The organism is Burkholderia sp. Ac-20353 (genome assembly GCF_017104785.1).
Classification (GTDB): Bacteria; Pseudomonadota; Gammaproteobacteria; order Burkholderiales; family Burkholderiaceae; genus Burkholderia.
The window spans coordinates 1-41,876 of the sequence record NZ_JAAGPL010000068.1 but is presented as its reverse complement, the minus strand read 5'-3'; the positions used below and the strand labels follow the sequence as shown (position 1 = coordinate 41,876).

The window sequence follows — 41,876 nt, the reverse complement described above, 5'->3', positions numbered from 1 at the left end:
GCATATGCCCTCGCCGGCGGCGTGCCGGGCGAGCTGGCCGACACTCGCGCGCGCGACGATCCGTTCGGCCAGGCCCGCTGAAACCGGCATCGCCTGATGCACGCCGATGCGGCCGCGGTAGCCGATGCCGTGGCACGCGGCGCAGCCGCGCGCAACGAACGGTCGCCATCCCGACACCAGCGCCGACGGGTCGCAGCCGGCTTCGCGCAACAGGCGTGCGGGCGCGTCCGACGGCGTGCGGCAGGTTGCGCACAGGCGCCGCACGAGGCGTTGCGCGGTGACGAGGCGCAGCGCGGCTGCGAGGTTGTATGGCGCGACGCCGATGTCGAGCAGCCGCGCGATCGCGGCGGGCGCGTCGTTGGTGTGCAGCGTCGACAGCACGAGGTGGCCGGTTTGCGCGGCCTTGATCGCGACGTCGGCCGTTTCCGCGTCGCGGATCTCGCCGACCATGATGACGTCCGGATCCTGCCGCAACAATGCGCGCAGAGCAGTGGCGAAGGTCAACCCGGCCTTCTCGGCGACGCCGACCTGATTGATGCCGTCGAGCTGGATCTCGGCCGGATCCTCGACCGTGCAGACGTTGTGTGCATCGCGATCGAGCATCTGCAGCGCGCAATACAGCGACAGCGTCTTGCCGCTGCCGGTTGGCCCGGTGACGAGCACGAGGCCGTGCGGCGCGTGGATCGCCGCTTCCAGTGCGGCGGCCTGTTGCGCGTCGAAACCGAGGTTTGCAAGCGTGAGATCGGGCGGCAGCGTTTCAAGGCGGCGCAGCACGAGTTTTTCGCCGAACAGCGTCGGCAGCGAGCTGACCCGGTAGTCGCCGCGTTCGCGGTCGGTCAGCGCGATGCGCAGGCGGCCATCCTGCGGAACGCGGCGCTCGGCAATATCCATCCGCGCGAGCACCTTGATCCGGGTGATGAATGCGTCGCGCAGGTGAACGGGCGGCCGCGCATGTTCGTGCAGCACGCCATCGACGCGCAGGCGCAGCCGCCAGCCCGTTTCGAACGGCTCGACGTGGATGTCGGATGCTGCGCGGGCGCTCGCGGCGCGCAGCGTATCCGTCAACAGGCGCGTGGCTGGTGCGTCGTCGAGCTGCGCCGCGTCGAGCGGGCGAGGGCTGGTGGGCGGAGCGGGATCGGGGATGGCGGGCATCCCGTCGGTGGGCGCGAAAAGCATGATTGCCGGCGCGGAGGCCGCCTGGTTACCGTGACCTCTGCATGGTCGCGCGGCAATGGCGGCGCCGACAGTCGGCCGTTCGGCCAGCGTGAGCCCGCGATCGGCGAGAGCGGGCTCGGCGGGGCCTGGCGGGCCTGGCTGGCGTTAGCGGGCCTTGGCGGCGATGCCGAGCACGCTGCGCGCCGGACGTGGCTTGAACAGCTTGACGGTGCGCACCGCCTGGTCGTCGCTGCGCATCACCTCGAGCATCACGTCGCCGATCTTCACGCACACGTCGTCTTCCGGAATCTCCTCGAGGACTTCGAGGATCAGCCCGTTGAGCGTCTTCGGGCCGTCGGTCGGCAGCTTCAGTTGCAGCCAGCGGTTCAGCTCGCGCAGCGGCATGCTCGCCGCGACGATGCACTCGCCGTTCTCGTCCCAGCCGCCCTTGCGCGCGCTGCGCGGCATCGACGTCGTGAACTCGCCGATCAGCTCCTCGATGATGTCCTCGGGCGTGACGAGGCCTTCGAGCTCGCCGTACTCGTTGACGATCAGCGCGGTGCGCTGGCGGCTTTCCTGAAAGAACTGGAGCTGCTGGAACACCGGCGTGCCCGACGGCACGTAGTACGGCTCGGCGAGCAGCGAGCGCAGCGTCTCGCGGTCGAATTCCTGGTTGTGCAGCGCGGTCAGCGTCTTGCGCACGTGCAGCACGCCGAGCACCTTGTCGATGTCGCCCTCATAGACGACGAGCCGGTTGTGATAGCAGGTCTCGAGCTGATGCAGGACGTCGTCGAGCGGCGCGAAGAAATTGAGCGATTCGATCTGGCGGCGCGGCACCATCACGTCGTCGACGGTGATGTTCTCGAGATCGAACAGGTTCAGCAGGATGCTGCGGTGCTTGGTCGGCATGAAGCTGCTCGACTCGAGCACGATGGTGCGCAGCTCGTCGGCCGACATCCGCTGGTCGCGGCCCTTCGCCGTATTGATGCGCAGCACCCACAGCACGCCGTGCGCGAGCGTGTTCACGAACCAGACGATCGGCTTCAGCACGCGCATCAGCGGCGCGATCACGATGCTCGCGGGCAGCGCGATGCGTTCCGGGAACGTCGCGCCCGCGATCTTCGGCGCGATCTCGGCGAACACGATGATCAGGAACGCGACGATGCCGGTCGCGATCGACAGCGCGAGGTTGTTATGGCCGAACGTATGCAGCGCGATCGACGTCGTGAGGACCGGGATGATCGTGTTGAACAGGTTGTTGCCGATCAGGATCACGCTGAGCAGCTGGTCGGTGCGCGTGAGCAGGCCCTGGGTGGTCTTCGCGCCGAGCGCGCCCTGGCCGGCGAGATGCTTCAGCCGATGGCGGTTGAGCGCCATCATCGCGGTCTCGGAAATGGAAAAGAAGCTGGAGCAGAGGAGAAGCAGGAAGACGGCGCCGATTTGCGCCCATAAGGGAATTTGGTCCACGCGTCGGAATGGATAGTGAAGGACAGGTATGGAGGGAATATAGCAGAGGCCGGTGGCGCGGGAGTGTCGCGTAGGCGGCACGGGTTGCGCGGCGTGCGGGTAAAAAAAAACCGTGCACCTCGGTGCACGGTTTTTCACAAATCTGGTCGGGGTGAGAGGATTCGAACCTCCGGCCTCTACGTCCCGAACGTAGCGCTCTACCAGGCTAAGCTACACCCCGATTTGGACTCTTCCGACTTCGCAGTCTTCTTCAAGACCGCTGCGTCATCAGCCAAGAACATAACTATACCAGCGCTTTCTCGAAAATGGAACAACTTTGTGAAGAAATTTTTCGAGATGCTGATTCTGCGATCCATTTCGACCGGCCTCGTCATGCGAGACGGTGGCCGGATTGCCAAACAGCGCAGGCGAGGGCAGGCGGTTCGCGCCCGCCTGCATGCGTTCACGACTGTCGCGACGTCGAATACGAGCACAGCTCGAGCAGGCTTTCCTTGTAGATGGAATCCGGGAACGCGGCGATCGCCGCAGCCGCGGCCTGCGCTTCCTGCCGCGCGCATTCAAGCGTGTGGTCGAGCGCGCCGGAGCGCGTGATCGCGTCGAAAATCGTATCGAAGCGGTCGGTGCCGCCTTGTTCGATCGCCTCGCGCGCCAGCTTCGCCTGTTCGGGCGTACCGCGCTCGATCAGGTAGATGAGCGGCAGCGTCGGCTTGCCTTCGCGCAGGTCGTCGCCGGCGTTCTTGCCCATCGCCTCGGCGGTGCCTGCGTAGTCGAGCCAGTCGTCCATGATCTGGAACGCGGTGCCGATACGGCGCCCGTACTCGGCGGCGGCGGCCTCGGTCGGCGCGTCGGCGCCCGCGAGCACCGCGCCGAGGCGGGCCGATGCCTCGAACAGCTTGGCCGTCTTGTAGCGGATCACCTGCATGTAGCGAGCCTCGTCGACGTCCGCGTCATGCATGTTGAGGAGCTGCAGCACCTCGCCTTCGGAAATGATGGTCGTCGCTTCCGACAGAATCTCCATCACGCGCATCTTGCCGACGCCGACCATCATCTCGAACGAGCGGGAATAGAGGTAGTCGCCTACCAGCACGCTCGCTGCGTTGCCGAACAGCGCATTGGCCGTCTGGCGGCCGCGCCGCAGCTCGGATTCGTCGACGACGTCGTCATGCAGCAGCGTGGCCGTGTGGATGAACTCGACGACGGCGGCCAGCACGTGCCGCTGGTGCGACGTCTCGCCGAGCGCGCCCGCGACGAGCAGCAGCAACGCCGGACGCAGCCGCTTGCCGCCCGCGCCGATGATGTACTCGGCGATCTGGTTGATCAGCAGCACGTCGGACGCAAGACTTTGCCGGATCACGCGATTCACCTGCTCCATATCGCTGGCGATCGGGGCAAGCAGGTGGGCGGCGCTGAGGGAAGGGGAGGCGGTGGACGACGACATGATCATGTAATTGGGTGATGCCGCGGATTATAAGTCGAATCCGCCAGATGCCGGGCTGTCGCGCGCGCCGCGGGCGCGATTTTGGCCGTCCGGCCGAGGCCCCGATGTGGCAATCGTCGATCGGCTTTGACAGTGCTGCTAACTCTATGTATAATCACGCCTTTTCCGCGCGTGGTGTGCGGAAAAATGGATCCAGAGTGAGGTTCTCAATGTACGCGGTCGTAAAAACCGGCGGCAAGCAGTATAAGGTTGCCGTTGGCGAAAAACTGAAAGTAGAACAGATACCGGCTGACATTGACGCAGAAATCACGCTCGACCAGGTTCTCGCAGTGGGCGAAGGCGAATCGATTAAGTTCGGTACGCCGCTGGTCAGTGGGGCTTCCGTCAAGGCCACCGTTGTGTCGCACGGTCGTCATGCCAAGGTCACCATCTTCAAGATGCGTCGCCGGAAGCACTACCAAAAGCATGGCGGCCACCGCCAGAACTACACTGAGCTGCGCATCGACGCGATCAACGCGTAAGCGCCTCGGTTAAGGAGCAATCAGATGGCACACAAAAAGGCAGGCGGCTCTTCCCGGAACGGCCGCGACTCCGAGTCGAAACGTCTCGGCGTGAAGGTGTACGGCGGCCAGGCGATCAACGCAGGCGGCATCATCGTGCGTCAGCGCGGCACCCGCATGCACGCTGGCGAGAACGTCGGCATGGGCAAGGATCACACCCTGTTCGCGCTGGTCGACGGCCACGTGAAGTTCGCGACGAAGGGCGCGGACAAGAAGCATACGGTCATCGTCGTCCCGGCGGCTGCCTAAGTTCAGGCACCCACGGGCTTCGTAGCCGAAAGGCCCCGCAGTTGTCGCGGGGCCTTTTTTTATTTTGTCGCCGCGCGGGCGCAACTGGCCGGACGGCCGATTGTTCAAGTGCGGCGGCGCGCGGCACAATAGCGGAAATACTGGGCGGAGTAACGAATGAAGTTCATTGACGAAGCACGAATCGAAGTCATCGCCGGAGACGGAGGCGATGGCAGTGCGTCGATGCGCCGCGAGAAATTCGTTCCGTTCGGCGGGCCGGACGGCGGCGACGGCGGCCGGGGCGGCAGCGTGTACGCGGTCGCCGACCGCAACATCAATACGCTGATCGACTATCGTTACGCGAAGAAGCACCTGGCGCGCAACGGCGAGAACGGCCGCGGCTCGGACTGCTACGGCAAGGGCGGCGACGACATTACGCTGCGCATGCCGGTCGGCACGATCATCAACGACATGGACACCGGCGAGCTGATCGCCGACCTGACCGAGCACGATCAGAAGGTGATGCTCGCGCAGGGCGGTGCGGGCGGCCTCGGCAACCTGCATTTCAAGTCGAGCACGAACCGTGCGCCGCGCCAGAAGACCGACGGCAAGCCGGGCGAGCGACGGATGCTGCGGCTCGAGCTGAAGGTGCTCGCCGACGTCGGCCTGCTCGGCATGCCGAACGCAGGCAAGTCGACGTTCATTTCGTCGGTGTCGAACGCGAAGCCGAAGATCGCCGATTACCCGTTCACGACGCTGGCCCCGAATCTCGGCGTCGTGCGCGTCGGGCCGAGCAAGAGCTTCGTGATCGCCGACATTCCCGGGCTGATCGAGGGCGCGGCCGAAGGCGCGGGCCTCGGGCATCAGTTCCTGCGCCACCTGCAGCGCACGGGGGTGTTGCTGCATCTGGTCGACCTTGCACCGTTCGACGAAAGCGTCGATCCGGTCGCGGAGGCGACGGCGATCGTCGGCGAGCTGCGCAAGTACGACGAGGCGCTCTACGAGAAGCCGCGCTGGCTCGTGCTCAACAAGCTCGACATGGTGCCGGAGGGCGAGCGCGCGGCGCGCGTCGCGGATTTCCTCGAGCGTTTCGGCTGGGAAGGCCCGGTGTTCGAGATCTCGGCGCTGACCGGCCAGGGCTGCGAAGCGCTGTGCTACGCGATCTACGACTACCTCGCCGAGCATTCGGACGCGCATCGCGCGGCCGAGGCGGAAGACCACGCGGCGGATGTGCGCTTCCGCGACGCGCCGTCGCTCGGCGGGCAGGCGGCATCTGACACCGACGCCTGAGCGGCAGGCGCGCGCCGGGCACGAGCTGCCCGGCGCCGGCATTCAATCGCGCCCTGCCGGGCCAGGCATCACATACAGGAGACAGCGCACGATGCGTTCGATCATCGCGGATTCGAAGCGATTGGTGGTGAAGGTGGGATCCAGCCTCGTGACCAACGACGGCAAGGGGCTCGATCATGCGGCTATTGGCCGCTGGGCCGCCCAGATCTCCGCGCTGCGCGACCAGGGCAAGGAAGTCGTGCTCGTCAGCTCGGGCGCGATCGCGGAGGGCATGCAGCGGCTCGGCTGGAGCAAGCGTCCGCGCGAGATCGACGAGCTGCAGGCCGCGGCCGCGGTCGGCCAGATGGGCCTCGCGCAGGTCTATGAAAGCCGCTTCTCCGAGCATGGCATCCGCACCGCGCAGATCCTGCTCACGCATGCCGACCTCGCGGACCGCGAACGCTACCTGAACGCACGCTCGACGCTGCTCACGCTGCTGCGGCTCGGCGTCGTGCCGATCATCAACGAGAACGACACGGTCGTCACCGACGAAATCAAGTTCGGCGACAACGACACGCTCGGCGCGCTCGTCGCGAACCTGATCGAAGGCGATGCGCTGATCATCCTCACCGACCAGACGGGCCTGTTCACCGCCGATCCGCGCAAGGATCCGTCCGCGACGCTCGTCTCCGAAGCGAACGCGGGCGCGCCCGAGCTCGAGGCGATGGCGGGCGGCGCGGGGTCGAGCCTTGGCCGCGGCGGCATGCTGACGAAGATTCTCGCGGCCAAGCGCGCGGCCCACAGCGGCGCAAACACCGTGATCGCGAGCGGGCGCGAGCCGGACGTGCTCGCACGTCTCGCGGCGGGCGAGGCGATCGGCACGCAGCTGATCGCGCGCACGGCGCGGATGGCGGCGCGCAAGCAGTGGATGGCCGATCACCTGCAGGTGCGCGGGCATGTCGTGATCGACGCCGGCGCGGTCGAGAAGCTGACGGCCGGCGGCAAGAGCCTGCTGCCGATCGGTGTCGTCGACGTGCAGGGCGCGTTCGCGCGCGGCGAGGTGATCGCATGCGTCGGCCCCGACGGGCGCGAAGTGGCACGCGGGCTGACCAACTACAGCAGCGCGGAGACGAAGCTGATCCAGCGTAGGCCCAGCGGCGAGATCGAAACGGTGCTCGGCTACATGTTGGAGCCCGAACTGATTCACCGCGACAACCTGGTGCTGGTGTGAGCCGGACGCTTGATTGACGGTCGGCACGAACAAAAGCCCGCGGCGACGCGGGCTTTTTGCTTGATGCGGCAGGGTGGCGGCCCGATGCCGCGCGCGCTCAGCGCAACTGGTTCAGCGCGGTGCGGTGATACTTGATGTTCTCGAGAATCGACTGCGTCGTGCCCAACGGCATCTTGTTCGCGCAGAAGTAGTCCTGGTAGAGCGCCGCGTGATACGCGTTCAGCTCGCCGTTCTCGATGCGGCGCCAGTCGTTCTCGACCGTGCGGTCCCAGCCGTCGTGATCCGAATTGAGGCCCGCATACTGGCGCCACTCATACGTGTCGCAGCGGATGCCCTCGTAAATGACGTTGCGCGCGCCGGCCGGGCTCGTGACGACCACCGTATACCGCACGATGCCGTCGGTGCCGACCGCCAGCGATTTCGCGTCGACGAAGAACTTGAGCGGCGTGTTCTGCGACACGTTGAACGGCAGCAGGTCGCCGGCCTGCGGCAGCGGCGGCAGCGTGTCGACGGTGTTTTCCTTCCACGCCGGCTGACGATCCAGCAGGTACACGAACGCGCTGTCATCCTTGTTGGACGGCGTGTTCGAGTGCGCACAACCGGCCAGCACAGCCGCTGCGGCGATCGATGTGAGCGCGAGAGCAATCGCTTTCAATATGCATTCCTCGTAAAAAAAGGGCGCGACATCAAGGTCGCGCCCGGTCATGCAGTCCGACTTGTCATTCGCCGAGGATCAGGCGAGGCTGCGAGGCCTCGTCCAGCGTGCTCGCTTCCACTTCGACCTCGGAACACACCACCGATGTGTCGACAACCGTTGCCGTCGGACGGGACTGCGAATCCACGACGCGCGGATAGCGCAGACGTGGGCTCCGCGGCTTGTCGGCCCGCTGCGCCGGGCGGCGCAGGAAGCGCGACAGTTCCGTCAGCGCCAACTGATAGACATCCCGCTTGAACTCGATCACCGCGTCGAGCGGCACCCAGTACTCGTTCCAGCGCCACGCATCGAACTCCGGGTGGTCGGTTGCGCGCAAGCAAATATCGCAATCGCGTCCAACCATCCGCAGCAGGAACCAGATCTGTTTCTGGCCGCGGTAATGACCGCGTACCTCACGCTTGATGAACTTGTCAGGCACCTCATAACGCAACCAGTCGCGCGTGCGGCCGATTATCTTGACGTGCTCCGGGTGCAGGCCGGTTTCCTCGTGCAGTTCCCGGTACATCGCCTGCATGGGGGTCTCGCCGTACTTGATCCCACCTTGAGGAAACTGCCAGGAGTGCTCGCGGAGCCGCTTGCCCCAAAACACCTCGTTGTGCGCGTTCAAGAGGATGATGCCGACGTTCGGGCGAAAGCCTTCACGATCCAGCATACAACCACCTTCGAATCCTTTAAAATTGCTTTGATTATAAACAGATAACGGGCGCCGCGCACCGTAACGGAGCGAAACCGCGCAGCGCGCGGCGGCTGAGTTGTCCCTGATTTGTCTGCCAAGTCATCTGCGCGATCCGTTCGCTGCGCGCAGCTTTTTCTCCTTGAATCTTTTTCGGGCGCCCCGCCTGGGGGCGCCGTTTTTGGAACCGTCCGCATGAAAGCTTCCCGTTTCTTTATCGGCACCCTGAAAGAGGCACCCGCCGACGCAGAGATCGTCAGCCACAAGCTGATGGTGCGCGCCGGCATGATCCGTCGCGTCGCCGGCGGCATCTATAACTACCTGCCGATCGGCCTGCGTTCGATTCGCAAGGTCGAGGCGATCGTGCGCGAGGAAATGAACCGGGCCGGCGCGATCGAGCTGCTGATGCCGGCCGTGCAGCCGGCCGAGCTGTGGCAGGAGTCGGGCCGCTGGGAGCAGTACGGTCCCGAGCTGCTGCGCTTCAAGGACCGCAAGGACAACGATTTCGTGATCGGGCCGACGCACGAGGAAGTGATCACCGACATCGCGCGCAACCAGATCAAGAGCTACCGGCAGATGCCGGTGAACTTCTACCAGATCCAGACGAAGTTCCGCGACGAGATCCGTCCGCGCTTCGGCGTGATGCGCGGCCGCGAATTCGTGATGAAGGACGCGTACTCGTTCGACAAGGATGCCGCCGGCCTCGCCGAGTCGTATCGCAAGATGTACGAAGCGTACGTGCGCATCTTCACGCGCCTCGGCCTCGAGTTCCGCCCGGTCGCGGCCGACAGCGGCTCGATCGGCGGCAACTTCTCGCACGAGTTCCACGTGATCGCCGACACCGGTGAGGACGCGATCGCGTATTGCCCGACCTCCGATTTCGCGGCGAACATCGAGGCGGCCGAAGCGCTGCCGCTGACGCCCAAGCGCGCCGCGGCCGCCGAGCCGATGGCGAAGGTCGCGACGCCGGGCAAGGCCAAGTGCGAGGCCGTCGCCGAACTGATGGGGATTCCGCTCGAGCGCACGATCAAGTCGATCGTGCTCGCGACCGACAACGAAGGTGCGGAACCGACGATCTGGCTGCTGATGCTGCGCGGCGACCACGACCTGAACGAGATCAAGGCGTCGAAGCTGCCGGGCCTGAAGGACCACCGCTTCGCGACCGAACAGGAAATCGTCGAGTGGTTCGGCACGCCGCCGGGCTACCTCGGCCCGATCGGCACGAAGAAGCCGGTGAAGGTGATCGCCGATCGCACGGTCGCGAACATGAGCGATTTCGTCGTCGGCGCGAACGAGGTCGACTACCACATCGCCGGCGTGAACTGGGGCCGCGACCTGCCGGAGCCGGACGTCGCCGATATCCGCAACGTGCAGAAGGGCGACCCGTCGCCGGACGGCAAGGGCGTGATCGACATCTGCCGCGGCATAGAGGTCGGCCATGTGTTCCAGCTCGGCACCAAGTACTCGGAAGCGATGGGCGCGACGTTCCTCGACGAGTCGGGCAAGCCGCAGCCGATGCTGATGGGCTGCTACGGCGTCGGCGTCACGCGTATTCTCGGCGCGGCGATCGAACAGAACTTCGACGACAAGGGCATCATCTGGCCGGAGTCGATCGCGCCGTTCGAGGTCGTGCTGTGCCCGATGGGCTATGACCGCAGCGACGCGGTGCGCGAAGCGGCCGACAAGCTGTACGCGGAACTGGCCGCGGCCGGCATCGACGTGATCCTCGACGATCGCGGCGAGCGTCCGGGCGTGATGTTCGCCGACTGGGAGCTGATCGGCGTGCCGCATCGTCTCGTGATCGGCGAGCGCGGCCTGAAGGAAGGCAAGCTCGAGTACCAGGGCCGCCGCGACACCGAAGCGACGCTGCTGCCGGCCGACACGGCTGCGGCGACGGTCGTGGAGAAGGTCCGCGCCGCGCTCGCGCGCTAAGCCGGCCGATCGGAGGATACGGTGGAATACACCTTCCTGTCGGCCACCGTGCTCCTCGTGCTGATCACCGATCCGCTCGGCAACATCCCGCTGTTCATCTCGGCGATGCGGGATGTGCCGCGCGAGCGGCGCGTGAAGCTGATCCTGCGCGAAGTGGGGATCGCGTTCGTGATCCTGCTGTTCTTCATGGTCGTGGGCGACCGCTTCCTGCGGATGATGAACCTCACCGACCTGTCGCTGCGCATCGGTGGCGGCATCGTGCTGTTCCTGATCGCACTGCGGATGATCTTTCCGCATCCGGACGGCGCGCTCGGCAACGACCCGCGCGCGGGTGGCGAGCCGTTCATCGTGCCGCTCGCGATTCCGGCGCTGGCCGGCCCGTCAGCGCTCGCGACCGTGATGCTGCTGACGTCGCAGGCGCCCGGCAAGATGCTCGAATGGGCGGGCGCGCTGACGGTCACGATGATCGTCTGCGCGGTCACGCTGGTGCTGGCCGAGCGGATCCAGCAATGGCTCGGCGAGCGCACGGTCGCCGCGTTCGAGCGGCTGATGGGCCTCGTGCTCGTCGCGATCTCGGTCGAGATGATGCTGGGCGGGATCCGCGTGTTCGTGCATCAGCTGTAGCGCGGCTGCGCCCCAATGTAAAAAGCGGTGCTCCGGAAGAACCGGAGCACCGCTTTTTTTATGTGGGCCGCGGGGCGTCAGACGTTCGCGGTCAGCGCGCGGATCGTCGGCAGGTTGCGCCAGTAGCCCTTCGCGTCCATCCCGCAGCCGAACACGTAGCGGTCCGGCACCGCAAAGCCGCAGAAGTCCGGATGCAGCGGCTTCGCCTTCGTGAGCGTCTTCTCGCACAGCACGGCCGACATGAAGCGCGTCGCGCCCATGTCGAGGATGCGGTCGCGGATCGCGGCCATCGTCTCGCCTTCGTCGAGGATGTCGTCGAGCACGAGCACGATGCGGTCCTTCACCGATTCGCGCGGCGCGACGCGCCAGTGCATCTCCGGGCTGCCGTGCGTCGTGTTGCGGTAGCGGGTCAGGTGGATGTAGTCGAATTCCAGCGGGAAATCGAGATGCGGCAGCAGCATCCCGGTAAACACCGCGGCGCCGCCCATCACCGAGAGGACGAGCGGGAACGCGTCGCCGATCTCGTCGCGGATCGCGTCGGCCATCCGGGCGATCGACGCGTTGACGGCGTCGGCCGAGACGATCTCTTCGGAGTGTTCGAAAATGTGGAGGGCTTCTTCGCGGTTCATGGGTTCTGGCGAGCGGTCGGTATACAAGTAAGAATGATGCAGAACGGGCGGCGCGCGCTACGGCAAAAACCCGCGCGCCGGCCGATGGGCGGAATCAGCGCAGGCCGGGCATCATGCCCTTCAGGCCGCGCATCATCTTCTGCATGTTGCCGCCCTTCAGCTTCTTCATCATCGTACGCATCTGGTCGTACTGGTTCAGCATCCGGTTGACTTCCTGCACCGGCACACCCGCGCCGGCTGCAATGCGGCGCTTGCGCGTCGCCTTGATGATCTCGGGTTTCGCGCGCTCGGCGGGCGTCATCGAGCTGATGATCCCTTCCATCCGGCGGATCTGCTTTTCGGCCTGGCCCATGTCGGCGCCGGCGGCCGCCTGCTGGAACTGCGCGGGGAGTTTATCCATCAGCGACGACAGGCCGCCCATGTTCTTCATCTGCGAGATCTGCGCGCGGAAATCGTTCAGGTCGAAATCGCCGCCTTTCTTGACCTTGTCGGCGAGCTTCTGCGCGGCCTGCACGTCGACACCGCGCTGCGCCTCCTCGACGAGCGCGAGGATGTCGCCCATGCCGAGGATCCGGTTCGCCATCCGGTCAGGGTGGAACACTTCGAGGCCGTCGAGCTTCTCGGCGACGCCGACGAACTTGATCGGCTTGCCGGTGACGTGACGCACCGACAGCGCGGCGCCGCCGCGCGAATCGCCGTCGAGCTTGGTCAGCACGACGCCGGTGAGCGGCAGTGTGTCGTTGAACGCCTTCGCGGTGTTGACCGCATCCTGGCCGAGCATCGCGTCGACGACGAACAGCGTTTCGGCAGGCTTCAGCGTGCCGTGCAGCGCGGCGATCTCCTGCATCATCGCTTCGTCGATGCCGAGGCGGCCGGCCGTATCGACGATCAGCACGTCGTGATAGTGGCGCTTCGCCCAGTCGACCGCGGCGACCGCGATGTCGACCGGCTTCTGGTCCGGCGTCGACGGGAAGAAGTCGGCACCGACCTGTTCGCTCACCGTTTTCAGCTGCATGATCGCGGCGGGGCGATACACGTCGCACGACACGGTCAGCACTTTCTTCTTGTACTTCTCGCGCAACAGCTTCGCGAGCTTGCCGGCAGTCGTGGTCTTACCCGCGCCCTGCAGGCCGGCCATCAGGATCACGGCAGGCGGCGTGACCGCGAGGTTCAGCTCGGCGGCCTTGCCTTCGTAGTCGCCGCCGATCACGGCGGTCAGCTCCTTCTGGACCACGCCGACGAGCGCCTGGCCCGGCGACAGGCTGCTGATCACCTCTTCGCCGAGCGCCTTTTCCTTGACCTTCGCGATGAATTCGCGGACGACGGGCAGCGCGACGTCGGCCTCGAGCAGCGCGAGACGCACCTCGCGGAGCATCTCCTGGGTGTTCGCCTCGGTGAGCCGGGCCTCGCCGCGCAGCGTCTTGACGACGCGCGCCATCCGTTGAGTGAGATTGTCGAGCATGGGGAGCGATGGACAGTGGGGCCCGAAGGCGCGGCGGGACTCAACAACGGAGCCGTCGCGGGAAGGGGGCCTAGTGTAAACTTCGAACATGGATATTGTACTGTATGCCCTCACCGCATTCCTGTACGGCGGCCTCGCCGTCGCCGGCTGGCGCACGCACCGCCAGGGCGCGGGCTCGCCGCTCGTCGCGAGCGTACCGGCCGTGCCGATCCCGGCGTCCGCCGCCTCCGGCATGAGCGGGGCCGGCCGCGCGCTGCTGTTCGCCGCGCTCGTCGCGCACGGCGTGCTGCTCCACATGACGATCTTCCCGCACGACGCGATGGTGTTCGGCTTCGCGTTCGCGCTGTCCGCGATGTTCTGGCTCGGCGCCGGCATCTACTGGATCGAGAGCTTCTTCTTCCCGCTCGACAGCCTGCGGCTGCTCGTGCTGCCGCTCGCGTGCGGCGCGTCGCTGCTGCCGCTCGTGTTCGGCGGGGTGCGCGTGCTGCCGTATGCGGCCGCGCCGCTGTTCAAACTGCACTTCCTGATCGCGAACATTGCGTACGGGCTGTTCGCGATTGCGGCGCTGCATGCGGTGCTGATGCTGATGGTCGAGCGGCGCCTGCAATCGCTGCGCAGCGGCGGACGCGCGGGCTCGACGGGCTGGATCGCGAGCTGGCTCGAGACGCTGCCGCCGCTCCTCACGCTCGAGAAGCTGCTGTTCCGCCTGATCGGCGCGGGGTTCGTGCTGCTGACGCTGACGCTCGCGTCGGGGATCCTGTTCAGCGAGCAGGTCGATGCGCGCGCGCTGCGGCTCGACCACAAGACCGTGTTCGCGATCCTGTCGTGGCTGATGTTCGGCGGCCTGCTGATTGCGCGCCGGACGTCGGGCTGGCGCGGTCGCGGCGCCGCGCGCTGGGTGCTCGTGTCGTTCGCCGCGCTGCTGCTCGCGTATGTCGGCAGCCGGTTCGTTTTCGAGGTGCTGCTGCACCGTACCGTGGTTTGACCGGCTGAGTTTCGATGCGACAGATTCTTCTCCTCATCCTCCTGTTCTTCGCGGGCTCGTGGATCGCGCGCAAGCTGCAACAGGCGCAAGCGCGCAGCGGGAACAACACCGGGAACGACGCCGGGAACGACGCCGGGCAGGGTGGCCGCACGCCGGGAGGCACGACGCCGCGCGGCGGCGGCGCGCAGTCGCTCCCCGAGCCGATGGTCCGCTGCGCCGAGTGCGGCGTGCATGCGCCGAAGGGCGACGCGGTCGCTGCGGGCGGCGAATACTTCTGCAGCGCCGAGCACGCGCAGCGTCACGCCGCGCGCACGCGCGACCACGACGGGCCATGAGCGGCACGCGGTCACTGTCGGACGGCACGCAGCCCCTGTCGATCGACGCGAACGGCTGGGTGCACGAAGCGCGTCACGCACCGTCGCCGAACTTCGAGGCGCGCCCGGCCGGCGCGGTGCCGACGCTCGTCGTCGTCCACAACATCAGCCTGCCGCCTGGCGAATTCGGCGGTGACGCGATCGAGGCGCTGTTCCTGAACCGTCTCGACTGCGACACGCACCCCTATTACCAGGCGCACCTGCGAGGCGTGCGCGTGTCCGCGCATTTCCTCGTCCGCCGCGACGGCGAACTCGTGCAGTTCGTGTCATGCGACGAGCGCGCATGGCACGCGGGTGCGTCCGATTTCTTCGGCCGTCCCCGCTGCAACGATTTCTCGATCGGCATCGAGCTCGAAGGCGCGGACGACGTGCCGTTCGAGGCCGCGCAGTACGCGACGCTCGCCGCGCTCGGGCGCGCACTTGCCGCCCGCTATCCGGTCGACGCGTTCGCCGGTCATTCCGACGTCGCGCCGGGCCGCAAGACCGACCCCGGCCCGCACTTCGATTGGCAACGCTTTGCAGGCGATGCCGGCTTTTCCGCCGAATACTTTCCTTTCCGGCAGCACTGAGCGCGCGGTTATTCGCCGCACAAAATTTTTTTCTCCGACCGGGGCCTTGCCGTGTCTGCGCGTGCGCGATGTCAAGGCCTCCCGCGCAAATTATCCGGTTGGACGTCGTCCGAATGTCCACTATACTTGGTGCCGATTGAGCAGTTCTGCACTAGATATAGTGTGTGTCGCAGGGGGAACCCGAGCGGCACCGACCGGCGGCCCAGGCCACGCCGGCGTACGGAGTTCTCAGGGCGGCGCGTCAGGCCGGGCGGTCAGGCGTCGCGATCAGCGCAGCGAACATCGACGGGGCGCGATACACATGACGAAGCACGATGCGGCATCACGTGTATCGCCACGACCGAACCGACCCCGACGACGCGTCGCTCGCGTCTTACCGCTCGCGCACCGCGTTGCGCAGCGTTCGTATTAATCCGCGGTTCTCTCCGCACCATCCAACACCAGGAGCTTTGCACATGCAAACCACCGACAACGCGACGTCCCAGTACGAGAGCGCCTCGAGCCGTCCTCTCGGCGGGGCCGAACAAGGCGCGCAGGCGCTCGCGCCGCAGGCCACGTTCGCCGACTACAAGGTGATCCGCCGCAATGGCAGCGTGGTGTCGTTCGAGCCTTCGAAGATCGCGATCGCGGTGACCAAGGCTTTCCTGGCCGTCAATGGCGGACAGGGCGCGGCATCGGCGCGCGTGCGCGAACTCGTCGAGCAGCTGACGCACAACGTCGTGCGCGCGCTCGTGCGCAGCCGTCCGAACGGCGGCACGTTCCATATCGAGGACATCCAGGACCAGGTCGAACTCGCGCTGATGCGCGGCGGCGAGCACAACGTCGCGCGCGCTTACGTGCTGTATCGCGAGAAGCGCCACCTCGAGCGCCAGAACGCGGGCGAGGAAGCGGCTGTCGCGGAAACGGGCGGCACCGGCATCAACGTGGTCGACAACGGCGTCACGCGCCCGCTCGACCTGAACGCGCTGCGCGCGCTGATCGTGTCGGCCTGCGACGGCCTCGGCACCGCGGTTAACCCTGACCCGATCGTCGCGGAGACGGTGAAGAACCTGTACGACGGCGTGCCGATGAGCCAGGTCTACGACTCGGCGATCCTGGCAGCGCGCACGATGATCGAGAAGGATCCGGCGTACAGCCAGGTCACGGCCCGCATCCTGCTGCACACGATCCGTCGCGAGATCCTCGGCGAGGAAGTGGTCCAGGCCGAGATGTCGACCCGTTACGCGGAATACTTCCCGCAGTTCCTGAAGCGCGGCGTCGACGCCGGGCTGCTCGACGACAAGCTGCTGCAGTTCGACCTGAAGCGCCTCGGCGATGCGCTCGACGCGAACCGCGACCTGCAGTTCGGCTACCTCGGCCTGCAGACGCTGTACGACCGCTACTTCCTGCACGTCGGCGGCGCCCGCATCGAAATGCCGCAGGCATTCTTCATGCGCGTCGCGATGGGCCTGTCGCTGAACGAGATCGACCGCGAGGCGCGCGCGATCGAGTTCTACAACGTGCTGTCGAGCTTCGACTTCATGAGCTCGACGCCGACGCTGTTCAACTCGGGCACCCACCGCTCGCAGCTGTCGTCGTGCTACCTGACGACGGTCGCGGACGACCTCGACGGCATCTATGAAGCGCTGAAGGAAAACGCGCTGCTGTCGAAGTTCGCCGGCGGCCTCGGCAACGACTGGACCCGCGTGCGTGCACTCGGCTCGCATATCAAGGGCACGAACGGCAAGTCGCAAGGCGTGGTGCCGTTCCTGAAGGTCGTCAACGACACGGCGGTCGCGGTCAACCAGGGCGGCAAGCGCAAGGGCGCGGTCTGCGCGTACCTCGAATCGTGGCACCTCGACATCGAGGAATTCCTCGAGCTGCGCAAGAACACCGGCGACGATCGCCGCCGTACGCACGACATGAACACGGCGAACTGGATTCCCGACCTGTTCATGAAGCGCGTGATGGAAGGCGCCGACTGGACGCTGTTCTCGCCGTCGACCTGCCCGGACCTGCACGACAAGTTCGGCGCCGAGTTCGAGACGGCCTACACGGCATACGAAGACAAGGTTGCCCGCGGCGAGATCAAGCTGTTCAAGAAGATCCCGGCGCAGCAGCTGTGGCGCAAGATGCTCGGCATGCTGTTCGAGACGGGCCACCCGTGGATCACGTTCAAGGATCCGTGCAACATCCGTTCGCCGCAGCAGCACGTCGGCGTCGTCCACTCGTCGAACCTGTGCACGGAAATCACGCTGAACACGAGCGACACCGAAATCGCGGTCTGCAACCTGGGCTCGGTGAACCTGCTCGCGCACCTCGTGAAGCAGGCGGACGGCAGCTACGCGCTCGACCACGACAAGCTGAAGCGCACGATCAGCGTCGCGATGCGCATGCTCGACAACGTGATCGACATCAACTATTACGCGGTGCCGAAGGCGCGTAACTCGAACCTGAAGCACCGCCCGGTCGGCATGGGCATCATGGGCTTCCAGGACTGCCTGCACCTGCTGCGCACGCCTTACGCGTCGCAAGAAGCGGTCGAGTTCGCCGACCGTTCGATGGAAGCGGTCTGCTACTACGCGTACTACGCGTCGACCGAGCTGGCCGAGGAGCGCGGCCGCTACTCGAGCTACCGTGGCTCGCTGTGGGATCGCGGCATCCTCCCGCAGGACACGCTGAAGCTGCTGACGGAAGCGCGCGGCGGCTACGTCGAAGTCGACACGTCCGAGTCGCTCGACTGGACGACGCTGCGTTCGCGGATCGCCGCGCACGGGATGCGCAACTCGAACTGCGTCGCGATCGCGCCGACGGCGACGATCTCGAACATCATCGGCGTGTCGGCGTGCATCGAGCCGACCTTCCAGAACCTGTACGTGAAGTCGAACCTGTCGGGCGAATTCACGGTGGTGAACGAGTTCCTTGTCCGCGACCTGAAGGAACGCGGCCTGTGGGACGAAGTGATGGTTGCCGACCTGAAGTACTTCGACGGCATGCTGTCGCGCATCGACCGCATCCCGGCCGACCTGCGCGCGATCTACGCGACCGCGTTCGAAGTCGATCCGACGTGGCTGGTCGAAGCCGCATCGCGCCGCCAGAAGTGGATCGACCAGGCTCAGTCGCTGAACATCTACATGGGCGGCGCATCGGGCAAGAAGCTCGACGAGGTCTACAAGCTCGCGTGGCTGCGCGGCCTGAAGACGACGTACTACCTGCGCACGATGGCGGCGACGCACGTCGAGAAGTCGACGGTCGCACACGGCGCGCTGAACGCGGTGCCGACGAGCGGCGGTGCGGGCAGCGGCGGTGCGCAGGGCGCAGCGGGCGGCTTCGGCGCGGCGGGCGGCGAAGCGTCGTCGGGCGCGGTGAACGCGGCACCGGTCGAGGCGGAAGGTCCGGTGTGCATGATGCGTCCGGGCGATCCGGGCTTCGACGAGTGCGAAGCGTGCCAGTAACGCGGCGCGTCTGACTCGGCAAGGCTCCGGGCGGCGCGCACGGCAACCGATAAAGGTTGAAGTGCGCGCCGCTCTCAACTAAAAAAATGATAAGGAATCTGTAACGCGGCAATCGCGTTGCAGGCAGTGACAAACGATCGAAGTTGCCCCGACGGCATCACGTTTCGATCGGCGTTCGATGCGTCGAGCGCACCTCGCGATACACGTGCAACACACGCGCGATACGCGTCGCGCGCTGCACGAACGACGATGCGTTGCTCAAAGTGTTGTATCGAGGTCGCAACGCGAATCGAAAAAAGGATTTTTCGTGAGCGAGCCCTTTTATCGCTCATGAAAAGATGGTACAAACCGTTCTAAATTGATGGTGAGAATTTATGCTCAACTGGGATGACGAGAAGACTGCCGTAACTCCCGCGAGCGGAGCGCAGCAAAACGCGATGCGCACCCCCGCAGGCACGGTTGTCGGAATGCAGGCTGCAGTGCCTGCCGCCCAACAGGCTCGTGACATTTTCGAAGGCGATCTCGCGGTAGCACCGCATGCATCGGCTGCGCCCGCCGCCAGTTCGGAAGCGCGCGTGAATGTCGCCGACAAGCGCATCATCAACGGCCAGACTGACGTCAATCAGCTGGTGCCGTTCAAGTACAAGTGGGCGTGGGAAAAGTATCTGGCCGGTTGTGCGAACCACTGGATGCCGCAGGAAATCAACATGTCCCGCGACATCGCGCTGTGGAAGGATCCGAACGGCCTGACCGAAGACGAGCGACGCATCGTCAAGCGCAACCTCGGCTTCTTCGTCACTGCCGACTCGCTGGCCGCGAACAACATCGTGCTCGGTACGTACCGCCACATCACGGCGCCCGAGTGCCGGCAGTTCCTGCTGCGCCAGGCGTTCGAAGAGGCGATCCACACGCACGCGTACCAATATATTGTCGAATCGCTCGGTCTCGACGAAGGCGAGATCTTCAACGCGTACCACGAGGTCACGTCGATCCGTGCGAAAGACGAATTCCTGATCCCGTTCATTCATACGCTGACGGACCCGGCCTTCAAGACCGGCACGCTCGATGCGGATCAGAAGCTGCTGAAGTCGCTGATCGTGTTCGCCTGCATCATGGAAGGCCTGTTCTTCTATGTCGGGTTCACGCAGATCCTCGCGCTCGGCCGCCAGAACAAGATGACGGGTGCTGCAGAGCAATATCAGTACATCCTGCGCGACGAGTCGATGCACTGCAATTTCGGCATCGACCTGATCAACCAGATCAAGCTCGAAAACCCGCATCTGTGGACCGCCGAGTTCCGCGCGGAGATTCGCGAGCTGTTCAAGCAGGCTGTCGATCTCGAATACCGCTACGCCGAGGACACGATGCCGCGCGGCGTTCTGGGTTTGAACGCGTCGATGTTCAAGAGCTATCTGCGCTTCATCTGCAACCGCCGTTGCCAGCAGATCGGCCTCGATCCGCTGTATCCGAACGAGGAAAACCCGTTCCCGTGGATGAGCGAGATGATCGACCTGAAGAAGGAACGCAACTTCTTCGAGACGCGAGTAATCGAGTATCAGACGGGTGGCGCGCTGTCCTGGGAATAACGCCCGCAGCAGCGACACACGTCACGACGATGGTGAAGCCGGCGGCCTCTCGGCCCCGGCACAAGGTTTAGGAGCAAGAACGCCTGATGCAAAGCATGCCCGGTGCCTTAACGGCCCAACGACACGACAGGCACTTTGCGAACCCTTCAGTGGGATGGGCAAACTTCCCTCCGGAAAAAGCGGACGGCCGTGTGGCCGTCGGCTTGATCAAGCGATGTGGGGTGGCGGCGCATGGCGCGCCGGCCGCCGACTTGATTTGGCGCGCGAGGCCCGATGGCCACGCGCGCCATACCGTATTCATTAGCGTAAGCGCGTGGTATCCGCGTACGCCGATGAATAGCCCGCTTCGAAGCGCACGTCCTGAACAGCGTCTGCGGGAAGCGGGTTTTGACGAAGGGTGTAGTTTGAACTGACTCTCATCTGAACCTGAAGGAGAACAACATGGCTACCGCCAAGAAGAAACCGGCTGCGAAGAAGGCAGCTGCGAAGAAGACCGTTGCGAAGAAGGCAGCTGCACCGGCGAAGAAGGCCGCAGCAGTGAAGAAGGTTGCTGCGAAGAAGGTCGCAGTGAAGAAGGTTGCTGCAAAGAAGGCAGCACCGGCGAAGAAGGCCGCTGCAAAGAAGGTTGCTGCGAAGAAGGTCGCAACGAAGAAGGTTGCTGCGAAGAAAGTCGCAGTGAAGAAGGTTGCCGCGAAGAAGGTTGCTGCAAAGAAAGTCGCAGTGAAGAAGGTTGCTGCGAAGAAGGCGGCACCGGCGAAGAAGGCTGCAGCGAAGAAAGTCGCAGCGAAGAAGGTCGCCGTGAAGAAGGTTGCTGCGAAGAAGGCAGCACCGGCGAAGAAGGTCGCTGCGAAGAAGGCAGCACCGGCGAAGAAGGCGGCACCGGCGAAGAAGGCTGCCGCACCGGCGAAGAAGGCTGCACCGGCGAAAAAGGCTGCGCCTGCGAAGAAGGCCGCACCGGCGAAGAAGGCCGCAGCGAAGAAGGCTGCTGCTGCACCCGTGACGGCTGCTGCGCCTGCAACGGCTGCGCCTGCGCCCGCGAAGAAGGCCGCTGCGCCGAAGAAAGCTGCTGCACCGAAGAAGGCAGTCGTGAAGAAGGCCGCACCGGCGACGACCGCGTCGACCGCATCGGTGGCACCGGCATCGGGCGTGAAGACCGCGCTCAACCCGGCAGCAGCATGGCCGTTCCCGACCGGCAGCCGTCCGTAATCGCGGATTGCCCTGCCACCCGGACACTCATGGAGTGTCTGCGGGTTGAGTAGCGCTACTCAATCGGTCCCGCCACCTGGCTCAGGTGGCGGGATTTTTTTCGTCCGTGTGTGGCGTCGCGACGCGTAGTGGCGAAAAAACGGGCGAAAAAAAAACGCATGCGCAACGTTCGCGCATGCGTTCGACCGCGGCTTGCGCCGCGTGCTGAGGATACCGGATCAGTGCGTGACGCGCGTGACGCCGCCGCTCGACAGCAAGCGCACACGCTCACCGGCGCGGAACACTTCGCCGCTTGCCGCTTGCGTGATCGAGCGCAGATCGCCGTTGTCGAGACGCACGGTGATTTCGACACCGTTCGCCGTGCTCATGTTTTCGCCGATCGCGTTGCCCGCGACCGCACCCGCGAGACCGCCCGCGATGGCGGTCAGGATCGAGCCCTTGCCGCCGCCGATCGCGCTGCCCGCGACCGCGCCAAGTGCGCCGCCGCCGAGCGTGCCGATCGCGCTGCCGCCACCGTCGGACTGGATGCGTACCGCGCGCACGCTGTCGACCGTGCCCATCCGCACGGTCTGTTCGCGCTGCGCCTGGCCGACGCTGTAGACGTCGGCCGACCCCGGCGGCGTGAAGCAGCCCGCCAGCGTCAGCGTGGCGGTCAGCATGGCCCCGAGGGTGAGGGTTTTCTTCGTCAACATTTGTGCTCTCCCACAATAATCATTTGAGACTGTAACCGAACGCAGCCTCGAAGCGTGCGTCGATTTCCGCGCGGGTCAGCGAGTAGGATTGCGGCCCCTGGTGGGCGATCTTGATCGAGCCCATCAGGCTGGCCAGGCGCCCCGTGGTCGCCCAGTCGAGGCCCTTTTCGATGCCGTACAGCAGACCGCCCCGGAAGGCGTCGCCACAGCCCGTCGGATCGGCGATACGCTCGGCCGGCACGACGGGGATCTGCTCGTCGCCCTGCTTGTGGCGGATCGTCGCGCCATGCTCGCCGCGCGTGATGACGAGCGCGTCGACCTTGCTGGCGATTTCGTCTTCGGACCATCCCGTCTTGTCGCTCACCAGCTTGGCCTCGTAGTCGTTGACCGCAACGTAGGTCGCAAGTTCAATGCTGCGGCGCAGCGTCGCGCCGTCGAACAGCGGCAGGCCCTGGCCCGGGTCGAACACGAACGGCACGCCGGCCTTCGCGAGCTCTTCCGTATGCTGCACCATCCCGTCGAAGCCGTCCGGGCCGACGATCGCCAGCGTGATGTCCGGCGCGTCGCCCGCGTGGTTCAGGTGCGACTGCATCATCGCACCCGGGTGAAACGCCGCGATCTGGTTGTTGTCGAGATCGGTCGTGATCATCGCGTGCGCGGTATGCGTGTCGGGCAGCACGCGCACATGGTCGCGGCGCATGCCGAGCCCGTCGAGCCGGTCGAGATACGGCTGCGCGTCGAGCGCGCCGACCGTGCCCATCATGCGTGCGTCGCCGCCGAGCAGGTGCAGCGCATAGGCGATGTTGCCCGCGCAGCCGCCGAATTCGCGACGCATCGTCGGCACGAGGAAGCTCAGGTTGATGAGGTGCACCTGGTCGGGCAGGATGTGTTCGCGGAACCGCCCTTCAAAGGTCATGATGGAGTCGTAGGCGATCGAGCCGCAAATCAGCGTAGCCAAGGTGTGCGTTCCTGTAGAAATGAGGGACCCTGCGTGACAGCGCCGCGCGAAAAGGGCGCGGCGCGACAGGGGAAAGCGGGAGACAGCTTACTTCAGTGCAGCGAGCGCCGCGTCGTAGTTCGGCTCGTCCTTGATTTCGCCGACGAGCTGCGCGTGCAGCACCTTGTTGTCGGCATCGAGCACGACCACCGCGCGTGCGGTCAGGCCGTTCAGCGGGCCACTCGTTACGTCGACGCCGTACGCGTTTGCAAACGCGCGGCCGGAGCGGAACGTCGATGCGGTCACGACGTTCGCGAGGCCTTCGGTCGTGCAGAAGCGCGACGCGGCGAACGGCAGGTCGGCCGACACGACGACCACGACGGTGTTGTCGAGCGAGGATGCGGCTTCGTTGAACTTGCGGGTCGACGTTGCGCAGGTCGGCGTGTCGAGGCTCGGCACGATGTTCAGCACCTTGCGCTTGCCGGCGAAGCTGGCGAGCGACAGATCGGCGAGATCCTTGCCGACCAGCGAGAAATCGGCGGCGGACGAGCCGACGGCCGGGAACGTGCCGGCGATATCGATCGGGTTGCCACCCAGCGTAACTTTGCTCATGTTCGTGCTCCGAAGTAGCGCGCCGGGGGCGCGCGGGTTGAGACGGGCGCGCGTGTGCGCGCCACGGGGCGTCACGGATAGAAGATCTGGACGCGGAAATTCGACGCCGGCGTGCCGTTCGTCTCGACGCGGACGATCATCGTCTGCGTCGCGCCGGCCGGCAGCCCGGCTTCGATCGGCGTGCCGGGGCGGACGTAATCGCGCGGGGCGAGCACGCGGCGCACGGTGACGTGATTGGTGTCGTCGAGCAGCGTCAGCTCGAGCGACGGGTACGCGAGCGCGACGCGGTAGCGGTTGGTCAGCGGTACCTTCAGTTCGAGCACGCGCGGACCGTCGATCTGGCGCAGGTCCGACGCGTCGAGCCGCAGCCCGTCGATCGCGCGCGGCGGCGTGACCTTGCAGCCGAGCGGCGCGCACAGCTGGCGGAACCAGCCCTGCGTGACCGGCCAGTAGATCATCAGCGACTCGCGTTGCCACCAGGCGAGCTGGACGACGAGCAGCACGGCGAGCGCGGCGGCCACGAGGCCGCCCAGGAAGCCGCCGAACAGCCCGCGCCGCTGTGGCGCGCGCGACTCGCGCGTGACGGCGAAATGCGGACGATCGTCGTCGGTGGGGGCGGCCGAGAACGGCTCGCGCGATGCGTCTGCCGCGAAGCGCGGCTCGCGTTCCGTGCGACTGGCCGCGTGATCGTCATCGGCTCGCGCATCGGCGATCGCGGGCGGGACGTCGGCCACGAAGCGCGGCTCGTGCGTGTCGCGAGGAGCGGAAAGCGGCACGTGATCGGCGGCGTCCGGGGCTTGCGGCGCGTGAGTGTCGACAGCCGGGACTTCGGTGGTCGAGGCAGGCGGCAGGTCGGCGGCGAGGTAAGGTTCGCGCACATCGTGCGGGCCGTGCGGGCGGCCGAGGGCGGCGTAGGCCGAAGCCGCCGGTTCGTCGTCGCCGTGCGCGGCCGGGATCGGCGGCAGCGTATCGGTGGCGGGGGGCTCGGCGGCGGGGGCCTCGGCGATCGCCGGGAAAACGGGGGCCGGTTGCTGCGGCGTACCGGTCACGCGGACGACGCCTGGCGCAGCGCCTGACGTCACGCCACTGTCGGGCAGCGCGACGGGCACGAGCGGTTCGGTGCTGACGCTGCGGCTGCTGTGCTGCAGCCTCGGATCGACGCTGCCGTCGAGCCATGGTGCCCACATGTCCCAGTGGTCCGGCCGGAAGTCGGCATGCGCAGCATCCACGTCGTGTGTGCTGTCGACGAAGAGCCGCGGCGCGGGCGCCGCGTGCGGACTGCCGTGTTCCGCTGCTTCGGGCGCGTGAGCGTCGGCAGCAGCGGCCGGTTCGGGGATGGAGGTGGTAGCGGGCGTTTCGCCCGCGGAAGGGTGGGCAGCGGCTGTATCGGCGACGACGCTTTCGGCAGCGCCGGTCCAGTCGCTAGCTGCGCCCTCATTGCTTGCGGCAACGACAGGCGCTGGTTCGGGCTCTGCAACTGGTGCTTCGCCTACGGATGGGTGGGCGACGACGCTTTCAGCAGCGTCGCGCCCGCCACCATCCGCACCCTCATTGCTTGCCGCAACGACAGGCGTCGGTTCGGGCTGCGATGCATGTTCGTCGACGAGCGAAGCGGCCGCGTCGAACACCTGCCGGCAGTGTCCGCAGCGCACGAGCCCGTTGTGCAGCGCGAGCTGTTCCTGCTGCAGGCGGAACACGGTTTCGCAATGGGGACAGCGCGTCGCAAGAAGCATGTCGAGCCGGGCGGCCTGCTGGCCAGAGTGAAGGACAGCGCTATTCTAAAGGCTTTCCCGCCGCGTTCCGGCGAGGCACACCCAACCTTCGTGTTCGCGCCAGACCGAGATGTCGACGTATCGCGCATAGACGGCCGCGACTTCGTCCGCCTGGCGCGCAAGCACGCCCGACAGCGCAATGCGTCCGCCCGGTTTCACCTTCGATGCGAGCATCGACGCCATCAGCTTCAGCGGATTCGACAGGATGTTGGCGACGACGATGTCGAATTCGCCGTCCGGACATGCGTCCGGCAGGCCGTACGTGACGTCCGCGTGGTTGCGTTCGCTGTTCTGCCGCGCCGACTCGACTGCCTGCGGATCGATGTCGATGCCGAAGACGGGGTTCGCCCCGCATTTGCGCGCGAGAATCGCGAGGATCCCCGAGCCGCAGCCGTAATCGAGCACCGACTGGCCGGGCTTCACCGACTGTTCGAGCCATTCCATGCAGAGGCGCGTCGTCGGATGGCTGCCGGTGCCGAACGCGAGGCCCGGATCGAGCTCGAGCACGAGCGCGTCGGGGTCCGGCGCATCGTGCCACGACGGCACGACCCAGATCCGCTCGCCGATCGGGATCGGGTCGAATTGCGATTGCGTGAGACGCACCCAGTCCTGTTCCGCAACTTCGCGCACGCTGAACGCTGGCGCCGCCGGCAGGCCGACGTCGTTCGCGGCCGCCGCGAGCAGCACGGCCGGATCGTGCTCGGGCGGCAGCAGCGCGATCACGCGCGAGTGCTGCCACGCGCTGCGCTCGGGCACGAGGCCCGGTTCGCCGAACAGCGGTTGTTCGTCAGGCGTGTCGGCATCGGCGTCCTCGACGGACACCGACAGCGCGCCCAGCTCGAGCAGTGCGTCGGACAGCGCCTCCGCGTGCTCCCGGGCCAGTTCGACGACGAGTTCGCGATAGCTCATGCGTTACGCTTCTTCCGGTGCAACCTGCTGCTTCTGCGCAAGCCGGTTTTCGAGGTAGTGGATGCTGGTGCCGCCTTCGACGAACTTCGAGTCGATCATCAGTTCGCGGTGCAGCGGGATGTTGGTCTGGATGCCTTCGACCACCATTTCCGACAGTGCGATGCGCATCCGGCTGATCGCCTGCTCGCGCGTCGCGCCGTAGGTGATCAGCTTGCCGATCATCGAATCATAGTTCGGCGGTACGAAATAGCCATTGTACGCATGCGAGTCGACGCGCACGCCGGGGCCGCCCGGCGTGTGCCACGACGTGATCCGGCCCGGCGACGGCGTGAACTTGAACGGATCTTCTGCGTTGATCCGGCATTCGATCGCATGTCCGCGGAACTGGATGTCGCGCTGGCGCAGTGTGAGCTTCTCGCCGGCCGCGATGCGGATCTGTTCCTGCACGATGTCGATGCCCGTGATCAGTTCCGACACCGGGTGCTCGACCTGCACGCGCGTGTTCATCTCGATGAAGTAGAACTCGTTGTTCTCGTACAGGAATTCGAACGTGCCCGCGCCGAGGTAGCCCATCTTCTTGCACGCGTCCGCGCAGCGGTCGCCGATCCGGTCGATCAGGCGGCGCGCGATGCCGGGCGCCGGCGCTTCCTCGATCACCTTCTGGTGGCGGCGCTGCATCGAGCAGTCGCGCTCGCCGAGCCACAGCGCATTCTTGTGCGCGTCGGACAGCACCTGGATCTCGATGTGGCGCGGGTTCTCGAGGAACTTTTCCATGTAGACCTGCGGGTTGCCGAACGCACGGCCGGCTTCCTCGCGGGTCATGTTCACCGCGTTGACGAGCGCCGCCTCGGTGTGCACGACGCGCATCCCGCGGCCGCCACCGCCGCCCGCCGCCTTGATGATGACCGGGTAGCCGATCGCGCGGGCAATCTTCACGATCTCCTTCGGATCGTCGGGCAACGCGCCTTCCGAACCCGGCACGCACGGCACGCCGGTCTTGATCATGGTCTGCTTCGCGGTGACCTTGTCGCCCATCAGGCGGATCGTCTCCGGGCGCGGGCCGATGAACGTGAAGCCCGATTGCTCGACGCGTTCCGCGAAGTCGGCGTTTTCCGACAGGAAGCCGTAGCCGGGGTGGATCGCCTCGGCATCGGTGACTTCCGCGGCGCTGATCAGCGCCGGCATGTTCAGGTAGCTCAGGTTCGACGGGGCCGGGCCGATACAGACGGCTTCGTCGGCGAGGCGTACGTACTTGGCTTCCTTGTCGGCTTCCGAGTAGACGACCACCGTCTTGACGCCCAGCTCGCGGCACGCGCGCTGAATGCGCAGCGCGATTTCACCGCGGTTGGCAATGAGGATTTTTTCAAACATAGCGATTATTCGTCTCTTCGAGGGGCGCGCGAACGGCGCCTGGAGAGCATCGGCGGCGCGCGGCGGGGAAGCCGCGCGGCGGACTTTAGCCGATCACGAAAAGCGGCTGGCCGTATTCGACGGCCTGGCCGTTTTCGGCGAGGATTTCCTTGATCACGCCGGCCTTGTCCGACTCGATCTCGTTGAGCAGCTTCATCGCTTCGATGATGCAGAGGGTCTGGCCTTCCTTGACCGTGTCGCCGACCTGGACGAACGGGTCCGCGCCCGGCGACGGCGCACGGTAGAACGTGCCGACCATCGGCGACGTCACGACGTGGCCCTGCGGTGCGGCCGCAGCCGGTGCGGCGCCGGCCGGCGCGCCGGCGGCTGCGTTGTCGGTCGGCAGCGCCATGGCTTGCGCCGGTGCGCTGATTTGCGGGGCATACCCAGCCGTCGGCTGCACGTAGACCGGCGGCGCGTTCTTGACGATACGCACCTTGCCTTCGCCTTCGGTGACTTCCAGCTCGGAGATGCCCGACTCGGAGACGAGGTCGATCAGAGTTTTCAGCTTGCGAAGATCCATCGGGAATTCCCCTTTCAATACGTGAAAGCGCCGGTTGAGGCCGGCGCTGAATCTAGATCGTGAATATTAGCCGCGCGATGCGCCTTGCAGCTTGTCGAGCGCGTACTCGAGTGCGTACAGATAACCTTTCCAGCCGAGCCCGCAGATGACGCCCTCGGCCTGGTCGGAAAGGTAGGAGTGGTGCCTGAACGCTTCGCGGCGGTGCACGTTCGACAGGTGAACCTCGACGAACGGGATGCCGACGCCGGCGAGTGCGTCCCGGATCGCAACGCTCGTGTGCGTATACGCGGCCGGATTGATCAGGATGAAATCGGTCTGTTCATCCCGCGCGGCCTGGATGCGGTCGACGAGCGCGCCTTCATGGTTGCTCTGGAACGACGTCAGTACGGCACCGGCTTCCTGCGCGCGCGCGGCGAGCGCCTGATCGATCTGCGCCAGCGTGACGCGCCCATACACCTCCGGTTCCCGGGTGCCGAGAAGGTTCAGGTTAGGGCCGTGCAGCACCAGCAATCGTGTCATGGTCGCTTCTATTTCTGCGGAATTGCGCGAACTTTAGCGCTATTTAGAGAAATTTGTCTAGTTTTGCCAAACGGCCGGCCGCGCGGAACCTGTAAGAATTACCGGCTCGCGCGCAAAGTATCGGCGATTTCACGCGAAATTGCGCCGATCGCGATACAAATCGCCGGCAACGTGCAACACGCGTGCGCGCCCCGCTCAAAGCGCATCGAGCGCCTTTTTCAGTTCGGCCGGCTTGATCTGGCCTAATTTTGTCTCGCGGATTTTGCCATGTTCGTCGATCACGACGGTAAATGGCAGCGCGCCGGCCGTATTTCCGAAATTACGGGCCAGATCCGCGCCCGCATAGCCGCTGACGAATACCGGGTAGTCGACCTTCACTTTCTGCAGGAAGCTCTTCACGTTTTGACCGGAATCGACGCCGATCCCGACGAAGCGGATGCCTTTCTGTTTGTATTCGTGCGACAGCGCGACGAGTTCCGGCATCTCCTCGACGCACGGGCCGCACCATGACGCCCAGAAGTTCACGACGATCTTCTGGCCCTTGAATGACGCGAGCGTCGCCGGCTTGCCGTCGACATCGGTCAGCGCGGCGGCCCAGAGCTGGTCGACCGGGTTGCCGGGGGCGGGCGCCGCTTCGGCGACGGTGTTGATCGGGTCGACGGGGTCGACCGCGTCACCCCGGAGCCAGTGGCCGGCGGCGAGGCCGCCCGCGACGGCGGCCGCCGCGACGACGGCGAGCGCCAGCATGCTTTTCGTGTTCATGATTGGATCAGGTGGGTTCGGAACGGGCGTTATCCGCCTCGAGGAGCGCGCGCAGCGCGGCCGCATCGGCGCGCGGCAGCCGGCCGCGCGCGTCGGCCTTCACCGCGCCGCGCAGGTCGTCGCTCGCATACAGCGCGACGTGGATGCCGACCGGCTCGTCGCCGCGCTGGCCGCGCCACAGGAAGCTGAGCGTCTCGACGTCGCGGCGGCCCGCGAAGTGGCGTGTCTCGGACACGTCGTACTGGACGTTCTGGTTCAGCAGCGAGATCGCGACGTCCTTCGGGTTGTCGGTAAACGTCTGCAGGTGAATGTCCGAATGCGCGTTCGCGGTGCCGTTCAGCACTGCGCCCGTCACATACGGCGTGAAGTCGGCGAGCCGGCGCATCCAGTCGAGCGCGACCTCGCGCAGGCGGCGCAGTTCGTCCGGCTGCGTGTCGCTCTGGAACAGCGCGAGGTATTCGCGCACTTCTTCCTCGACCTGGTCGTTATCCGGCAGCCATTCGCCGGCAACGCGCGAATCGCCGAGCAACTGGCGGGCGGCCTTGCGCTTCGCGCTGGCGTAGTCCAGGCCGTCCTCCGCGATGAGACGCGCGGCAGCCTGGGCAATTTCCTCGCGGACGCGCCGCGGATCGACTAAGGGTTTGCGAGACATGATGCGGCAATCATACTCGATCGCGGTGCGGCCCGAATGCGGCTTGAATGCTGCCCGAAAGCGGCCCGAGCGCGGCGCGGCCGCCTGTCGCCGCGCGCCCGGGGCGTCCGCTGGCGTTGCCGGCCACGGCTGGCCGTCAGTTACAATAACGTTCCTTGTGTCGCGGTGACGAGCGCCGGCCGCGCGGCTTGTCCGGCGCGCCGCAGACCTTTCTTTCCGAATCGACGGCGCCCGGCGGCGCGAAAGCATTCACCTATGCACATCCACATTCTTGGCATCTGCGGCACCTTCATGGGCGGTCTGGCCGTTCTCGCGCGCGCGGCGGGGCATACGGTCACCGGCTGCGACGCGGGGGTCTATCCGCCGATGAGCACGCAGCTCGAGGCGCAGGGCATCCGGCTGATCGAAGGCTACGGCGCCGAACAGATCGACCTGAAGCCCGACCTGTTCGTGATCGGCAACGTCGTCACGCGTGGCAACCCGCTGATGGAGGCGATCCTCGATCGCGGCCTGCCTTACGTGTCGGGCCCGCAGTGGCTCGGCGAGCACGTGCTCGCCGGCAAGTGGGTGCTCGCGGTCGCGGGCACGCACGGCAAGACGACGACGTCGTCGATGCTCGCGTGGCTGCTCGAAGACGCGGGCCTGAACCCGGGCTTCCTGATCGGCGGCGTGCCGCTGAACTTCGGCGTGTCGGCCCGGCTGACCGATTCGAGCTTCTTCGTGATCGAGGCCGACGAATACGACACCGCATTCTTCGACAAGCGCTCGAAGTTCGTCCATTACCGGCCGCGCACCGCGGTGCTGAACAATCTTGAATTCGATCACGCCGACATCTTCCCGGATCTCGCCGCGATCGAGACGCAATTCCACCACCTCGTGCGCACCGTGCCGGGCGTCGGCCGGCTCGTGTCGAACGGCCGCGAAGACGCGCTCGAACGCGTGCTCACGCGCGGCTGCTGGAGCGAGGTCGAGCGCTTCGGCGTCGACGGCGGCTGGCAGGCGCTGCCCGCCGAGGACGGCGTGCCGGTCGACGAGCGCTTCGCCGTCTACTGGCGCGGCGAGCGGCTCGGTGAAGTCGCGTGGCAGGTGCAGGGCGAGCACAACCGGATGAACGCGCTCGCGGCGATCGCCGCCGCGCGCCACGTCGGCGTGCCGCCCGCGCAGGCGGCCGCGTCGCTCGCATCGTTCCGCAACGTGAAGCGCCGCATGGAAGTGCGCGGCAGCGTGAACGGCGTGACTGTCTATGACGACTTCGCGCACCACCCGACCGCGATCGAAACCACGATCGCCGGCCTTCGTGCGCGCATCGGCCGGCAAAACACCCGGATCCTCGCCGTGCTCGAGCCGCGTTCGAACACGATGAAGCTCGGCGTGATGAAGTCGCAACTGCCGGCGAGCCTCACCGATGCCGACCTCGTGTTCGGCTACGGTGCGCCGGCCGGCCGCGACGCGCTCGGCTGGAACCTCGGCGAAGCGCTTGCGCCGCTCGGCGCCAAAGCGCACGCGTTCGACGATCTGCATCTGCTGGTGAAGGCGGTCTCGGCGGCCGCGCGTCCAGGCGACCATGTGCTCGTGATGAGCAACGGCGGCTTCGGCGGCGTCCACCAGAAGTTGCTTGATGCACTCGGTGCGCTCGACGCCAGCGGGAGCCGCGCGTGATCCTCTATCTGCACGGCTTCCGCTCGTCGCCGCAGTCGATGAAGTCGCAGCTGCTCGCCGCGCGCATGGCGGAATTGGGCCGCGCCGGCGAATGGCGCTGTCCGTCGCTGTCGATGTCGCCGCTCGCAGCGATCTCGGCCGCTCAGGCCGAGGTCGCCGGTGCGCGCGACGTGACGGTGATCGGTAGCTCGCTCGGCGGCTACTACGCGACGTGGCTCGCCGAGCGGCACGGCTGGAAGGCGGTGGTGCTGAATCCGGCCACCGAGCCGCAGCGCGACCTCGAGCAGTATCTCGGCGAGCAGCCGCTGTGGCATGGCGGCGGCACGATCGTCGTCGAGCGGCATCATCTGGATGAACTGGACGCGCTGCGCGTGCCGGCAATCTCGCGTCCCGAGCGCTACTATCTGTTCGCGGCGACGGGCGACGAAGTGCTCGACTATCGCGAGATGCTCGCCCATTATCCGGGCGCGAAAACCCGCGTGATCGACGGCAGCGATCACGGAATCAGCGAATTTGCCGACTATGTCGACGACGTTCTCGCATTTTGCGACGGCAACGCGACTTAAGCCGGCACCAGGTCATCGAACCCCCATCATCATGCGGCGCCGGCTATCGACGGCGGCGCCCGGCAGTCTGAACGAGAGTACTGAGTGAACGTTTTCTTCGAGGAATCGGGCAGTTTCAAGGCGGGCAGCGTGCTGTCGCGCCAGGGCGACGCGTTTCAGGTCGAGTTGCCCGGCGGGCGGCGCGCGAAAGTGCGCGCGAAGGACGTGCTGATCGAATTCGAGAAGCCGGCCGCGGGCGAGCTGATGCAGCAGGCCGACGAGGCCGCGCAGCAGATCGACCTGGATTTCCTGTGGGAATGCGCGCCGGCCGAGGAATTCGCCTACGCGACGCTCGCCGACGAGTATTTCGGCGCATCGTACGGCCCGGTCGAGCGCGCGGCGCTCGTGCTGCGCCTGCATGGCTCGCCCGTCTACTTCCGCCGCAAGGGGCGCGGCCAATACCAGCGCGCGCCGGAAGAGCAACTGAAGATGGCGCTCGCGTCGCTCGAGCGCAAGCGCCAGCAGGCGCTCGTCCAGGCGCAGTACGAAGAGGAACTGAAGGCCGGCAAGCTGCCGGAGGCGTTCGACGGCAAGGTGCTCGCGCTGCTGACCCGTCCGGACAAGAATGCGATCGAGTACAAGGCGCTCGAGGCGGCGGCCGGCGCGCGCGGCGTGTCGCCGGCGCGGCTGATGCTCGACTGCGGTGGCATCGCGTCCGCGCGGGCGCTGCACGAGGCGCGCTTCCTCGCCGAATTCTTCCCGCACGGCACGGGTTTCCCGCCGGTGGCGGTCGGCAGCATGCCGGACGACCTGCCGCGCGCGGACGTCAATGCATTCTCGATCGACGACATCACGACGACCGAAATCGACGACGCGTTCTCGGTCGAGCATCTGGCCGACGGCCGCGTGCGGATCGGCGTGCACATCGCGGCGCCGGCACTCGGCATCGCGCGCGGCGACGCGGTCGATGCGATCGCGCGCACGCGCCTGTCGACCGTCTACATGCCCGGCGACAAGATCACGATGCTGCCGGATGACGTCGTCGACGTGTTCACGCTGAAGGAGGGCGACTACCGCCCGGCGCTGTCGCTATACATCATCGTGAACCGCGACACGCAGGAGATCGTCGCGAACGAGACGCGTGCGGAACTCGTGTTCGTGAAGAACAACCTGCGCCACAACACGCTCGACGAGCTCGTCACCGAACAGACGCTCGCCGACGGTAGCGGCGACTATCCGCACAAGGACGACATCGCGGTGCTGTGGCCGCTCGCGCAGGCGCTGTTCGAGAAGCGCCAGCAGGCGCGCGCCGGCTACGGGCTCAAGCGGGAAGTGCAGCGCAACACCGACTACAACTTCTACGTCGACGGCGAACGCGTGACGATCACGCCGCGCCGCCGCGGCTCGCCGCTCGACCTGATCGTGTCGGAGCTCGCGATTCTCGCGAACTCGACGTGGGGCGCGTTCCTGCACGATCACACGGTGCCCGGCATCTATCGCTCGCAGCGCGGCTTCGGTGCGCCGGGCCCGAAGCGCACGCGGATGCAGACGACGGCCGCGCCGCACGAAGGCCTCGGCGTGCCGCAGTACGCGTGGAGCACGTCGCCGCTGCGCCGCTATGTCGACCTCGTCAACCAGTGGCAGCTGCTCGCGTGCGTGCAGCATGGCGTCACCGCGAAGCTCGCGGCGCCGTTCAAGCCGAAGGATGCCGATCTGTACGCGGTCGTGCAGGGCTTCGACGATACGTATTCGGCCTACGCCGACTACCAGCGCCGGATGGAGTATTTCTGGTGTCTGCGCTGGCTCGTCCAGGAAGGCAAGCGGCAGGTCGTCGCGACCGTCGTGAAGGGCGACCTCGTGCGTCTCGAGGACGTGCCGCTGCTGCTGCATGTGCCGGCGCTCGGCGTCCACGCGCGCGGCACGCGCGTGCTGCTCGACGTGATGTCGATCGACGAGCTGACGATCGAGGCATCGGTGCGCCTCCTCAACGTGCTTGACGCGCCGACAGTGACGGGTGGCGAGGCGGCCGACGAAGAGGAAGGCGAGAACGAAGAGAGCGGCGACGACGTGCTGCTCGACGCGGAAGACGCATCGGCGGAAGCCGAGGCCGAAGCGCTCGCCGAGGCAGACGCCGGCGCGGCGGCCGGTGACGACGCCGGCGATGGCGCCGCCGCTGCCGCCGAAAACAACAACGACGAGGAGGAGCGCGCATCATGAATTCGGCCGCGTCGACGGGCGGGCAGGACCGCTACGTCGTGTTCGGTAATCCGGTGGCACACAGCAAGTCGCCGTTCATCCACGCGCAGTTCGCCGCGCAGACGGGCGAGCTGGTCGCGTACGAGCACCGGCTCGCGCCCGTCGACGGCTTCGAGCCCGCCGTGCGCGCGTTCATCGCCGAAGGCGGGCGCGGCGCGAACGTGACGGTGCCGTTCAAGCTGGACGCGCACGCGCTCGCCGACACGCTGTCGCCGCGCGCGTCAGCCGCCGGTGCGGTGAACACGCTGCGCTTCGATGCCGATGGCCGCATTCATGGCGACAACACCGATGGCGTTGGCCTCGTGCGCGACATCGAGACGAATCTCGGCGTGTCGCTCGCCGGCGCGCGCATCCTGCTGCTCGGCGCGGGCGGCGCCGCGCGCGGCGTCGTGCTGCCGCTGCTCGATCGCGCGCCGCTGTCGATCACGATCGTGAACCGCACCGCGAGCAAGGCGGAAACGCTTGTCGGCCAGTTCATGCAGGCGGCGCACGACGCGGGCTGCACGCTCGCGGGGGGCGGCCGTGACACGATGCGGGCCGAACCGTACGACGTGATCGTCAACGCGACCGCGGGCAGTCTCGACGCCGCGTTGCCGGAATGCGACCCGGCCGCGTTCGGCGCGGGCACGCTCGCGTACGACATGATGTACGGCGCGCAGCCGACCGTGTTCATGCAGCACGCGGCGTCGCACGGCGCGCGCGTGGCGGACGGGCTCGGGATGCTCGTCGAGCAGGCGGCCGAATCGTTCTTCATCTGGCGCGGTGTGCGGCCGGACGGCGCGCCGGTGCTTGCCGCGCTGCGCCAGGCGCTCGCCGCGCACTGAGCGGGGGCACGCCGGCGGTGGTGGCGGTGAGCAGTGTGCAGCGCGCGCGGTCGGTCGGCCCGGCCCGCTGGCTCGTCTATGCGGGCTCGGTGTTCGCCGGCGCGTGGCTCGCGACCCAGCTGTTCTACTTCGCGCAGATCGCGATCTGGTCGGTCCTGAATCCGGGCTCGACCGCGTTCATGCGTACCGACGCGTGGTGGCTGTCGCGCGACAAGCCGCCCGCGTCGATCCAGCATCAATGGGTGCCGTACGACCAGATCTCGCGCAACCTGAAGCGCGCGATCATCGCGTCGGAGGATGCGACCTTCGCGACCAATAACGGCTACGACGTCGACGCGATCCTGCAGGCGTGGGAGCGGAACAAGGCGCGCGGCCACATCGTCGCCGGCGGCTCGACGATCACGCAGCAGCTCGCGCGCAACCTGTTCCTGTCGCGCGAGAAGAGCTACATCCGCAAGGGGCAGGAGCTGATCATCACGTGGATGCTCGAGGCGCTGCTCGACAAGGAGCGGATCTTCGAGATCTACCTGAATTCCGTCGAATGGGGGCGCGGCGTGTATGGCGCCGAGGCCGCCGCGCGCTATTACTACCGGATTCCCGCGAGCCGGCTGGGCGCGTGGCAGTCCGCGCGGCTCGCGGTGATGCTGCCGAAGCCGCGCTATTTCGATACGCATCGCGGCACCGCTTACCAGGCGCAGCGTGCGGCCGTGATCGCGCGGCGCATGGGCGCAGCCGCGTTGCCGCAGACGCAGTGAGCGCGGGTTCCGCCCGCCTGTCCGTTCCGTCGTTACAACGTCTTTGTTGCGCTGCGACGAAGGTGCGCGCTTGTAAAACGTTTGCGCGTTGTCTAGATGAATTCCTCTATTTCAGATTCCTGACCAATGCCGGCGTGTGCTGCGCGTCTGTTTGCAGATATGTCCCGGATTCCGTGCGGGTTTAGCGGCAGCCGCTAAACAGATATCAATTTGAAAGACGGTTGAAATGCAATGTTTCGGAACGCGAATCGATTCCGAAAGGTGTGCGCTGCATCGTCCGCCATTCAAATATTTCCAAATTTTTCAAAGAGGGTCAGCTCGCGTATATTGGCCAGCGCCTCGGCTTATCGGCCGCGCATTCGAGGCGGGGGGCGGCTTATCCGGTCGCTCGACACAGCAAACGACATTCGAGAGAAGGAAAACAACGATGCCAGCGAGCAAAGCGAAGCTGTTATTTGGTGTGGTTCTCTCTTCGCTGATTCTGGCGGCGTGCAACGGAGACGACGTGACGTCGCCCTCCGGTTCCGCAAGCGCCGACAGCTCAGCCGATCCCGCCGCCCAGGCGGACAAGCCGTACAACGATCCCAACAGTTATTCGTCGAGTCCGACCGCGTCGATCGATGCGTCCGCTGCGCTTGAGCGCGCGGCCGTCACGCATCATCAGATCACGCTGAACGGCAAGACGGTCCGCTACACCGCGACGACCGGCCACCTGAGCGCACGCAATCCGCAGACGGGTGCGCTGGAAGCGACGTTCTTCTACGTCGCTTATACGGCCGACAACCAGCCGTCCGCGAAGCGCCCGGTCACGTTCCTGTACAACGGCGGCCCCGGTTCCGCGTCGGTGTGGCTGCATCTCGGTTCGTTCGGCCCGCGGCGCGTCCAGACGGGCGACCCGAACGCGAACACGTCGTCATTCCCGTTCGTCGACAACGCGGAGAGCCTGCTCGACACGACCGATCTCGTGTTCGTCGATGCGATCGGCACCGGCTTTTCCGAAGCGATCGCGCCGAACATGAACCAGAGCTTCTGGGGCGTCGACGAGGACGCGGGCGCGTTCCGCGACTTCGTGATGCGCTACCTGGCGGTGAACCAGCGCAACGACTCGCCGAAGTACCTGTTCGGCGAATCGTACGGCACGCCGCGCACGGACGTACTCGCGAACCTGCTCGAGACCGCCGGCGTGAATCTCGCGGGCATCGTGCTGCAGTCGTCGATTCTCGACTACAACACCAACTGCGACATGGCGAGCAACAACATCGGCAACTCGAACAACGGTTCGAGCCCGGTGAGTTGCGCGGGTTTCGTGCCGAGCTACGGCACGGTCGGCGCGTACTACCAGCTCGACAATCCGAACCCGTCGAACCTGCCGTCGTATGCGGACCAGATGCGCATGCTGACGGCCGGCTCGTACGTGCCGGCGGTGAACGCGTATCTCGCGAGCCATACGCCGCCGCCGAGCGGCCTCGTCACGACGATGGCGAACGCGACGGGCGTGAAGGCGTCGCTGTGGAACGCCGATTTCAACGTAGTTCCGACCTTCTTCGACAACAGCTACCAGCTGTCGCTGATTCCGGGCACGCTGATCGGCCGCTACGACGCGCGCGTGAACGTGCCGCTGTCGAGCCCGCTCGCGGCGGACGGCGATCCGTCGAGCTCGTTCATCACGAAGCCGTTCACCGACACGATCGGCCGCTATCTGCCGGGCGAGCTGAAGTACTCGGCGCAATCGGCCTATTCTGTAAGCAGCAATGCGATCCAGACGTGGGACTGGAGTCACGACGGGCTCGCGATGCCCGACACGATTCCCGATCTCGCCGCGGCGCTGACGCTGAATCCGGCGCTGAAGGTGCTGTCGCTGAACGGGTATCACGACATCGCGACGCCGTTCTACCAGACGGAGCTCGATCTCGCGCGGCTCGGGTCGCAGCGGAACCTGACGATCAAGGACTATCAGGGTGGACACATGGTCTATCTCGACGATACGTCGCGCCCGCAGGAGAAAGCCGACCTGGTGAACTTCTACAACGCGGCCGCGCATTGATGCGATGCGTACCCGGCGGCGGGTCCGGCGGTGCGCGCCCGATGGCGCTGCCCGCCGGATGCCGGCCGCCGGCCGTCGACGACCTCATTCCAGACTGGAGCCTGACATGAAGAAGCGATTTTTCGTCGTTGCCGTGGCGCTCGCGTGCGGGAGCCTCGTGACGTCCTTGTCCGCATTTGCACAGGCGAGCGACGCGGCGCCCGTGCGTTCCCGCCAGGCGCAGCTCGGCGATCCGTACGTGCCGCCCGCCGCGCGCAAGCCGACCGCGGGCACGCAGACGACCGGCGCCGCGCTGCACGCGCAGGTGGTGGCCAAGCTCGCGCGGCAGTTCCGCGCGGCCGACACGCAGAACACCGGCACGGTGAGCGAAGCGCAGGCGCGCGCGGCGGGGCTCGGCTACGTCGCGAACCACTTCAAGCAGATCGACTCGACCGGCAGCGGGCGCGTGTCGTTCAGCGACGTGCAGCGCTACATGCAACAGCAGGGCGCGAGCCAGCAGTAACGACCCGGCAGTAACGACCCCGCAGTACCCACGCCACGCACCGGAAAACGGGGACGGGCCCGCAGCGGATCGCGGGCGCCCCGACGCCGTCACGACGGGCGCGCAGTTCACCACTGCGCGCCCGTTTTTTCAGCGGCCCACTGCATCGATCGATTCAATCTCATTATCTGGGCAACGCATTCAAATATTGGAGAAGAATGCGTGCGCTCCTACAATCCGAAGCACATCGAAACGCTTCGGACCCACGCATCGCGCGGCGCCCGACGCACACGGAGACACTTTCCATGACGTTCGCCGGGCGCTTTCCTCGGTGCATCGACCACCGCCGTTGCGCGGCGCCGGACCACGGTCCGGCCCGTGCGCGAGCGGTATCCGCGATTCCGTTGAAGACCGTTCGCCCATGACCAAGATGCCTGCATCCCTTGCCCTCGACGGCCGCCGTCCGGTAGTGGACGACGCGCCCGCGCTCACCGACAGCATCGGCGCGACCAGCACGCCGCTCGATCTCGCCGCGCAGCAGGCTGGCACGCAGACGCTGCTGCGCGGCCTCGCGATCCTCGAAGCGATCGCGAACGGCGCGCGCGACATGCGCTCGATCGGCGCCGCGCTCGGTACGACGCGCAGCACCACGCACCGTCTCGTCAGCAGCCTCGTGCAGGCGCGCTACCTGCGCCAGGTGCAGGGCGGCTACCTGCTCGGCCCGAAGCTGATCGAGCTCGGCACGATCGCGCTCGAGCAGATGCCGCTGACCGCGGTCGCGCGGCCGCATCTCGAAGCGCTCGCCGAAGCGACGCTCGACACGATCCACCTCGGCGTGCGCGACGGCGACGACGTGCTCTACATCGACAAGATTCCCGGCACCCGCGGGCTCGAGATGCGCTCGCGGGTCGGCCACCGGATGCCGCTCGCGTCGACCGGCATCGGCAAGGCGATGATGCTCGACCTCGATCCCGACACATGGCACGCGCTGTTCGATGCCGCGCGGCGCGCGCTCTCCGGCGTGACCTTCAAGCCCGATCGCCGGCCGGATGCAAGTGCGTTCCTGCAGCGCATGGCGCATTACGCAGCCGGCGGCTACACGTTCGATCTCGAGGAGAACGAAGCGTCGATCCGCTGCGTCGCCGCGCCGATTCGCGATGCGTCCGGCGCGATCGTCGCGGCGGTGTCGGTCGCGAGCACGATTCCGTATATGCCGCACGACCGGATGGACGAACTGATTCCGCTCGTGCAGCGCGAAGCGCGAGCGATTTCCGCGGAACTGGGCTGGAGCCCGCCGCAAGGTACACGCAGGATCAAACGATGACGAATCCGACCCGGACCGCTCCGGAAACCCTCACCGCCACCCCGTCGCTGATCGCGCTCGACTGGGGGACGACATCGCTGCGCGCGTATCTGTACGACGTGCACGGCGCGTTGCTCGCGACGAAGAGTCGCGCGGCGGGCGTGATGCACGTGCCGGCCGGCGGCGCGCGCGCGTTCGATGCCGTGTTCGAGGACGTGTGCGGCGACTGGCTCGATCGTGCGCCCGGCGTGCCGGTGCTGGCCGCCGGCATGGTCGGCAGCGCGCAGGGCTGGCGCGACGCGCCGTACGTCGCATTGCCCGCGGGTGCCGATGCGCTCGTCGCAGGCATCGTCACGGTCGACACCGCGCGCGGCACGACCGTGTCGATCGTGCCGGGCGTGATCGCGACGGGCGAGATGCCCGACGTGATGCGCGGCGAAGAAACGCAGATATGCGGCGCACTCGCCGACGCGGCTAAATTTGATATCGATCGTTCAGGGGTACTGATCGGCTTGCCGGGCACGCACGCGAAATGGGCGTGGGTGAAGGACGGTCTGATCGAACGCTTCCAGACCTTCATGACGGGCGAGCTGTTCGCGGTGCTGCGCGATCACACGATTCTCGGCCGCACGATGCGTGCGCCCGAAGCGCCGAATCGCGACGCGTTCCTGCGCGGCGTGGCGGTCGCGCGCGGCGCGCAGCGCGCGGGCGTGCTGGCGACGATCTTCAGCACGCGCACGCTCGGCCTGACCGGGCGCCTCGCGCCCGACGCACAGGGCGATTACCTGTCCGGCCTGCTGATCGGCCATGAGCTGGGCGCGCTCGACGCGATGCTCGCCGAGCGCGGCACGACGCTCGCGCACGAGCCGCTGCTGCTGATCGGCGACGACGGCCTGTGCGCCCGCTACGTCGACGCGCTGCACGCATTCGGCTGCGCGCAGGTGCGGGTTGCCGCGCATGCGACCGAGCGCGGCCTGTGGCAGGTCGCGTCGCGCGCGGGGCTCGTCCGCGCGGACAACGCGCCGGTTTGCGCCGATCAATGAACCTGACCGTTTGCGGAGGAAAGTCCTACATGTCGTCCGAACTCACGCTGCCCGCGCCGTACACGCCGCATCCCGCGCTGATGCGCGCGTTCGATGCGTGCCCGCTGATCGCGATCCTGCGCGGCATTACGCCCGCCGAAGCGGCCGCGCACGGCCACGCGCTCTACGAAGCCGGCTTTCGCATCGTCGAGGTGCCGCTCAATTCGCCGGACCCGTTCGACAGCATTGCCGCACTGCGCCGCGCGCTGCCCGACGACGCGATCGTCGGCGCCGGCACCGTGCTGCGGCCCGAATACGTCGACCGCGTGCAGGATGCGGGCGGCGCGTTGATCGTGATGCCGCACAGCGACGGCGCGGTGATCCGGCGCGCGCGCGAGCTGGGCGTCGCGAGCGCGCCGGGCGTCGCAACGCCGACCGAAGCATTCGCCGCGCTTGCGAACGGCGCGGACGTGCTGAAGATGTTCCCGGCCGAGCAGCTGGGTGTGACGGTCGTGAGCGCGTGGCGCGCAGTGATCGATCGCGCGGTGCCGCTGGTTCCGGTCGGTGGCGTGACACCCGACAACATGCAGCCGTTCGTTGCGGCCGGCGCGAGCGGCTTCGGGCTCGGCTCGGCGCTGTACCGGCCCGGCCAGGCCGCCGAC

General features: G+C 66.6%; 40 protein-coding genes and 1 tRNA gene. 23 read left to right on the top strand and 18 right to left on the bottom strand.

The features are described 5' to 3' along the window. From G3N94_RS20445 to G3N94_RS20430, 4 genes are all read right to left on the bottom strand, one after another. On the bottom strand, positions 1 to 1,152 hold a 1,152-nt coding region (locus G3N94_RS20445), incomplete at its 3' end, for an ATPase, T2SS/T4P/T4SS family (protein WP_241021972.1). Positions 1,153 to 1,320: 168 nt separating this feature from the next. Next, on the bottom strand, positions 1,321 to 2,622 hold the full coding sequence (locus tag G3N94_RS20440) for an HlyC/CorC family transporter (protein ID WP_205794397.1): 1,302 nt from the start codon (positions 2,620 to 2,622) through the stop codon (positions 1,321 to 1,323). A gap of 143 nt (positions 2,623 to 2,765) precedes the next feature. Further along, positions 2,766 to 2,842: transfer RNA gene (locus tag G3N94_RS20435), tRNA-Pro, on the bottom strand. A 222-nt stretch (positions 2,843 to 3,064) separates the two neighbouring features. Next, positions 3,065 to 4,060: a polyprenyl synthetase family protein gene (locus G3N94_RS20430; protein ID WP_205794396.1), complete on the bottom strand. Its 996-nt coding sequence runs from the start codon at positions 4,058 to 4,060 to the stop codon at positions 3,065 to 3,067. 209 nt (positions 4,061 to 4,269) lie between these two features. On the opposite strand from G3N94_RS20430, the gene rplU reads away from it, so the two are divergent. The 4 genes from rplU (at position 4,270) to proB (ending at position 7,348) form a co-directional block, all read left to right on the top strand. Continuing rightward, a complete protein-coding gene (rplU, locus tag G3N94_RS20425; protein ID WP_124599928.1) occupies positions 4,270 to 4,581 on the top strand; it encodes a 50S ribosomal protein L21 in 312 nt (103 codons plus the stop codon). A gap of 24 nt (positions 4,582 to 4,605) precedes the next feature. Further along, positions 4,606 to 4,869 carry a 50S ribosomal protein L27 gene (gene rpmA, locus G3N94_RS20420; RefSeq protein ID WP_006400419.1) on the top strand — a complete coding sequence of 88 codons (264 nt, stop codon included), beginning with the start codon at positions 4,606 to 4,608 and terminating at the stop codon, positions 4,867 to 4,869. Between the two features lie 156 nt (positions 4,870 to 5,025). Beyond that, the gene (gene cgtA, locus G3N94_RS20415; RefSeq protein ID WP_205794395.1) at positions 5,026 to 6,138 is read left to right on the top strand and encodes an Obg family GTPase CgtA; all 1,113 of its coding nucleotides are present in this window, start codon (positions 5,026 to 5,028) and stop codon (positions 6,136 to 6,138) included. A gap of 91 nt (positions 6,139 to 6,229) precedes the next feature. Continuing rightward, entirely contained in the window at positions 6,230 to 7,348 is a 1,119-nt protein-coding gene (gene proB, locus G3N94_RS20410) for a glutamate 5-kinase (RefSeq protein ID WP_205794394.1), read from the top strand. Between the two features lie 97 nt (positions 7,349 to 7,445). On the opposite strand, the gene G3N94_RS20405 is transcribed toward proB, so the two are convergent. Both G3N94_RS20405 and G3N94_RS20400 read right to left on the bottom strand, forming a co-directional pair. Further along, positions 7,446 to 8,003 (bottom strand): CNP1-like family protein, encoded by a 558-nt coding sequence (locus tag G3N94_RS20405; RefSeq protein ID WP_241021966.1) that lies wholly within the window; start codon positions 8,001 to 8,003, stop codon positions 7,446 to 7,448. Positions 8,004 to 8,067: 64 nt separating this feature from the next. After that, the gene (locus G3N94_RS20400; RefSeq protein WP_205794392.1) at positions 8,068 to 8,715 is read right to left on the bottom strand and encodes an RNA pyrophosphohydrolase; all 648 of its coding nucleotides are present in this window, start codon (positions 8,713 to 8,715) and stop codon (positions 8,068 to 8,070) included. A gap of 216 nt (positions 8,716 to 8,931) precedes the next feature. On the opposite strand from G3N94_RS20400, the gene G3N94_RS20395 reads away from it, so the two are divergent. Both G3N94_RS20395 and G3N94_RS20390 read left to right on the top strand, forming a co-directional pair. After that, complete coding sequence (locus tag G3N94_RS20395) at positions 8,932 to 10,668, top strand: proline--tRNA ligase (protein ID WP_205794391.1); 1,737 nt, start codon at positions 8,932 to 8,934, stop codon at positions 10,666 to 10,668. Between the two features lie 21 nt (positions 10,669 to 10,689). Continuing rightward, a complete protein-coding gene (locus G3N94_RS20390; RefSeq protein WP_205794390.1) occupies positions 10,690 to 11,292 on the top strand; it encodes a MarC family protein in 603 nt (200 codons plus the stop codon). Positions 11,293 to 11,369: 77 nt separating this feature from the next. Here G3N94_RS20390 and G3N94_RS20385 read toward each other — a convergent pair whose 3' ends face one another. Both G3N94_RS20385 and ffh read right to left on the bottom strand, forming a co-directional pair. Further along, on the bottom strand, positions 11,370 to 11,921 hold the full coding sequence (locus tag G3N94_RS20385; RefSeq protein WP_205794389.1) for a hypoxanthine-guanine phosphoribosyltransferase: 552 nt from the start codon (positions 11,919 to 11,921) through the stop codon (positions 11,370 to 11,372). Between the two features lie 94 nt (positions 11,922 to 12,015). Next, entirely contained in the window at positions 12,016 to 13,383 is a 1,368-nt protein-coding gene (ffh, locus tag G3N94_RS20380) for a signal recognition particle protein (RefSeq protein ID WP_205794388.1), read from the bottom strand. A gap of 88 nt (positions 13,384 to 13,471) precedes the next feature. Between ffh and ccsA the strand changes: the two genes are divergently transcribed. The 7 genes from ccsA (at position 13,472) to G3N94_RS43015 (ending at position 21,537) form a co-directional block, all read left to right on the top strand. Then, on the top strand, positions 13,472 to 14,368 hold the full coding sequence (gene ccsA, locus G3N94_RS20375; RefSeq protein WP_205794387.1) for a cytochrome c biogenesis protein CcsA: 897 nt from the start codon (positions 13,472 to 13,474) through the stop codon (positions 14,366 to 14,368). Positions 14,369 to 14,382: 14 nt separating this feature from the next. After that, a complete protein-coding gene (locus G3N94_RS20370; RefSeq protein ID WP_205794386.1) occupies positions 14,383 to 14,703 on the top strand; it encodes a PP0621 family protein in 321 nt (106 codons plus the stop codon). 14 nt (positions 14,704 to 14,717) lie between these two features. Next, positions 14,718 to 15,311, top strand: coding sequence for a 1,6-anhydro-N-acetylmuramyl-L-alanine amidase AmpD (gene ampD / locus G3N94_RS20365; RefSeq protein ID WP_205794399.1), 594 nt, complete (start codon positions 14,718 to 14,720; stop codon positions 15,309 to 15,311). Between the two features lie 455 nt (positions 15,312 to 15,766). Further along, positions 15,767 to 18,745 carry a ribonucleoside-diphosphate reductase subunit alpha gene (locus tag G3N94_RS20360; protein ID WP_205794385.1) on the top strand — a complete coding sequence of 993 codons (2,979 nt, stop codon included), beginning with the start codon at positions 15,767 to 15,769 and terminating at the stop codon, positions 18,743 to 18,745. A 374-nt stretch (positions 18,746 to 19,119) separates the two neighbouring features. After that, entirely contained in the window at positions 19,120 to 20,331 is a 1,212-nt protein-coding gene (locus tag G3N94_RS20355) for a ribonucleotide-diphosphate reductase subunit beta (RefSeq protein WP_205794384.1), read from the top strand. A gap of 86 nt (positions 20,332 to 20,417) precedes the next feature. Beyond that, positions 20,418 to 20,744, top strand: coding sequence for a hypothetical protein (locus G3N94_RS20350; protein WP_205794383.1), 327 nt, complete (start codon positions 20,418 to 20,420; stop codon positions 20,742 to 20,744). Between the two features lie 28 nt (positions 20,745 to 20,772). Continuing rightward, positions 20,773 to 21,537: a histone H1-like DNA-binding protein gene (locus G3N94_RS43015; RefSeq protein WP_205794382.1), complete on the top strand. Its 765-nt coding sequence runs from the start codon at positions 20,773 to 20,775 to the stop codon at positions 21,535 to 21,537. A 218-nt stretch (positions 21,538 to 21,755) separates the two neighbouring features. Here G3N94_RS43015 and G3N94_RS20340 read toward each other — a convergent pair whose 3' ends face one another. The 10 genes from G3N94_RS20340 to G3N94_RS20295 form a co-directional block, all read right to left on the bottom strand. After that, entirely contained in the window at positions 21,756 to 22,229 is a 474-nt protein-coding gene (locus G3N94_RS20340) for a glycine zipper 2TM domain-containing protein (protein ID WP_124599943.1), read from the bottom strand. Positions 22,230 to 22,248: 19 nt separating this feature from the next. Continuing rightward, a complete protein-coding gene (locus G3N94_RS20335) occupies positions 22,249 to 23,187 on the bottom strand; it encodes a carbohydrate kinase family protein (protein ID WP_205794381.1) in 939 nt (312 codons plus the stop codon). An 87-nt stretch (positions 23,188 to 23,274) separates the two neighbouring features. Continuing rightward, entirely contained in the window at positions 23,275 to 23,778 is a 504-nt protein-coding gene (tpx, locus tag G3N94_RS20330; RefSeq protein WP_205794380.1) for a thiol peroxidase, read from the bottom strand. 71 nt (positions 23,779 to 23,849) lie between these two features. Further along, complete coding sequence (locus G3N94_RS20325) at positions 23,850 to 25,511, bottom strand: DUF3426 domain-containing protein (protein ID WP_205794379.1); 1,662 nt, start codon at positions 25,509 to 25,511, stop codon at positions 23,850 to 23,852. Between the two features lie 45 nt (positions 25,512 to 25,556). Beyond that, positions 25,557 to 26,459, bottom strand: a complete 903-nt coding sequence (gene prmA / locus G3N94_RS20320) for a 50S ribosomal protein L11 methyltransferase (protein WP_205794378.1) — start codon at positions 26,457 to 26,459, stop codon at positions 25,557 to 25,559. A 3-nt stretch (positions 26,460 to 26,462) separates the two neighbouring features. Beyond that, positions 26,463 to 27,830, bottom strand: coding sequence for an acetyl-CoA carboxylase biotin carboxylase subunit (gene accC / locus G3N94_RS20315; RefSeq protein WP_205794377.1), 1,368 nt, complete (start codon positions 27,828 to 27,830; stop codon positions 26,463 to 26,465). Between the two features lie 85 nt (positions 27,831 to 27,915). Beyond that, positions 27,916 to 28,392, bottom strand: coding sequence for an acetyl-CoA carboxylase biotin carboxyl carrier protein (gene accB, locus G3N94_RS20310; protein WP_205794376.1), 477 nt, complete (start codon positions 28,390 to 28,392; stop codon positions 27,916 to 27,918). Positions 28,393 to 28,458: 66 nt separating this feature from the next. Further along, on the bottom strand, positions 28,459 to 28,911 hold the full coding sequence (aroQ, locus tag G3N94_RS20305; RefSeq protein ID WP_205794375.1) for a type II 3-dehydroquinate dehydratase: 453 nt from the start codon (positions 28,909 to 28,911) through the stop codon (positions 28,459 to 28,461). A 195-nt stretch (positions 28,912 to 29,106) separates the two neighbouring features. Continuing rightward, positions 29,107 to 29,673 (bottom strand): TlpA disulfide reductase family protein, encoded by a 567-nt coding sequence (locus G3N94_RS20300; protein ID WP_205794374.1) that lies wholly within the window; start codon positions 29,671 to 29,673, stop codon positions 29,107 to 29,109. A gap of 7 nt (positions 29,674 to 29,680) precedes the next feature. After that, complete coding sequence (locus G3N94_RS20295) at positions 29,681 to 30,325, bottom strand: UDP-N-acetylmuramate--alanine ligase (RefSeq protein WP_205794373.1); 645 nt, start codon at positions 30,323 to 30,325, stop codon at positions 29,681 to 29,683. A gap of 129 nt (positions 30,326 to 30,454) precedes the next feature. On the opposite strand from G3N94_RS20295, the gene mpl reads away from it, so the two are divergent. From mpl to G3N94_RS20245, 10 genes are all read left to right on the top strand, one after another. Next, positions 30,455 to 31,984: a UDP-N-acetylmuramate:L-alanyl-gamma-D-glutamyl-meso-diaminopimelate ligase gene (gene mpl, locus G3N94_RS20290; RefSeq protein WP_346778717.1), complete on the top strand. Its 1,530-nt coding sequence runs from the start codon at positions 30,455 to 30,457 to the stop codon at positions 31,982 to 31,984. Continuing rightward, on the top strand, positions 31,981 to 32,550 hold the full coding sequence (locus G3N94_RS20285) for a YqiA/YcfP family alpha/beta fold hydrolase (protein WP_205794371.1): 570 nt from the start codon (positions 31,981 to 31,983) through the stop codon (positions 32,548 to 32,550). The genes mpl and G3N94_RS20285 overlap by 4 nt, the downstream gene beginning before the upstream one ends. Before the next feature lie 84 nt (positions 32,551 to 32,634). Next, complete coding sequence (locus G3N94_RS20280) at positions 32,635 to 34,746, top strand: RNB domain-containing ribonuclease (RefSeq protein ID WP_205794370.1); 2,112 nt, start codon at positions 32,635 to 32,637, stop codon at positions 34,744 to 34,746. Then, complete coding sequence (gene aroE, locus G3N94_RS20275; protein WP_205794369.1) at positions 34,743 to 35,609, top strand: shikimate dehydrogenase; 867 nt, start codon at positions 34,743 to 34,745, stop codon at positions 35,607 to 35,609. Before G3N94_RS20280 ends, aroE begins: the two co-directional genes overlap by 4 nt. Positions 35,610 to 35,626: 17 nt before the next feature. After that, on the top strand, positions 35,627 to 36,364 hold the full coding sequence (gene mtgA / locus G3N94_RS20270) for a monofunctional biosynthetic peptidoglycan transglycosylase (protein ID WP_205794368.1): 738 nt from the start codon (positions 35,627 to 35,629) through the stop codon (positions 36,362 to 36,364). A 427-nt stretch (positions 36,365 to 36,791) separates the two neighbouring features. Beyond that, positions 36,792 to 38,408, top strand: coding sequence for a peptidase S10 (locus G3N94_RS20265; protein ID WP_205794367.1), 1,617 nt, complete (start codon positions 36,792 to 36,794; stop codon positions 38,406 to 38,408). Between the two features lie 106 nt (positions 38,409 to 38,514). After that, entirely contained in the window at positions 38,515 to 38,910 is a 396-nt protein-coding gene (locus G3N94_RS20260) for an EF-hand domain-containing protein (RefSeq protein WP_205794366.1), read from the top strand. A gap of 400 nt (positions 38,911 to 39,310) precedes the next feature. Continuing rightward, complete coding sequence (locus tag G3N94_RS20255; RefSeq protein ID WP_205794365.1) at positions 39,311 to 40,213, top strand: IclR family transcriptional regulator; 903 nt, start codon at positions 39,311 to 39,313, stop codon at positions 40,211 to 40,213. Further along, positions 40,210 to 41,235, top strand: a complete 1,026-nt coding sequence (locus G3N94_RS20250; RefSeq protein WP_205794364.1) for a 2-dehydro-3-deoxygalactonokinase — start codon at positions 40,210 to 40,212, stop codon at positions 41,233 to 41,235. The genes G3N94_RS20255 and G3N94_RS20250 overlap by 4 nt, the downstream gene beginning before the upstream one ends. A gap of 29 nt (positions 41,236 to 41,264) precedes the next feature. Further along, the coding region (locus G3N94_RS20245; RefSeq protein ID WP_205794363.1) for a 2-dehydro-3-deoxy-6-phosphogalactonate aldolase at positions 41,265 to 41,876 on the top strand (612 nt) is incomplete at its 3' end.

Excerpts from the sequence above, each read along its gene's own strand:
- G3N94_RS20355 (WP_205794384.1), top strand. The coding sequence starts at position 19,120 with ATGCTCAACTGGGATGACGAGAAGACTGCCGTAACTCCCGCGAGCGGA.
- cgtA (WP_205794395.1), top strand. The coding sequence starts at position 5,026 with ATGAAGTTCATTGACGAAGCACGAATCGAAGTCATCGCCGGAGACGGA.
- prmA (WP_205794378.1), bottom strand. The coding sequence starts at position 26,459 with ATGAGCTATCGCGAACTCGTCGTCGAACTGGCCCGGGAGCACGCGGAG.
- G3N94_RS20265 (WP_205794367.1), top strand. The coding sequence starts at position 36,792 with ATGCCAGCGAGCAAAGCGAAGCTGTTATTTGGTGTGGTTCTCTCTTCG.
- G3N94_RS20260 (WP_205794366.1), top strand. The coding sequence starts at position 38,515 with ATGAAGAAGCGATTTTTCGTCGTTGCCGTGGCGCTCGCGTGCGGGAGC.
- G3N94_RS20255 (WP_205794365.1), top strand. The coding sequence starts at position 39,311 with ATGACCAAGATGCCTGCATCCCTTGCCCTCGACGGCCGCCGTCCGGTA.
- G3N94_RS20250 (WP_205794364.1), top strand. The coding sequence starts at position 40,210 with ATGACGAATCCGACCCGGACCGCTCCGGAAACCCTCACCGCCACCCCG.
- G3N94_RS20400 (WP_205794392.1), bottom strand. The coding sequence starts at position 8,715 with ATGCTGGATCGTGAAGGCTTTCGCCCGAACGTCGGCATCATCCTCTTG.
- G3N94_RS20395 (WP_205794391.1), top strand. The coding sequence starts at position 8,932 with ATGAAAGCTTCCCGTTTCTTTATCGGCACCCTGAAAGAGGCACCCGCC.
- G3N94_RS20360 (WP_205794385.1), top strand. The coding sequence starts at position 15,767 with ATGCAAACCACCGACAACGCGACGTCCCAGTACGAGAGCGCCTCGAGC.
- G3N94_RS20300 (WP_205794374.1), bottom strand. The coding sequence starts at position 29,673 with ATGAACACGAAAAGCATGCTGGCGCTCGCCGTCGTCGCGGCGGCCGCC.
- ccsA (WP_205794387.1), top strand. The coding sequence starts at position 13,472 with ATGGATATTGTACTGTATGCCCTCACCGCATTCCTGTACGGCGGCCTC.
- proB (WP_205794394.1), top strand. The coding sequence starts at position 6,230 with ATGCGTTCGATCATCGCGGATTCGAAGCGATTGGTGGTGAAGGTGGGA.
- G3N94_RS20370 (WP_205794386.1), top strand. The coding sequence starts at position 14,383 with ATGCGACAGATTCTTCTCCTCATCCTCCTGTTCTTCGCGGGCTCGTGG.
- accB (WP_205794376.1), bottom strand. The coding sequence starts at position 28,392 with ATGGATCTTCGCAAGCTGAAAACTCTGATCGACCTCGTCTCCGAGTCG.
- aroQ (WP_205794375.1), bottom strand. The coding sequence starts at position 28,911 with ATGACACGATTGCTGGTGCTGCACGGCCCTAACCTGAACCTTCTCGGC.
- tpx (WP_205794380.1), bottom strand. The coding sequence starts at position 23,778 with ATGAGCAAAGTTACGCTGGGTGGCAACCCGATCGATATCGCCGGCACG.
- G3N94_RS20340 (WP_124599943.1), bottom strand. The coding sequence starts at position 22,229 with ATGTTGACGAAGAAAACCCTCACCCTCGGGGCCATGCTGACCGCCACG.
- aroE (WP_205794369.1), top strand. The coding sequence starts at position 34,743 with ATGAATTCGGCCGCGTCGACGGGCGGGCAGGACCGCTACGTCGTGTTC.
- G3N94_RS20350 (WP_205794383.1), top strand. The coding sequence starts at position 20,418 with ATGCAAAGCATGCCCGGTGCCTTAACGGCCCAACGACACGACAGGCAC.
- G3N94_RS20295 (WP_205794373.1), bottom strand. The coding sequence starts at position 30,325 with ATGTCTCGCAAACCCTTAGTCGATCCGCGGCGCGTCCGCGAGGAAATT.
- ffh (WP_205794388.1), bottom strand. The coding sequence starts at position 13,383 with ATGCTCGACAATCTCACTCAACGGATGGCGCGCGTCGTCAAGACGCTG.
- rpmA (WP_006400419.1), top strand. The coding sequence starts at position 4,606 with ATGGCACACAAAAAGGCAGGCGGCTCTTCCCGGAACGGCCGCGACTCC.
- G3N94_RS20385 (WP_205794389.1), bottom strand. The coding sequence starts at position 11,921 with ATGAACCGCGAAGAAGCCCTCCACATTTTCGAACACTCCGAAGAGATC.
- G3N94_RS20325 (WP_205794379.1), bottom strand. The coding sequence starts at position 25,511 with ATGCTTCTTGCGACGCGCTGTCCCCATTGCGAAACCGTGTTCCGCCTG.
- G3N94_RS20430 (WP_205794396.1), bottom strand. The coding sequence starts at position 4,060 with ATGTCGTCGTCCACCGCCTCCCCTTCCCTCAGCGCCGCCCACCTGCTT.
- G3N94_RS43015 (WP_205794382.1), top strand. The coding sequence starts at position 20,773 with ATGGCTACCGCCAAGAAGAAACCGGCTGCGAAGAAGGCAGCTGCGAAG.
- rplU (WP_124599928.1), top strand. The coding sequence starts at position 4,270 with ATGTACGCGGTCGTAAAAACCGGCGGCAAGCAGTATAAGGTTGCCGTT.
- accC (WP_205794377.1), bottom strand. The coding sequence starts at position 27,830 with ATGTTTGAAAAAATCCTCATTGCCAACCGCGGTGAAATCGCGCTGCGC.